This window comes from Paracidovorax wautersii, assembly GCF_900113035.1.
Lineage (GTDB): Bacteria > Pseudomonadota > Gammaproteobacteria > Burkholderiales > Burkholderiaceae_C > Paracidovorax > Paracidovorax wautersii.
The window spans coordinates 1-56,487 of sequence record NZ_FONX01000018.1; the positions used below are offsets into that span (position 1 = coordinate 1).

General features: G+C 68.5%; 47 protein-coding genes, 2 tRNA genes and 1 riboswitch. Of the genes, 19 read left to right on the plus strand and 30 right to left on the minus strand.

From position 1 onward, the window contains the following. Positions 1 to 466 precede the first annotated feature (466 nt). Entirely contained in the window at positions 467 to 712 is a 246-nt protein-coding gene (locus BM070_RS20380; RefSeq protein WP_092941351.1) for a hemin uptake protein HemP, read from the plus strand. Between the two features lie 330 nt (positions 713 to 1,042). On the opposite strand, the gene BM070_RS20385 is transcribed toward BM070_RS20380, so the two are convergent. Then, positions 1,043 to 1,450, minus strand: coding sequence for a GlcG/HbpS family heme-binding protein (locus tag BM070_RS20385; protein WP_092941353.1), 408 nt, complete (start codon positions 1,448 to 1,450; stop codon positions 1,043 to 1,045). 221 nt (positions 1,451 to 1,671) lie between these two features. On the opposite strand from BM070_RS20385, the gene BM070_RS20390 reads away from it, so the two are divergent. Together BM070_RS20390 and BM070_RS20395 are read left to right on the plus strand one after the other, a co-directional pair. Then, positions 1,672 to 2,364, plus strand: coding sequence for a Bax inhibitor-1/YccA family protein (locus BM070_RS20390; RefSeq protein WP_092941355.1), 693 nt, complete (start codon positions 1,672 to 1,674; stop codon positions 2,362 to 2,364). A 132-nt stretch (positions 2,365 to 2,496) separates the two neighbouring features. After that, the gene (locus BM070_RS20395; RefSeq protein ID WP_092941357.1) at positions 2,497 to 2,865 is read left to right on the plus strand and encodes a hypothetical protein; all 369 of its coding nucleotides are present in this window, start codon (positions 2,497 to 2,499) and stop codon (positions 2,863 to 2,865) included. Positions 2,866 to 2,957: 92 nt separating this feature from the next. On the opposite strand, the gene rlmD is transcribed toward BM070_RS20395, so the two are convergent. The 3 genes from rlmD to BM070_RS20410 all read right to left on the minus strand — a co-directional run bounded on the left by rlmD (position 2,958) and on the right by BM070_RS20410 (position 5,375). Further along, positions 2,958 to 4,478: a 23S rRNA (uracil(1939)-C(5))-methyltransferase RlmD gene (rlmD, locus tag BM070_RS20400; RefSeq protein ID WP_245785317.1), complete on the minus strand. Its 1,521-nt coding sequence runs from the start codon at positions 4,476 to 4,478 to the stop codon at positions 2,958 to 2,960. Between the two features lie 49 nt (positions 4,479 to 4,527). After that, positions 4,528 to 4,836: a hypothetical protein gene (locus BM070_RS20405; RefSeq protein ID WP_092941359.1), complete on the minus strand. Its 309-nt coding sequence runs from the start codon at positions 4,834 to 4,836 to the stop codon at positions 4,528 to 4,530. Positions 4,837 to 4,898: 62 nt separating this feature from the next. Then, complete coding sequence (locus tag BM070_RS20410) at positions 4,899 to 5,375, minus strand: Lrp/AsnC ligand binding domain-containing protein (RefSeq protein WP_092941361.1); 477 nt, start codon at positions 5,373 to 5,375, stop codon at positions 4,899 to 4,901. Positions 5,376 to 5,498: 123 nt separating this feature from the next. On the opposite strand from BM070_RS20410, the gene putA reads away from it, so the two are divergent. After that, positions 5,499 to 9,248, plus strand: a complete 3,750-nt coding sequence (gene putA, locus BM070_RS20415) for a trifunctional transcriptional regulator/proline dehydrogenase/L-glutamate gamma-semialdehyde dehydrogenase (protein ID WP_092941363.1) — start codon at positions 5,499 to 5,501, stop codon at positions 9,246 to 9,248. A gap of 140 nt (positions 9,249 to 9,388) precedes the next feature. Here putA and BM070_RS20420 read toward each other — a convergent pair whose 3' ends face one another. Beyond that, complete coding sequence (locus tag BM070_RS20420) at positions 9,389 to 10,186, minus strand: DUF2325 domain-containing protein (protein ID WP_092941365.1); 798 nt, start codon at positions 10,184 to 10,186, stop codon at positions 9,389 to 9,391. 298 nt (positions 10,187 to 10,484) lie between these two features. Here BM070_RS20420 and BM070_RS20425 point away from each other — a divergent pair, with 298 nt between their 5' ends. Continuing rightward, entirely contained in the window at positions 10,485 to 10,892 is a 408-nt protein-coding gene (locus BM070_RS20425) for a ferric uptake regulation protein (protein WP_092941367.1), read from the plus strand. A gap of 18 nt (positions 10,893 to 10,910) precedes the next feature. On the opposite strand, the gene BM070_RS20430 is transcribed toward BM070_RS20425, so the two are convergent. From BM070_RS20430 to guaB, 4 genes are all read right to left on the minus strand, one after another. After that, positions 10,911 to 11,531: a DUF1989 domain-containing protein gene (locus BM070_RS20430; RefSeq protein ID WP_092941369.1), complete on the minus strand. Its 621-nt coding sequence runs from the start codon at positions 11,529 to 11,531 to the stop codon at positions 10,911 to 10,913. After that, a complete protein-coding gene (gene gntA / locus BM070_RS20435) occupies positions 11,524 to 12,237 on the minus strand; it encodes a guanitoxin biosynthesis heme-dependent pre-guanitoxin N-hydroxylase GntA (protein ID WP_217648960.1) in 714 nt (237 codons plus the stop codon). Before gntA ends, BM070_RS20430 begins: the two co-directional genes overlap by 8 nt. A 235-nt stretch (positions 12,238 to 12,472) precedes the next feature. Further along, positions 12,473 to 14,092 (minus strand): glutamine-hydrolyzing GMP synthase, encoded by a 1,620-nt coding sequence (gene guaA / locus BM070_RS20440; RefSeq protein WP_092941373.1) that lies wholly within the window; start codon positions 14,090 to 14,092, stop codon positions 12,473 to 12,475. Positions 14,093 to 14,178: 86 nt separating this feature from the next. Continuing rightward, positions 14,179 to 15,648, minus strand: coding sequence for an IMP dehydrogenase (guaB, locus tag BM070_RS20445; RefSeq protein ID WP_092941375.1), 1,470 nt, complete (start codon positions 15,646 to 15,648; stop codon positions 14,179 to 14,181). Positions 15,649 to 15,756: 108 nt separating this feature from the next. Here guaB and BM070_RS20450 point away from each other — a divergent pair, with 108 nt between their 5' ends. Next, a complete protein-coding gene (locus tag BM070_RS20450) occupies positions 15,757 to 16,275 on the plus strand; it encodes a DUF4124 domain-containing protein (protein WP_092941377.1) in 519 nt (172 codons plus the stop codon). A 46-nt stretch (positions 16,276 to 16,321) separates the two neighbouring features. On the opposite strand, the gene BM070_RS20455 is transcribed toward BM070_RS20450, so the two are convergent. Next, positions 16,322 to 16,681, minus strand: coding sequence for an RnfH family protein (locus BM070_RS20455; protein WP_092941379.1), 360 nt, complete (start codon positions 16,679 to 16,681; stop codon positions 16,322 to 16,324). After that, positions 16,674 to 17,114: a type II toxin-antitoxin system RatA family toxin gene (locus BM070_RS20460; RefSeq protein ID WP_092941381.1), complete on the minus strand. Its 441-nt coding sequence runs from the start codon at positions 17,112 to 17,114 to the stop codon at positions 16,674 to 16,676. The genes BM070_RS20455 and BM070_RS20460 overlap by 8 nt, the downstream gene beginning before the upstream one ends. 141 nt (positions 17,115 to 17,255) lie before the next feature. Between BM070_RS20460 and smpB the strand changes: the two genes are divergently transcribed. The 4 genes from smpB to BM070_RS20480 all read left to right on the plus strand — a co-directional run bounded on the left by smpB (position 17,256) and on the right by BM070_RS20480 (position 19,718). Continuing rightward, on the plus strand, positions 17,256 to 17,729 hold the full coding sequence (smpB, locus tag BM070_RS20465) for an SsrA-binding protein SmpB (RefSeq protein ID WP_092941383.1): 474 nt from the start codon (positions 17,256 to 17,258) through the stop codon (positions 17,727 to 17,729). Between the two features lie 163 nt (positions 17,730 to 17,892). After that, positions 17,893 to 18,276, plus strand: a complete 384-nt coding sequence (locus BM070_RS20470; RefSeq protein ID WP_092941385.1) for a COG4315 family predicted lipoprotein — start codon at positions 17,893 to 17,895, stop codon at positions 18,274 to 18,276. Between the two features lie 34 nt (positions 18,277 to 18,310). Beyond that, positions 18,311 to 18,862 (plus strand): RNA polymerase sigma factor, encoded by a 552-nt coding sequence (locus BM070_RS20475; RefSeq protein ID WP_092941387.1) that lies wholly within the window; start codon positions 18,311 to 18,313, stop codon positions 18,860 to 18,862. A 16-nt stretch (positions 18,863 to 18,878) separates the two neighbouring features. Continuing rightward, positions 18,879 to 19,718, plus strand: coding sequence for an anti-sigma factor family protein (locus tag BM070_RS20480; protein WP_092941389.1), 840 nt, complete (start codon positions 18,879 to 18,881; stop codon positions 19,716 to 19,718). Between the two features lie 23 nt (positions 19,719 to 19,741). Here the strand turns inward: BM070_RS20480 and BM070_RS20485 are convergent, their stop codons facing one another. The 11 genes from BM070_RS20485 to rnr form a co-directional block, all read right to left on the minus strand. Continuing rightward, positions 19,742 to 20,893, minus strand: coding sequence for an enoyl-CoA hydratase/isomerase family protein (locus tag BM070_RS20485; protein WP_092941486.1), 1,152 nt, complete (start codon positions 20,891 to 20,893; stop codon positions 19,742 to 19,744). A gap of 11 nt (positions 20,894 to 20,904) precedes the next feature. Next, the gene (locus BM070_RS20490) at positions 20,905 to 21,807 is read right to left on the minus strand and encodes a DMT family transporter (RefSeq protein WP_092941391.1); all 903 of its coding nucleotides are present in this window, start codon (positions 21,805 to 21,807) and stop codon (positions 20,905 to 20,907) included. 190 nt (positions 21,808 to 21,997) lie between these two features. Further along, positions 21,998 to 23,821, minus strand: coding sequence for a translational GTPase TypA (gene typA / locus BM070_RS20495; RefSeq protein ID WP_092941393.1), 1,824 nt, complete (start codon positions 23,819 to 23,821; stop codon positions 21,998 to 22,000). Next, positions 23,818 to 24,822, minus strand: a complete 1,005-nt coding sequence (gene truB, locus BM070_RS20500) for a tRNA pseudouridine(55) synthase TruB (RefSeq protein WP_092941395.1) — start codon at positions 24,820 to 24,822, stop codon at positions 23,818 to 23,820. The genes typA and truB overlap by 4 nt, the downstream gene beginning before the upstream one ends. Next, complete coding sequence (gene rbfA, locus BM070_RS20505) at positions 24,819 to 25,199, minus strand: 30S ribosome-binding factor RbfA (RefSeq protein WP_092941397.1); 381 nt, start codon at positions 25,197 to 25,199, stop codon at positions 24,819 to 24,821. Before rbfA ends, truB begins: the two co-directional genes overlap by 4 nt. Before the next feature lie 3 nt (positions 25,200 to 25,202). Beyond that, the gene (gene infB, locus BM070_RS20510) at positions 25,203 to 28,043 is read right to left on the minus strand and encodes a translation initiation factor IF-2 (RefSeq protein WP_092941399.1); all 2,841 of its coding nucleotides are present in this window, start codon (positions 28,041 to 28,043) and stop codon (positions 25,203 to 25,205) included. Positions 28,044 to 28,066: 23 nt separating this feature from the next. Further along, entirely contained in the window at positions 28,067 to 29,554 is a 1,488-nt protein-coding gene (nusA, locus tag BM070_RS20515; RefSeq protein WP_092941401.1) for a transcription termination factor NusA, read from the minus strand. A gap of 75 nt (positions 29,555 to 29,629) precedes the next feature. Further along, positions 29,630 to 30,241 (minus strand): ribosome maturation factor RimP, encoded by a 612-nt coding sequence (rimP, locus tag BM070_RS20520; RefSeq protein WP_092941403.1) that lies wholly within the window; start codon positions 30,239 to 30,241, stop codon positions 29,630 to 29,632. Between the two features lie 187 nt (positions 30,242 to 30,428). Continuing rightward, a complete protein-coding gene (locus BM070_RS20525; RefSeq protein ID WP_092941405.1) occupies positions 30,429 to 30,815 on the minus strand; it encodes a thioredoxin family protein in 387 nt (128 codons plus the stop codon). A 119-nt stretch (positions 30,816 to 30,934) separates the two neighbouring features. Continuing rightward, positions 30,935 to 31,717 carry an SDR family oxidoreductase gene (locus BM070_RS20530; RefSeq protein WP_092941407.1) on the minus strand — a complete coding sequence of 261 codons (783 nt, stop codon included), beginning with the start codon at positions 31,715 to 31,717 and terminating at the stop codon, positions 30,935 to 30,937. 21 nt (positions 31,718 to 31,738) lie between these two features. Next, the gene (gene rnr, locus BM070_RS20535) at positions 31,739 to 34,069 is read right to left on the minus strand and encodes a ribonuclease R (protein ID WP_092941409.1); all 2,331 of its coding nucleotides are present in this window, start codon (positions 34,067 to 34,069) and stop codon (positions 31,739 to 31,741) included. Positions 34,070 to 34,087: 18 nt separating this feature from the next. On the opposite strand from rnr, the gene BM070_RS20540 reads away from it, so the two are divergent. Then, positions 34,088 to 34,172 (plus strand) — tRNA-Leu (locus BM070_RS20540). Between the two features lie 205 nt (positions 34,173 to 34,377). Then, positions 34,378 to 34,462: transfer RNA gene (locus BM070_RS20545), tRNA-Leu, on the plus strand. A gap of 215 nt (positions 34,463 to 34,677) precedes the next feature. Here BM070_RS20545 and BM070_RS20550 read toward each other — a convergent pair. Both BM070_RS20550 and BM070_RS20555 read right to left on the minus strand, forming a co-directional pair. After that, positions 34,678 to 37,386, minus strand: coding sequence for a DUF349 domain-containing protein (locus tag BM070_RS20550; RefSeq protein ID WP_092941411.1), 2,709 nt, complete (start codon positions 37,384 to 37,386; stop codon positions 34,678 to 34,680). A gap of 309 nt (positions 37,387 to 37,695) precedes the next feature. After that, on the minus strand, positions 37,696 to 41,457 hold the full coding sequence (locus BM070_RS20555) for a DUF748 domain-containing protein (protein WP_245785319.1): 3,762 nt from the start codon (positions 41,455 to 41,457) through the stop codon (positions 37,696 to 37,698). Between the two features lie 732 nt (positions 41,458 to 42,189). Here BM070_RS20555 and BM070_RS20560 point away from each other — a divergent pair. The 3 genes from BM070_RS20560 to nrdR all read left to right on the plus strand — a co-directional run bounded on the left by BM070_RS20560 (position 42,190) and on the right by nrdR (position 45,088). Beyond that, positions 42,190 to 43,068, plus strand: a complete 879-nt coding sequence (locus BM070_RS20560; protein ID WP_092941415.1) for a lytic transglycosylase domain-containing protein — start codon at positions 42,190 to 42,192, stop codon at positions 43,066 to 43,068. A 75-nt stretch (positions 43,069 to 43,143) separates the two neighbouring features. Beyond that, a riboswitch (ZMP/ZTP riboswitch) is annotated at positions 43,144 to 43,296 on the plus strand. 36 nt (positions 43,297 to 43,332) lie between these two features. Beyond that, the gene (glyA, locus tag BM070_RS20565; protein WP_092941417.1) at positions 43,333 to 44,577 is read left to right on the plus strand and encodes a serine hydroxymethyltransferase; all 1,245 of its coding nucleotides are present in this window, start codon (positions 43,333 to 43,335) and stop codon (positions 44,575 to 44,577) included. Positions 44,578 to 44,638: 61 nt separating this feature from the next. Continuing rightward, complete coding sequence (gene nrdR, locus BM070_RS20570) at positions 44,639 to 45,088, plus strand: transcriptional regulator NrdR (protein ID WP_092941418.1); 450 nt, start codon at positions 44,639 to 44,641, stop codon at positions 45,086 to 45,088. A 174-nt stretch (positions 45,089 to 45,262) separates the two neighbouring features. On the opposite strand, the gene aroC is transcribed toward nrdR, so the two are convergent. Then, a complete protein-coding gene (gene aroC / locus BM070_RS20575; protein ID WP_092941420.1) occupies positions 45,263 to 46,360 on the minus strand; it encodes a chorismate synthase in 1,098 nt (365 codons plus the stop codon). Positions 46,361 to 46,588: 228 nt separating this feature from the next. After that, positions 46,589 to 47,041: a CBS domain-containing protein gene (locus tag BM070_RS20580; protein ID WP_092941422.1), complete on the minus strand. Its 453-nt coding sequence runs from the start codon at positions 47,039 to 47,041 to the stop codon at positions 46,589 to 46,591. A 110-nt stretch (positions 47,042 to 47,151) separates the two neighbouring features. Between BM070_RS20580 and BM070_RS20585 the strand changes: the two genes are divergently transcribed. Together BM070_RS20585 and BM070_RS20590 are read left to right on the plus strand one after the other, a co-directional pair. Further along, positions 47,152 to 48,462 (plus strand): O-acetylhomoserine aminocarboxypropyltransferase, encoded by a 1,311-nt coding sequence (locus tag BM070_RS20585; RefSeq protein WP_092941424.1) that lies wholly within the window; start codon positions 47,152 to 47,154, stop codon positions 48,460 to 48,462. Between the two features lie 4 nt (positions 48,463 to 48,466). Further along, on the plus strand, positions 48,467 to 49,276 hold the full coding sequence (locus BM070_RS20590; protein WP_092941426.1) for an alpha/beta fold hydrolase: 810 nt from the start codon (positions 48,467 to 48,469) through the stop codon (positions 49,274 to 49,276). A gap of 85 nt (positions 49,277 to 49,361) precedes the next feature. Here the strand turns inward: BM070_RS20590 and BM070_RS20595 are convergent, their stop codons facing one another. Continuing rightward, complete coding sequence (locus BM070_RS20595; RefSeq protein WP_092941428.1) at positions 49,362 to 50,066, minus strand: HAD family hydrolase; 705 nt, start codon at positions 50,064 to 50,066, stop codon at positions 49,362 to 49,364. A gap of 49 nt (positions 50,067 to 50,115) precedes the next feature. Between BM070_RS20595 and hemH the strand changes: the two genes are divergently transcribed. Further along, positions 50,116 to 51,153 carry a ferrochelatase gene (gene hemH / locus BM070_RS20600; RefSeq protein WP_092941430.1) on the plus strand — a complete coding sequence of 346 codons (1,038 nt, stop codon included), beginning with the start codon at positions 50,116 to 50,118 and terminating at the stop codon, positions 51,151 to 51,153. A gap of 111 nt (positions 51,154 to 51,264) precedes the next feature. On the opposite strand, the gene BM070_RS20605 is transcribed toward hemH, so the two are convergent. Continuing rightward, entirely contained in the window at positions 51,265 to 51,672 is a 408-nt protein-coding gene (locus tag BM070_RS20605) for a polyhydroxyalkanoate granule-associated phasin (RefSeq protein WP_092941432.1), read from the minus strand. 342 nt (positions 51,673 to 52,014) lie between these two features. On the opposite strand from BM070_RS20605, the gene BM070_RS20610 reads away from it, so the two are divergent. After that, positions 52,015 to 54,213, plus strand: a complete 2,199-nt coding sequence (locus BM070_RS20610; RefSeq protein ID WP_092941434.1) for a TonB-dependent receptor — start codon at positions 52,015 to 52,017, stop codon at positions 54,211 to 54,213. Positions 54,214 to 54,301: 88 nt separating this feature from the next. Here BM070_RS20610 and BM070_RS20615 read toward each other — a convergent pair whose 3' ends face one another. Together BM070_RS20615 and BM070_RS20620 are read right to left on the minus strand one after the other, a co-directional pair. Then, positions 54,302 to 55,822, minus strand: a complete 1,521-nt coding sequence (locus tag BM070_RS20615; protein WP_092941436.1) for a tripartite tricarboxylate transporter permease — start codon at positions 55,820 to 55,822, stop codon at positions 54,302 to 54,304. Beyond that, complete coding sequence (locus BM070_RS20620; RefSeq protein WP_092941438.1) at positions 55,822 to 56,391, minus strand: tripartite tricarboxylate transporter TctB family protein; 570 nt, start codon at positions 56,389 to 56,391, stop codon at positions 55,822 to 55,824. The genes BM070_RS20615 and BM070_RS20620 overlap by 1 nt, the downstream gene beginning before the upstream one ends. Positions 56,392 to 56,487: the final 96 nt, after the last annotated feature.

Below are 56,487 nucleotides of genomic sequence, written 5' to 3' on the forward strand. Positions count from 1 at the left end.
TCTAAGAACGTGTTTACGATCTCCCAGGGGTCGCGCAGCTAAGTCGGCGGGATGGGATGCAAGGCGCGGTGCGCAGTGGATAGCACGGCTATCCACAAGCGCCGCAACGCCGCAGACCGCCCGCCGACGTAGCTGCCCTTCGGGTTGGAGCGAAATCGGGCGATTGAACGCCCCGGCTGCTTGCATGGACACCAGCCCATGCGGCGCATCCGAGGCATCCACTCATCCCGATTGCGCTCCAACGCGATCCCCTGCGAGATCGTAAACACGTTCTAAGCGCCCTCTCCCACGCCGATGCCAGGACCTGCGCCTGCATCGGCGTTTTTGCTGGGGCCAGCCGTGGCTCGGATGACGGTGCCGCTCTAGGGCACGACGTAACTCCTTACGTTTTCCGGGCGGAGATTCGCTTGACGATCAATTGAGAATGGTTATCATTAAGACAATCGCAACGCAAAGAGGATCTCTCATGCAAGCCACCCTGACCGCCCCTTCCGCAGCTTCCTTCTTCGGCACCGCCTCCTTCGAGGGGCGCAGTTCCGGCGCTTCCGCCTCGGCCCGGCAAGCCGCTGCCGCTTCCGCCGATGCAGCCCCGGGGCATGCCGTGGACAGCAGCGCGCTGCTGCAGGGCCAGAAGGCCGTGTCCATCAGCCACAACGGCTCCGTCTATCGCCTGCAGGCCACCAAGCTGGGCAAGCTCATCCTGACCAAGTAAGGACGAACCGGACGGCGCGCACAGCCCGTTCGGCATGTGGGTATCGCCGTGGGGTGTGAACCACCGCCACGCACCACGCAAAGGTTTCATCGTGGGGCGACTCCGAACACCCGCACAGCTGCGGGTCGCCAGGGTCGTATTGGCCAGCCAACGGGGTCATGCCCGCGTAGCCAGGCTTTTTTTCTTCAACATCCCGTCCCGCCCCGCTTGGCACGACGCAATAAAAAACCGGCCACAGGGGCCGGTTTTTTTATGAGGTGAATCGGGCTCCAGCGCCCGATCCGCCTGGGCAGATTGCTATTTAATCCATAGCATTCGACCCATCAAGGCTCACAGCCCCAGGGCGGCTATGCCGGCGCGGGCGATCTGCGCGTCTTCGTTCGACTTCACGCCGCTCACGCCCACGGCGCCCAGGCATTGGCCGTCCTTGATGATCGGCACGCCGCCTTCCAGCAGGCCATCGACGCCAGGAGCGGTCAGGAAGGCCGTGCGGCCGCCGTTGATGATGTCTTCATAGACCTTGCTCTCGCGGCGGCCCAGGGCGGCGGTGCGGGCCTTGGCCGGGCCGATCTGGGCCGACACGGCAGCGGCGCCGTCCAGACGCTGCAGCCAGAGCAGGTGGCCACCGTCGTCCACGATGGCGATGGTCACGGCCCACTGGTTCTTCACGGCTTCCGCTTCGGCGGCGGCAGCGATCTTCTTGATGTCGGAGAGTTCGAGTTCGTGCTTGGTCTTCATGATGATGCAGCGAGTAGGTTCAACGAAGGAAAATGGACCTGAGAGGGCTCAGGCGCGACCCTGGAGCATAGCCGCCGCCCCGCACGCCGGCCGCTGCGGCAAGGGCAAAAGATTGCATCCCAAAAGTACGGGATGGAACGCGGGTATTGCGGTGGTGCATAACGCCCCCACCTAGAATTTGTCAACCTGCCTGGGTGCAGATACCACACTGGAGAGAGCATATGAATACCGAAGTCACTACCTACAGCTCCGCGGGCTACGGCATTTCGCAGGAGCAGCGCAACAAGGTCATGCGCAATACCTACTGGCTGCTGGCGCTGAGCCTGCTGCCCACGGTGCTGGGCGCCTGGGTGGGCGTGGCCACGGGCATCACGCAGGCGCTGCATGGCGGCATCGGCATGCTGGTGTTCCTGGGCGGCGCGTTCGCGTTCATGTTCGCCATCGAGAAGACCAAGACCTCGGCGGCCGGCGTGCCCGTGCTGCTGGCCTTCACCTTCTTCATGGGCCTGATGCTCTCGCGCCTGATCGGCGTGGTGCTGGGCTTTTCCAACGGCACGCAGCTCATCATGACGGCCTTCGCCGGCACGGCGGGCGTGTTCTTCGTGATGGCGAGCCTGGCCAGCGTCATCAAGCGCGACCTGTCCGGCATGGGCAAGTGGCTGTTCGTCGGCGCCCTGGTGCTGATGGTGGGTGCCGTCATCAACATGTTCGTGGGCTCCACGGCCGGCATGATGGCGATCTCGGTCGCGGCCATCGGCATCTTCAGCGCCTACATGCTGTATGACCTCAAGCAGATCCTGGACGGCGGCGAGACCAACTACATCAGCGCCACGCTGGCCCTGTACCTGGACCTCTTCAACGTGTTCCAGAGCCTGCTGGCGCTGCTGGGCATCATGGGCGGCGAACGCGACTGAGCGCGCGCCCTTCTTTCTGCCCCGCACATCAGCGGGCAGATCGCACGAGGCCTCTTCGGAGGCCTTTTCTTTTTGCGGGCCGGCTGCGCGTTTCCCTCAATCCGGGGGGCGGACTGCCGATAAGCTAGCAACATGCGCACTTTCATTCCCGCCCCCTGCCGAGCCTGGTGCTTCGCCGCGGCCATGGCCCTGCCGCTGCTGGCCGGCTGCGATATTCCCGGCCTGGGCCCGGACCCGCGCGCTGCGGCCAAGGAAGAAGACGCCAAGGCCGTCGGCGGTGCATGCCGCCTGGCGCTGCGCGGCCTGGAAGACTGCTTCACCCTGAACCCCAAGGCTTCCAAGGGCCAGATCTTCGCGGGCTGGAAGGAAATGGACGCCTACATGCGCGAGAACAAGATCGAAGGCTCGCCCTCCGTGCTCAGCAAGGTGGAGGACAAGCCCCCGGCCAAGCCGGCCCGCAAGCCGCCCGCAGACGACGGCGACGCACGCTCGCGCAACTGACTGCGGCTGTAGCCGACGCGCCCGCGCCCGGCCACTCAGCCGGGGCGCCGATCCGGCAAGCACCGGATCGCCCCCCTCTACCCGCTCCGGCCTCAGGCCAGTTCGAACACCGCCATGCTTTCGACGTGCGCCGTGTGCGGGAACATGTTGACCACGCCCGCCGCCACGCAGCGGTAGCCCGCCTGATGGACCAGCAGGCCCGCATCGCGCGCCAGCGTGGCGGGGTTGCAGCTCACATAGACGATGCGGCGCGGCGGCGTCCAGCCCTCGGCGGCTGCGGGCAGCGCGGGCGCATCTTCGGCGCCGATGCGGGCCTGGTGGATGTCGGCCAGCGCCTTGGCCAGCGCGAAGGCGCCTTCGCGCGGCGGATCGACCAGCCACTTGTCGGCCACGCCGTCGGCGACCAGCATCTCGGGCGTCATCTCGAACAGGTTGCGCGCTACGAATTTCGTAGCTGCCAGCGGCCGGCCGGCGGGCGCGGAGGCCCGATTCAGCTCATAGTTCTCGCGCGAACGGGCGACCAGCGCCTCGCTGCCCTCGATGCCCAGCACCTCGCGCGCCTGCGTGGCGATGGGCAGAGTGAAGTTGCCCAGGCCGCAGAACCAGTCGATCACGCGCTCGTCGCGCCCGGCGTCGAGCAGCCGCAGCGCCTTGCTGACCAGCACGCGGTTGATGTGCGGGTTGACCTGGGTGAAGTCGGTGGGCTTGAAGGGCATGGTGATGCCGAAGTCGGGCAGGCCGTAGGCCAGCTGCGGGCCGCCTTCGTCCAGCAGCTTGACCGTGTCGGGGCCCTTGGCCTGCAGCCACCATTGCACGCCGTGCTCGGCCGCGAAGGCGCGCAGGCGGGCCAGGTCGGCATCGGAGAGCGGCTCCAGGTGACGCAGCACCAGCGCGGTCACCTCGTCGCCGCAGGCCAGCTCGATCTGCGGGCAGGTGTCGCGCGCGTCCAGCGCGGCGATCAGGCCGCGCAGGGGCATGAGCATGGCGCTCACATGCGGGGGCAGCACCGGGCATACGCCCATGTCGGCGATGTAGCGGCTCTTGCGCTCGTGGAAGCCGACCAGCACAGTGCCCTTCTTGATGACGTGGCGCACGGCCAGCCGGGCGCGGTAGCGGTAGCCCCAGGCCGGGCCCTCGATGGGCCGCATCACGGTTTCGGCCTTGACCTTGCCCAGGTGCCAGAGGTTGTCTTCCAGCACGCGCTGCTTGACGGCCACCTGGGCGCCCACGTGCAGATGCTGCATCTTGCAGCCCCCGCAGGCGCCGGCATGCAGGCCGAAATGCGGGCAGCCGGGCCGCACGCGCTGCGAGGATTCGCGGTGGATGGCGGTGAGGCTGGCCTGTTCCCAGTTGTTCTTCTTGCGGTGGGTGTTGGCGCTGACGACCTCGAAGGTCAGCGCGCCGTCGATGAAGACGACCTTGCCGTCGGGCTTGCGGGCGACGCCCTGGGCGTCCATGTCCATGGAGGTGACTTCGAGCCAGCCGGGGGGCAGGTCGGAGGCCGGGGCTGCGGCGGCGGTGGAGTTGTCCGCAGTGAGGGTTTCAGCCTCGCCACCGGCGGCCGCCGGCGCGAGGGTCGTAGGTTCTGTGTCGATGATGGTGGGGGCGCTCATAGCCCCCGATTGTCTCAGGCCGCGCACAGGTGGCGCGGCCGGTGGGATGTCAGCTGCGCCGGGGCCGGGCGGGCCGGGCAGGCGCGGCGCGCACCGGGCTGTAGGAGCTCGCTGCCTGCAGGCGGTTGATGGCCAGCTCGCAGCCCGAGTCGTTCAGCGTGAACACCAGCTGGCTGCCGGCCGGCGCCACCCGCGGCAGGGTGTCGTGCAGCTGGCGGGACAGATCGACGGGCGGCACCTGCGAGCGGTAGATCACTTGCTGGTCGGCGGAATACACCACGTAGCAGGCGGCGGCAGCGCCCTGGCTGGCACACAGGCCGGCCAGCAATGCAGCGGCGGCAAGGCGGATGGATGGCATGGCGGAAGGCTCCCGGGTGACTCTTCGATGCGGCCATTATTGCGGAGCCTGCCCGCAACGGCTCAGGCGATCGGCAGATGGCTGGAGTGCTTGACCTCTTCCATCACCGCATAGGTGCGGGTCTCGCGCACGCCGGGCAGCTGCCAGAGCACGTTGCCGGCGAAGGCGCGATAGGCCGCCATGTCGGCGCTGCGCGTCTTGAGCAGGTAGTCGAAGCCGCCCGCCACCATGTGGCATTCCATGATCTCGGGGTGGACCTGCACGGCCGCCTTGAACTGATCGAACACATTGGGCGTGGTGCGGTCCAGCAGCACCTCGATGAAGACCAGCATGCCCGCGCCCAGCTTGATCGGGTCCAGCCGCGCCTCGTAGCCCAGGATGAAGCCGTCGCGCGTGAGCCGCTGCACCCGCGCCAGCACGGCCGTGGGCGAAAGCGCCACGCTTTCGGCGAGCTTCAGGTTGGCGATGCGGCCGTCCTCCTGAAGGATCTTCAGGATCTTGCGGTCGATGCGGTCTAGATCGGTGTCTTGTACGGCCATGGCTAGCGATTCATTCGGCAGATGCGGCCATTTTCGATGTTTTATTCAGCATCCTCCGCAAGATGATGGCGGCATTCCCGGCCCATGCGTGCGCCGGGCTGATTCCACCGCCCTCCACACCCCATGGACACTCACACCGCCGCCCCAGTCCCCGCGCCTGCCTTCGCTCCGCGCGCTGCGTTCGACTCCCCCCTGCGCCAGGCCATCACCGCGGCCTACCGGCTCCCCGAGCCCGAGGCGCTCGCGCCGCTGCTGGCGCAGGCCCGCCTGCCTGCCGCGCTGTCGGCCGACGTGCAGGCCCTCGCGCTGCGCCTGGCCCGGGGCCTGCGCGAGCGCAAGAGCGCGGGCGGGCGCGCCGGCCTCGTGCAGGGGCTGCTGCAGGAGTTCGCGCTGTCGTCGCAGGAAGGCGTGGCGCTGATGTGCCTGGCCGAGGCGCTGCTGCGCATTCCCGATGCCGCCACGCGCGACGCGCTGATCCGCGACAAGATCAGCCACGGCGACTGGGAGCCGCACCTGGGCAAGAGCCCTTCGCTCTTCGTCAATGCCGCCACCTGGGGCCTGCTGCTCACGGGCCGGCTGGTCGCCACGCACAGCGAAAAGGGCCTGGGCGCGGCGCTGCGGCGCCTCACGGCCAAGGGCGGCGAGCCGCTGATCCGCAAGGGCGTGGACATGGCGATGCGCATGATGGGCGAGCAGTTCGTCACCGGCGAAACCATCGCCCAGGCGCTGGAGCACGCCCGCCCGCTGGAGGCGCAGGGCTTTCGCTATTCCTACGACATGCTGGGCGAGGCCGCGCTCACCGCGCGGGATGCCGAGCGCTACCTGCAGGCCTACGTGCAGGCCATCCACGCCATCGGCCGCGCCGCCGCAGGGCGCGGCGTCTATGAGGGGCCGGGCATCTCCATCAAGCTCTCGGCCCTGCACCCGCGCTACAGCCGGGCGCAGCAGGCCCGCGTGATGGCCGAGCTCTATCCCGTGCTGCTGCAGCTGGCCGAGCTGGCGCGCAGCTACGACATCGGCCTCAACATCGACGCCGAAGAGGCCGACCGGCTGGAGCTGTCGCTGGACCTGCTGGAGCGGCTCTGCCACGCGCCACAGCTGGCAGGCTGGAACGGCATCGGCTTCGTGATCCAGGCCTATCAGAAGCGCTGCCCCTTCGTCATCGACTACTGCATCGACCTGGCCCGCCGCAGCGGCCACCGGCTGATGGTCCGCCTCGTCAAGGGCGCCTACTGGGACAGCGAGATCAAGCGCGCCCAGGTCGATGGCCTCTCCGACTACCCCGTCTATACGCGCAAGACCCACACCGACGTCTCGTACATCGCCTGCGCGCGCAAGCTGCTGGCCGCGCCCGATGCGGTCTATCCGCAGTTCGCCACGCACAACGCGCAGACGCTGGCCAGCATCTACCAGCTGGCCGGGCCCGAAAACTATGCGCCCGGGCAGTACGAATTCCAGTGCCTGCACGGCATGGGCGAGCCGCTCTACGAACAGGTGGTGGGCGCCGCAGGCCTGGGCCGGCCCTGCCGCATCTACGCGCCCGTGGGCACGCATGAAACCCTGCTGGCCTACCTGGTGCGCCGGCTGCTGGAAAACGGCGCCAACACCTCCTTCGTCAACCGCGTGGCCGATGCCGATCTGCCGCTGGAAAGCCTGGTGGCCGACCCGGTCGCCGCCGTCGATGCCCAGGCCGCAGCGGAAGGCCGGCCCGGCCTGCACCACCCGCGCATCCCGCTGCCGGCGCAGCTCTACGGCAGCGCCCGCGCCAATTCGGCGGGCATCGATCTCTCGAACGAGAACACCCTCAGCTCGCTGGACGCGGCCCTGGCCGCCAGCGCCCGCCACGGCTGGCAGGCCGCGCCGCTGATCGCCGGCGCCGTGCAGCCGGATGCGGCAGCCCTCATCGCGCTGCGCAACCCGGCCGACCACGGCGACGTCGTCGGCCATGTGCAGGAAGCCAGCGCCGCCGATGTGGACACCGCCCTCGCCGCCGCGCAGGCCGCGCTGCCGGCCTGGTCCGCCACGCCGCCCGCAGAGCGCGCCGCCGCGCTGCTGCGCACGGCCGAGCTGCTGGAAGCCGCCCTGCCCGACCTGCTGGGCATCCTGATGCGCGAAGCCGGCAAGACCTGCGCCAACGGCGTGGCCGAGGTGCGCGAGGCGGTGGACTTCCTGCGCTACTACGCGGCCCAGGCCACGCGCCATCTGGACAACGCCAGCTGCCCGCTGCTGGGCCCGGTGGTGTGCATCAGCCCATGGAACTTTCCCCTCGCCATCTTCATGGGCCAGGTGGCCGCAGCCCTGGCCGCCGGCAACACCGTGCTGGCCAAGCCGGCCGAACAGACGCCGCTCATCGCCGCGCAGGCCGTGCAGTGCCTGCACCGCGCCGGCGTGCCGGCCGCCGCGGTGCAACTGCTGCCCGGCCGGGGCGAGACCGTGGGCGCGCGCCTGGTGGCCGATGCCCGCACCATGGGCGTGATGTTCACCGGCTCCACGGAGGTGGCGCGCCTGCTGCAGCGCGCCGTGGCCGGCCGCCTGGACGCGGCGGGCCGCCCCATTCCGCTGATCGCGGAAACCGGCGGGCAGAACGCGATGATCGTGGACTCCTCCGCGCTGGTGGAGCAGGTGGTGGGCGACGTGGTGGCCTCGGCCTTCGACAGCGCGGGCCAGCGCTGCTCGGCGCTGCGCGTGCTGTGCGTGCAGGCCGACGCGGCCGACCGCGTGCTGGAGATGCTGCAGGGCGCCATGGCCGAGCTGCGCGTGGGCGACCCGGGCCGGCTGGCGACCGACGTGGGCCCGGTGATCGACGACGAGGCCCGCCAGGGCATCCTGGAGCACATCGCCGCGCTGCGCGCCCAGGGCCGGCGCGTGTTCCAGCCCGCCGTGCCCGCCGATGTGCTGGCAGCCGGCACCTTCGTGCCGCCCACGATGATCGAGCTGGACAGCATCGCCGAGCTGCGCCGCGAGGTCTTTGGCCCCGTGCTGCACGTGGTGCGCTACGAGCGGGAAGGGCTGGACGCCCTGCTGGACCAGATCAACGCCACCGGCTATGGCCTTACCCAGGGCCTGCACACCCGCATCGACGAAACGGTGGAGCGCGTAGTGCGCCGCGCGCAGGCCGGCAACATCTACGTCAACCGCAACATGGTGGGCGCGGTGGTGGGCGTGCAGCCCTTCGGCGGCGAGGGCCTGTCGGGCACCGGCCCCAAGGCCGGCGGGCCGCTCTATCTGCTGCGCCTGCTCTCGCGGCACCCGGCCGGCCTGGCGCTGGACTGCATCCGCAGCACGGCCGCCGCGATGCCCGATGGCGCCCGGCAAGGCGCCTTGCCAGCCCCCCTGCAGGCCCTGGCCGCCTGGGCCCGCAGCGCGGGCGACGAGACGCTGGCGCAGCGCTGCGAGGCGCTGGCCGCCGCTTCTTGCAGCGGCCTCGCCTGCACACTGCCCGGCCCGACCGGCGAGCGCAACCAGTACCAGCTCTCGCCCCGCGAACACACGCTGTGCCTGGCAGAGAACGATGCCGATCGCCTCGTCCAGCTGGCCGCCGTGCTGGCCGTGGGCGGCAGCGCGCTCTGGCCACGCGCCCCGTCGGCCGCCCTGCATGCCTTGCTGCCGGCAGCGGTGCAGGCCTGCACCCGGCTGGTGGACGACTGGCGCGATGCGGGCGTGGCCATCGACGCCGTGCTGCACCACGGCGATGCCGCCAGCCTGGCCGAAACCTGCCGCGCCATCGCCCAGCGCCCCGGCTCCATCGTGGGCGTGACCGGGCTGCAGCCCGGCGATGGCGATGTGCCACTGACCCGGCTGGTGCTGGAGCGGGCCGTGAGTGTGAACACGGCGGCGGCCGGCGGCAATGCCAGCCTGATGACCATGGCCTGAAGGCTGCAGGCACCACGGCCCAGCGCACGGGGCGCGCACTGGCGTTGGGGGCTGTGATGATGCGAGAGTTTTTGGCCTGCAGCGCTTGATATGCAAGCGCCTTCAGCTATCTTTTCAATAGCAGACCAGACGGTGCGGGCTCAGGCGAGGCTGTGCGCGTCAGTCGAACTGTCCGCCCCGGCGCGCACGCCCCGCATCCAGTGGATGACCTGGGGCGTATCCGCCACCATCACGCAGGCCTTGCCGGTGCGCTTGCAGTGGTCCTGCACGCGCCAGTAGTCGTTGTGGCTCAGGCAGCCGGTCTGGCAGATCACCAGATCGGCGGCGGTCAGGCTGGCCTCCAGCGCGTCGGCATCGACATCGCCACCCTCCTCCTGGAATACATGGGCTGCCGGCGCTGCCACGGGTGGCGCCGACGCTTCGGGCGCCAGGCCATCGGGGCCCGGCACCATGCGCTGCGCGATCCAGCCCCCCGCATTGCCCGGAGCGATGCAGAGCACCGACCGCCAGGGCGATGCGGTGGGCATGTCGTCCGCGCCGCCCTCGGCGGCACCCGCCAGCGCGCCCTGCAGCCCGAGCCCTGGGCCGCTGCCTGCCGCCGCAGCAGCCGCGCTGGCCGCGCGCCACTGCCAATGCAGCACGTCCCGGGCGCGTTCCTGCAGCCGGCCCGCGAGAGTCTCCAGCTGCCGGGCCAGCGTGCGGCGGCGCGGCAGGCCCTGCAGCCCTTCTGCCAGCTTGGCTTGGTCCTGCCGGGCATAGGCCAGCTCGGTCTCGCGCCGGATCAGCCGGCCACGCAAGCGGATGGCCTCGGCCTGCAGACGTTCTATCTCCTGCGCCTGCGCCGTCAACACCTGGCTGCAGCGCAGCTGCGCACGCCCGTAGTGCGCCAGCAGCGCGCGGTGCTCGTTCAGCAGGTGTTCGAAGGCGGGATGGTTCATGGTCAAGGGTCTCCTGCAATGGCTCTCAAGGGCGGCGCAGCGATGGGCATCGAACGCCCACCGCAGCCGCCATGAATTTTTTCAAACTTATTGATAACCATTCTCATTCAATGCTACACTGCAGTCAATCGCAGACCAGCACCGCAGAGATGCAGCGGTCAGCCACCAGTTTCATCGTGGGGCGACTCCAGGACCGGCCATCGGTCCGAAGGGTCGTTTTTGCCAGCCAACGGATTTCCCCGGAAGTCCGCGTAGCCAGGCTTTTTTTCGATCCCACCGCAGACGCCACCCGCAGCCCATGCCCGCCGATCTCCGCGCCACCGGCCTCAAGCCCACCCTGCCCCGCATCCAGGTGCTGGACATCTTCCGCAGCAGCCCCGAACGGCATCTGGCCGCCGAAGACGTCTATCGCCTCTTGCTGCAGCAGCGCACCGACCTGGGCCTGGCAACGGTCTATCGCGTGCTGGCGCAGTTCGAGCAGACCGGCCTGCTCAAGAAGAGCCTGCTCAACCAGAACAAGGCGGTCTATGAACTCAACGACGGGCAGGAACACCATGGCCATCTGGTGTGCCTCGTCACCGGCACCGTCCATGAATTCCACGATCCGCTGATCGAGGAGCGCCTGCGCAGCACCGCCGAGGCGCTGGGGTTCGATCTGTCAGGCTATACCCTCACGGCTTACGGCCGGCCCTCCGTGGGGAGCTGAAGCGCCCCTCGGCATCGGTCAGCGCACGGCGCCAGCGCGGAGGATTTCGTAGTCGATCGGCTTGAAGCTCCCGTTGTTGGAGTTCTCGGCCGAGCACGAGGTCAGCCCGCAGATCAGATCCATCTCGGCCCGCAGGTCGATGTGGTCTCCGGCCTTGGACCGCGGCGGCTTCACCGCCACCGCGCCGTCCGGGCCCACCTCCACGTTCATGAATACGTTGAAGGTCGTGCCGATCTGCTCGGGCCGTATGCCGTAGGCTGCCAGCGCGCGGTAGAGGTTCTCGAAACAGCTCGGGTGATGGCCCTGATGGCGGTAGAGGATCTCGAACATCTCCTGGCTGCAGGGCGTCAGCAGGAAGTCGTGGCGCCCCACCGTGTCGTCCACGATCTGGAACATGGGCCGGCTATCGTTGGAGTACAGCGTGTCGCCCGTGCTGAGGTAGATCTTCGACGCATAGTCGATGCTGCGGCCCGACGAGAGGCTGCAGCGGTGGTCCTGCGCATGGAAGGCGAACAGATCCGCCACCTGCTCGCCCAGCGGATCGTGGATGCGCAGCACATCGCCGGCTTGCAGTTCGAAAGCCGTTCCGGACTGGGGCGGAATCCGGCAAAGAGAAGAACCCTGATGGCATTCATGCATGTTCGTGCGCCTTGGAGTGGAACGGGCATTTCCAGTCGGCCTCGATGGCGCGTCCGGAGTACTGGCGAGCCTCGGAAGACTCGCCGAAGCGAGCCAGCACCGGGTTGATCTCCCCCTGCAGGGCCCGGTCGCGGGCGCGGATGGCTTCCTGCATCACCGCGTACTTGCCCGTGGCCTTCAGGTGCTCGAACTGCTCATGGAAATTGAAGACCAGGCAAGGCATCGGCGTGCGCCGCGCCAGGCGCGAAGCGCCCGCATGCAGCCCCACCACGAAGAACGCCCGGCCATCCACGCTGAACGAGAAATCCTGCCGCGCAGGATCGTCGCTCACGCCCACGGCCCAGGCACCGCCGCGCGCCACGTCGCAATCGTGCAGCGCCTGCAGTTGCCGCCACATGCGCCGCTCGAATGTGGACTCATCCATGGCCTGCTCCGCGAAGGTGGCGACGAAAGTCGCGGGAACGGAGCCCGGGTCAGGGTAGCGCGCGGAATATTCCCGCAATGCCTGGCGCAGCCGCTCGGTGTGCGCAGGGTCGGCCAGCGGCCCGAAGGCCTGCGTGTGCAGCCGGCCCTTGTTGAGGGCCGACTTGGCGCCCACGCAGGGGAACATCCTGTCGACGATGAACGCCGTGACCCGGGCTTCGGCAGGCCCAGCGGGCCACGCGTTCTGGCGCTCGGCATGGAGATGAAGGTCTTTGGTGTGCAAGCCTTCAAGCTACGGCCGTGCCTGCCGCCCCGCCGTGCGGCCGGCTACCGCCCCTGCCGTGGGAATGCCCGCCCACGGCCTGTAGGCTGCGGCGCTACCGCTGCGCAGCCCGCCAGAAAATCTGCCTCCTGTCTGCAGCCGAAAAAAAAGCCAGCCGGCTGCGAGGCCAGACTGGCTTTCATGGAGGGCGGGTTAGCGCCTCATGCGGGCGAACGGGTCGCCGGCATGGCCTCCATCATTCCCACTCAATCGTCGCCGGCGGCTTGCTCGACACGTCGTAGGTCACGCGGTTGATGCCGCGCACTTCGTTGATGATGCGGCCCGACACCTGCTTGAGCAGCGCGTAGGGCAGTTCGGCCCAGTCGGCGGTCATGAAGTCGCTGGTCTGCACGGCGCGCAGGGCGACGACGTAGTCGTAGGTGCGGCCATCGCCCATCACGCCCACGCTCTTGACGGGCAGGAAGACGGTGAAGGCCTGGCTGGTCAGGTCGTACCAGCTCTTGCCCGTGGCTTCGTCGGTGAAGTTGCGCAGCTCTTCGATGAAGATGGCGTCGGCGCGGCGCAGCAGGTCGGCGTATTCCTTCTTCACTTCGCCCAGGATGCGCACGCCCAGGCCGGGGCCGGGGAAGGGGTGGCGATAGACCATCTCGGGCGGCAGGCCCAAGGCCACGCCCAGTTCGCGCACTTCGTCCTTGAACAGTTCGCGCAGCGGCTCCAGCAGCTTCAGGCCGAGCTGCTCGGGCAGGCCGCCCACGTTGTGGTGGCTCTTGATGGTGACGGCCTTCTTGCTCTTGGCGCCGCCCGATTCGATGACGTCGGGGTAGATGGTGCCCTGCGCCAGGAAGGTCGCGCCCTTGTGGCCACCGTCGCCGGCCTTGAGCTTGGCGGCTTCCTGCTTGAACACGGTGACGAATTCGCCGCCGATGATCTTGCGCTTGGCTTCCGGGTCGCTCACGCCGGCCAGCTTGCCCAGGAAGAGCTCGCTCGCATCCACGCGGATGACCTTGGCCTGTAGCTTGCCCTCGAACATTTCCATGACCATGTCGCCTTCGTTCAGGCGCAGCAGGCCGTGGTCCACGAAGACGCAGGTGAGCTGGTCGCCGATGGCGCGGTGGATCAGCGCTGCCGCGACGGACGAATCCACGCCGCCCGACAGGCCCAGGATGACTTCCTCGTCGCCAACCTGCTCGCGGATCTTCTGGACGGCTTCCTCGATGTAGTCGCCCATGACCCAGTCGGGCGCGGCGTTGCAGATGCCCAGCACGAAGCGCTCGAGCAGCGCCTTGCCCTGCACGGTGTGCGTGACTTCGGGGTGGAACTGCACGGCGTAGAAGCGGCGCGTCTCGTCGGCCATGCCGGCGATGGGGCAGCTGGGGGTGCTGGCCATCAGCTTGAAGCCCGGGGGCAGCTCGGTGACCTTGTCGCCGTGGCTCATCCACACGTTCAGCATGCCGTGGCCTTCGGCCGTGGTGAAGTCGGCGATGTCCTTGAGCAGCTCGGTATGGCCATGGGCGCGCACGGCGGCGAAGCCGAATTCGCGCTTGTGGCCGCCTTCCACCTTGCCGCCCAGCTGGTGCGCCATGGTCTGCATGCCGTAGCAGATGCCCAGCACCGGCACGCCCAGCTCGAAGACGGCCTGCGGCGCCTTGTCCGTCGAGTCCTCATAGACGCTGGCGTGGCTGCCCGACAGGATCACGCCCTTGAGCGAGCCGTCCTTGGCGTATTCGCGGATCCATTCATCGGTCACGTCGCAAGGGTGGACCTCGCTGTACACGTGGGCTTCACGCACGCGGCGGGCGATGAGCTGGGTGACTTGCGAGCCGAAGTCGAGGATGAGGATTTTCTGGTGTTGCATGGCGGGCGGGTCAGGCGACGGGAAACGGAAAAGACAAAGGCCCGAACACCTCTCTTCGCGGGTTCGGGCCTGTGGATGCTGACGGGTCAGTCAGCGCGGTAGTTGGGCGCTTCCTTGGTGATCTGCACGTCGTGGACGTGGCTCTCACGGATGCCGGCGGTGGTGATCTCGACGAACTCCGCCTTGTTGTTCATCTCTTCGATGGTGGCGCAGCCGCAGTAGCCCATGGCCGCACGCACGCCGCCCGCCATCTGAAAGACGATGGAGACCATCGAGCCCTTGTAGGGCACGCGGCCTTCGATGCCTTCAGGCACCAGCTTGTCGGCATTGGGGTTGCCGGTGCTCGATTCCTGGAAGTAGCGGTCGGCCGAGCCTTGCTGCATGGCGCCGATGGAGCCCATGCCGCGGTAGCTCTTGTAGCTGCGGCCCTGGAACAGGATCACTTCGCCCGGCGCCTCTTCGGTGCCGGCGAACATGCCGCCCATCATGATGGTGCTGGCGCCGGCGGCCAGGGCCTTGGCGATGTCACCGGAATAGCGGATGCCGCCGTCGGCGATCAGGGGCACGCCCGTGCCCTTGAGGGCCGTGGCCACGCTGTCGATGGCCATGATCTGGGGCACGCCCACGCCCGCGACGATGCGGGTGGTGCAGATGGAGCCCGGGCCGATGCCGACCTTGACCGCATCGGCGCCCGCCTCGACCAGCGCCAGTGCGGCGCCGCCGGTGGCGATGTTGCCGCCGATCACGTCCACTTGCGGGTAGTTCTGCTTGACCCAGCGCACGCGCTCGATCACGCCCTTGCTGTGGCCGTGGGCCGTGTCCACCACGATCGCATCGACGCCGGCCTTGACCAGCGCTTCCACGCGTTCCTCGGTGCCCTCGCCCACGCCGACGGCCGCACCCACGCGCAGGCGGCCATTGCTGTCGCGCGCTGCATTGGGGAAGCTGGTCTGCTTGGTGATGTCCTTGACGGTGATCAGGCCCTTGAGTTCGAAGGCGTCGTTGATCACCAGCAGGCGTTCGAGCTTGTGCTTGTTCAGCAGCGCCTTGGCTTCGGCGGCGGTGGCGCCTTCCTTGACGGTGATGAGCTTCTCGCGCGGCGTCATGATCTGGTGGACCTTGACGTCGTAGCGGGTTTCGAAGCGCAGGTCGCGCCCGGTCACGATGCCGACGACCTTGCCGCCGTCGCACACCGGGAAGCCCGAAATGCCCAGCTGCTCGGACAGCTGCAGTACCTGCAGCACCGTGTGTTCCGGCGTGATCACGACCGGATCGCGCACCACGCCCGATTCGTAGCGCTTGACCTTCGCCACCTGGGCGGCCTGCTCTTGCGGCGTCAGGTTCTTGTGGACGATACCGATACCGCCCTCCTGCGCAATGGCGATGGCCAGGCGAGCTTCAGTCACCGTGTCCATGGCAGCGGACACGAGCGGAAGATTCAGTTGGATATTGCGGGAGAGTTTCGTCGCGAGGGACGTGTCCTTGGGCAGGACCTGGGAGTACGCTGGCACCAGCAACACATCGTCGAAGGTGAGCGCTTTTCCAAGAAGGCGCATGAGAAAGCTCCAAAAGAAGGATTGTACCCGTCACGGTGTGACAACGGAGCGAGAGGCCCGCGTGGCGGCCGCTGGTGCCCCGCCGATGCCCCGGATAAACTGCCGCGCATGACACAGAAGCACAAGCTGGCTCTCTTCGCACTGGTACTGGGCTGGGCCCTGAGCGCCTCCGCACAATGGCAGTGGCTGGACAAGGACGGACGCAAGGTCTTCAGCGACCGCCCGCCGCCGGTCGATGTGCTGCCCAGCAAGATCCTGAAGCAGCCCAACGCCGGCCCGGCACGCACCGCGCCGCCGGCCGACGGCGGCGACGCCAGCGCCAAGCCGGCCGCCCAGAGCGCCAGCGCGCCGGCGGCGGCAGGCAAGGACCCGGCCCTGGAAAAGAAGAAGGCCGAGGCCGAAGCCGCGGAAGCCCAGAAGAAGAAGGCCGAGGCGGACCGCCTGGCGCAGGCCCGTGCCGAGAACTGCGCGCGTGCGCGCCAGGCCAAGACGACGCTCAATTCGGGCCAGCTGCTGGCGCACACCAACGCCAAGGGCGAGCGCGGCTTCATGGACGATGCGACCCGAGTGACCGAGAACCATCGCCTGGATTCCGTGATCGCCTCCGACTGCACGCCGGCCCGTTGATTCCTCTCGGCGACGTGCGGCAGCGCGTCGCCAGTTGCCCAGGGGTTCAGTAACCCGCCTTGGCCCCGGGCCTGCGGCCCGCGAACAGGCCCGCCGAGCGTGCGCCCTGCCTGGCAAAGCGTTCGCGCCGGGCCGTCTTTGGGTCCACCAGCAGAGCGCGGGTCCACTCCACACGATCCTGGTCGCGCAGCCGCTGCCCGGGCTCGGCGGCACGGCCCCAGACGCTGGCCGCGCACCGCGCATCATCGGGATTCAGCCCGCAGGCCTTCAGGGCATCGCCCACGGTGGCGCCGGCCGGCAACTCCAGATTCCATTCCTTTGCGGCACCGGGCGCGGGCGAGGCCGCCACGGAGATGCGCAGCGAAGGCTCTACTGCTTCCACCGCCTGCGATCCAGCCTCAGCCATAGACCTGTTCGGCGCGCTTGATGAAGGCATCCACCATGGTGCCGGCGATACGGTCGAACACGGGCCCCACCAGGGCCGCGAGCGCCGCGTTGTCGAAGCCGTACTGCAGCTGCAGCTCGACCTTGCAGGCGCGCTGGGTGCCATCGCCCACGGGATGGAACTGCCAGATGCCTTCCAGCCGCGAGAACGGACCCTTGACCAGCTGCATCTGCACGCTGCGCCCCGGCACGTGCGTGTTGCGGGTCACGAAGGATTTGCGGATGGCGCCCAGCGCGATGCCGACCTCGGCCGTCATCGTGTCGCCGTCGCGCTCCAGCACCGCCGCACGGTCGCACCAGGGCAGGAATTCGGGGTACTTGGCCACATCCGTCACGAGGGCAAACATTTCTTCGGGGCTATACCAGATCAGGACGGACTTGTTGACGGATTTCATGGGCGCAAATGTTAGAGGCATGCAGCAGCACATCGGGTGGGACGGGTTCCCGAAGTGGCCTGTCCTAGAATCCCGGCGAGCGAGACGACAACAATTGTAGGGAGCCCTTTCATCTCCCGGTTTGCGCCGCATCTGGAAACCATGGCCAAGAAACCCGAAACATCGTCCCGCATCGCCGACAACAAAAAAGCGGCATACAACTATTTCTTCGAAGAGCGACTCGAAGCCGGCCTGGTGCTGCAAGGCTGGGAAGTGAAGGCCCTGCGCGAAGGCAAGGTGCAGCTCACCGACGGCTACGTGCTCGCGCGCGGCGGCGAGCTCTTCCTGATCGGCTGCCAGATCAACCCGCTCAAGACCGCATCGACCCACGTCAACCCCGAGGCCGCCCGCACCAAGAAGCTGCTGCTGCACAAGGAGCAGATCCAGAAGCTGGTGAACAAGGTCGATCAGAAGGGCTACACGCTCGTGCCGCTCAACCTGCACTGGAAGGATGGCCGGGTGAAATGCGAGATCGCCCTGGCCAAGGGCAAGGCCGAGCACGACAAGCGCGACACCATCAAGGACCGCGAAGGCAAGCGCGAAGTGGAACGCGCGATGAAGGTGCATCACCGCTGATGCGGGCGGCTGAGAACGTGTTCTGAGGGGCCCGCAGGCGGCCCCGGCTTTTTTTTGCGCGGACCTGGAATAAACACCCGGCCGCAGGTGTTCATCCCTTCGCAGGCCGCCTCTTGCCCCGTGCATTCCGCACGCGGCGCGGCCGGCATCACAGGAGAATCCGATGAAGAAGCTCACCTCCCTGGCCCCCATCCTGGCCGCGCTGGCGCTGGCCGGCGGTTGCGCCGCCACCCAGCCCGCCGCCCCGGCGAGCGTGCAGAACGGCGTGCTGGTCGGCGCGAACGGCATGACGCTCTACACCTTCGACAAGGACACCGCCGGCAGCGGCAAGTCGGTCTGCAACGGGCAGTGCGCCGTCAATTGGCCCCCGCTGATGGCAGGCGCCATGGCACCGGCTGGCCCTGACTATTCCGTCGTCCAGCGCGATGACGGCAGCCGCCAGATCGCCTACAAGGGCAAGCCGCTCTACTACTGGGTCAAGGACGCCAAGCCCGGAGACAAGACCGGCGACGGCGTGAACAAGGTCTGGCACACCGCCACGCCCTGACCGGCCCTCTGGTCGCCGGCCGCCCTCGCCCGCCATGGACCGCGCCCAGGTGCTGGACCATCTCCCCGGCCTGCGCCGCTATGCGCGCATGCTGACGGGCGACCGCTGGGCGGCCGACGACCTGGTGCAGGACACGCTGGAGCGCGCCTGCCGCAAATGGCTGCTCTGGCGCACCGGCACCGACCTGCGGGCGTGGCTCTTCACGCTCATGCACAACCTCTATCTCAACCAGCGCCGGGGCGCACCGCCCCTGCAGGTGCTGGACCCACATGACTCCGCAGCCGCGGACCAGCTACCCGCAGCCGCCACCGGCCACGACACGGCGCTGGACCTAGAGCGCTGCCTGCAGCGCCTGCCTGCCGACCAGCGCGCCGTGCTGCTGCTGGTGACGCTGGAAGACATGCCCTATGCCGAGGTCGCGCAGGTGCTGCAGGTGCCCATCGGCACCGTGATGTCACGCCTCTCGCGGGCCCGCTCGCGCATGCGCGATTGGATGATGGATGGCGCCACGGAGGCCGGCGGCAGCCGCCCTGCGCGGCCGGCCCCCACCCACGGCTCGCCGCCCGCGCTGCGGCGGCTGAAATGACGATGGAGCCCCCGCCATGAACCGCCCCGCCCCCTCGCCCATGGATGACGACGACGACCGCCGCCTGCACGCGCTGGTGGACGGCCAGCTGCCGCCCGACGAGGCCGACGCCCTGCGCGCCCGGCTGGATGCGGACGCCCTCGCCCGCCTGGCGGACTGGCAGCAGCAGCGCGACGCCCTGCGCACCCTCCATGCCGGGCTGGCCGATGCCGGTCTGCCGCAGGACCTGCGCCGCGCGGCCGATGCTCTGCAGCACCGGCGCGACCAGCAGATGCTCTGGCGCCGCTGGGGCGGCATCGCGGCCGGCTGGCTGCTGGCCTTCGGGCTGGGCTGGGGCCTGCACGGCCACTGGAGCCCCTCGGGCGACACGAACGTACCCCTGGCCCAGGCCACCGGCACGCCGCTGGCCTTCGTGCGGCAGGCCGCCGTGGCCCATGCGGTGTTCCAGCCCGAGCAGCGCCACCCAGTCGAGGTCACGGCCGCGCAGCAGGAGCATCTGGTGCAGTGGCTGTCGAAGCGGCTGGGCCGGCCGCTGGCCGTGCCGGCGCTGTCGGCGGAAGGCTTCGATCTGATGGGCGGGCGGCTGCTGCCCGGCGGCGCCGGCGCGCGCGCGCAGTTCATGTACCAGAACGCGGGCGGCCAGCGCATCACCCTCTATGTGGGCGCCGTCGATGGCACGGCAGGCGCCGCAGGCGGGCGCGCCGCGGAGACGGCCTTCCGCTTCAACGAGGAAGGCCCCGTGGCCAGCTTCTACTGGGTGGACCGGGGCTTCGGCTATGCGCTGAGCGGCGAGATGCCCCGCGCCGCGCTGCTGGCGCTGGCCACGGCCGTGCACCGGCAGCTGGTGCCGGATTAGCCGCCGCAGCCGCAGAGGCCGGCTCAGTCGGCCAGGGCCGCCAGCGGATGCGCGTGGGCGGGCCAGGGGCTCTCGAAGAAGGCCAGGGCCTGCTCGGGCGCGACGTCTTCGATGCGGGCTGGGTTCCAGCGCGGGGCATGGTCCTTGTCCACCGCCAGCGCGCGGATGCCTTCCAGCGTCTCGCTCTGGCCGGGGCGCAGGTAGAAGCAGTGGCGCACCATGTCGCGCTCCATGCGCAGGTCGTCGGCCAGGCCCATGCCCCGCGCACGGCGGATCTGCTCCAGCACCACGAAGAGCATCAGCGGCGAGCGCTGGCGCAACGTGGCGGCGGTGGTACGGCACCAGTCGTCATCGCCTGCGGCGGCTTCCAGCGCCGCCACGATGGCGGGCACGTCGGGCAGGCTGAAATATTGGTCAATTTTGCCTCCAGCGCTTATCTCACCTGGGTTTTCAGCTATCAATTTAGAAGCAACCCATTGCTGCACGGCCGCGCCGTCGGCGAAGGGCTGGCTGCCCAGTGCATCCCACACCGCAGGCTGGTCGGCCGCGGCCAGGCGGCCATCGGCCAGGCGGGCGGCCACGGCCTCCTCGGCGCCGATGGTCTGGCCGGTGAGCGCCAGCCATTCGCCGACCTGGCCCGGGCAGCGCGAGAGGAAGTAGCCGCCGCCCACGTCGGGAAACAGGCCGATGGCCGTCTCAGGCATGGCCATCTTGGTGCGCTCTGTCACGATGCGCAGGCTCGCGCCCTGGCTGATGCCCATGCCGCCGCCCATGACGATGCCGTCCATGAAGGCGATGTAGGGCTTGCCGTAGTGGTGGATGAGGTGGTTGAGCGCGTATTCTTCGGTGAAGAAGTCTTCCAGCTGCGGATGGCCCTGGCTGCCCGCCTGGTGCAGGAAGCGGATGTCGCCGCCCGCGCAGAAGGCGCCGAACGGGCCTTCCTTGTTGCTGCCGCGGATGGCGACGGCCAGCACATCCGAATCCTGCCGCCAGGCCAGCAGCACGCGCATGAGTTCGCGCACCATGCCCAGCGACAGGGCGTTGAGCGCCTTGGGCCGGTTCAGGGTGATGAAGCCCACCCGGCCGCGCACCTCGCTCAGGATCTCGCCCTGCACCACAGCAGTGGCCGCACCGCCCTTCGCGGATGCGGCAGCGGTCGTCGTCGTTGTCTCCATGTTCTTCTCGCTCATCGTTGTTCTCTCCAACCCAGCAGTTCGTTGCACACCAGCGCACCGATGACCAGCGCGCCGCCCGTCAGCACGGCTGCGCCGGGCTCTTCGCCCGCGCCCAGCCAGGCCAGCACGATACCGAAAACCACCTCCAGCAGGCCGAGCAGCGCGATCTCCGGGGCCTTGAGCACCTGGCCGCAGCGCACCACCAGCACGCAGGGCACGGCCAGCTGGACCACGCCCAGCAGCGCCAGCAGGCCCAGGTCATGCGCCGAAGCCTGGAAGGGCAGCGCCACTGGCAGCGTCGCCACCACCGAGAGCAGCGCGCCCACCAGCACGGCGGGGGCCAGATCCACTGCATGGCCGTGGCGCTGCGAATGTTGCACCACCGTCCAGTTCACCGCTGCCGCCACGGGGACGCACAGCGCCACCACGGTGCCCAGCAGGGGCAGGCCGGCCATCTGGGAGCCATACATCCAGCCGATGCCCACGCCCGCCACGCCGATGGCCGCCCAGGTGCGCGGCGCGATGTGGTGGCCGATGAAGGCCCAGGCGAAGAGCGCGGTGAGCAGCGGGCCCACGGCCATGGTCACCAGCACGTTAGCCACCGGCATGAGCAGGATGGCCACCATGAAGGCGGTGAACATCACGCCCCAGCACAGGCCCGACACCCAGAGCGCCCGGCCGCCGTGCCGCATGGCGGCGAACACCGCCCGGCCCTGCAGGGCCGGCAGGATGACCAGCAGCGCCACCACGGTGAAGAGGCTGCGCCAGAAGGTGACCTCGAAGCTGCGCGCCGCCTCCAGGTGGCGCGTGACCACGCCGGCGATCGACCACATCAGCGTGATCGCCACCATCAGCCATACGGCCTTGCCGTGGGTGAGCCGGCCCCAGCCCTCCCCTGCCTTCACGCTCGCCATATCCACACTCCAGCGCTGCCTTCATTCCGAGGCGGGCGCACAACGAACCACGGGGGTTCGGAAACTCTCTTGAAGCCGGCCTTGTCGGCAGGCCCGGACGGCAAAAAGGGTGAGCCCGCCTCGCGGCCGGCTCACCCTTGTCCGTGCGCGGTGGGGGCTCAGCCCCCGCCGCTTCGGCGCATGCGCCCGATCAGGAACGCGAAGCGCGCTTGCGCTCGTTTTCCGTCAGGAAGCGCTTGCGCAGGCGCACGCTCTTGGGCGTGATTTCGACCAGCTCGTCGTCCTCGATGAATTCCACGCCGTATTCCAGCGTGAGGTCGATCGGGGGCGTGATCTTGATCGCGTCTTCCTTGCCGGAGACGCGGAAGTTGGTCAGTTGCTTGGTACGCGTGGCGTTCACGATCAGGTCGTTGTCACGGCTGTGGATGCCCACGATCATGCCTTCGTACACCGGATCGTTGGCCTTCACGAACATGCGGCCGCGGTCGTCGAGCTTGCCCAGGGCGTAGGTGAAGATTTCACCATCGTCCATGGAGATCAGCACGCCGTTCTTGCGGCCGCCGATGTCGCCCTTGTGCGGCTCGTAGCTGTCGAAGATGTTGCTGATGAGGCCGGAACCACGCGTCAGGTTCAGGAATTCGTTGGTGAAGCCGATCAGGCCACGCGCAGGAATGCGGTATTCCAGGCGCACGCGGCCACGGCCGTCGGATTCCATGTTGACCAGCTCGCCCTTGCGCTCGCCCAGGGCCTGCATCACGCCGCCTTGGTGGCCTTCTTCGATGTCGGCCGTGACCAGCTCGATAGGCTCATGCTTGACGCCGTCGATGTCGCGGAACACCACGCGCGGCTTGGAGACGGCCAGCTCGTAGCCTTCGCGGCGCATGTTCTCCAGCAGGATGGTCAGGTGCAGTTCGCCCCGGCCCATCACTTCGAAGATGCCTTCTTCGTCGGTTTCCTTCACGCGCAGGGCCACGTTGTGCTGCAGTTCCTTCTGCAGGCGGTCCCAGATCTGGCGGCTGGTCACGAACTTGCCTTCACGGCCGGCCAGGGGCGAGGTGTTCACGCAGAAGTTCATGGTCAGCGTGGGCTCGTCCACCTTCAGCATGGGCAGCGGCGCGGGGTTGGAGGGGTCGGTCACGGTCACGCCGATGCCGATGTCCTCGATGCCGTTGATCAGCACGATGTCGCCGGGGCCGGCCAGCGGGGTCTGCATGCGGTCCAGGCCCTGGAAGGTCAGCACCTGGTTCACGCGGCCCTTGACGCTCTTGCCGTCAGGACCTTCCATGACCAGCACGTCCTGGCCGGGCTTGAGCGTACCCTGGCTGATGCGGCCCACGCCGATGCGGCCCACGAAGGTGGAGAAGTCCAGCGCCGAGATCTGCAGCTGCAGCGGAGCGGTCGGGTCGCCGGAGTTCGGCGGCACGTGCTTGAGGATGGTGTTGAACAGGGCCGACATGTCGGGGCCCCACTGCTCGCCCGGAGCGCCTTCTTCCAGCGACGACCAGCCGTTGATGCCCGAGGCGTACACCACGGGGAAGTCCAGCTGCTCGTCGGTCGCGCCCAGCTTGTCGAACAGGTCGAACGCGGCGTTCACCACCTTGTCGGGGTTGGCACCGGGCTTGTCCACCTTGTTCACCACCAGGATCGGGCGCAGGCCCAGGGCCAGGGCCTTCTTGGTCACGAAGCGCGTCTGGGGCATGGGGCCTTCCTGCGCGTCGATCAGCAGCACCACGCTGTCCACCATCGACAGGGCACGCTCGACTTCGCCACCGAAGTCCGCGTGGCCCGGGGTGTCCACGATGTTGATGTGCGTGCCTTCCCAGCTCACGGCGCAGTTCTTGGCCAGGATGGTGATGCCGCGCTCTTTTTCGATCGCGTTGTTGTCCATGACGGTATCGACGACCTTTTCATGGTCGGCGAAGGTGCCCGACTGGCGCAGCAGCTGGTCCACCATGGTGGTCTTGCCGTGGTCAACGTGCGCGATGATGGCGATGTTGCGGATTTGTTTGCTCATAGTGCTTCCAATGTGCCGGGCGCGGTGGCCGGCGGCGTGTTTTCGATTCCCAGAATCTGTTGAATTTCGAGCGGGCTCAGGAGCCGCTCGGGCACCAGCTCGCCAGCGGCGGTGTGGCCCACGCCCAGCAGGGCATGCGGCCGGTCGCCGAAGACCGCCACGGCGGCGGCGTCGGGCCAGGAGCCACGGCGCCGCACGCCCGACAGGAATCGGGCGGCATTGTCGCTGTCCAGCGTGACACGCGTGTGCCCCGCCAGCAGCGTCTCGACCGGCTGCACGCAGGCCAGCCGCTCGGTTTCCGTCATGGCCTCCAGCGCGGCCAGCGTGACGCAGCGCTCCACGCCCAGGCCGCCCGTGTCGATGCGGCGCAGGAACGTGAGGTGCGCGCCGCAACCCAACGCCTGGCCGATGTCCTCGCCCAGGGTGCGGATGTAGGTGCCCTTGCTGCAGGTCACTATCATTTTGATAGCTGGCTGCGCAGGATCTTCAAGCGCCAGCGCCAGTTGCAGGCCATGGATGACCACATCGCGGGCCGGGCGTTCCACCTCGATGCCCGCGCGGGCGTATTCGTAGAGCGCCTTGCCGTCCTTCTTGAGCGCGCTGTGCATGGGCGGCACCTGCCGGATCGGGCCGGAGAACTGCCGCTGCACCTCGGCCAGCCGCTCGGGAGTGAGCTGGGCCGGATCGACGTCGCAGCGCGCCAGCACGTCGCCCTCGGCATCGCCGGTGGACGTGGTCACGCCCAGGCGCGCCACGGCCTCGTAGGTCTTGGGCGCATCGAGCTGCAGCTGGCTGAACTTGGTCGCCGCGCCGAAGCACAGCGGCAGGACGCCGCTGGCCAGCGGATCGAGCGTGCCGGTATGGCCCGCCTTTTCGGCGCGCAGCAGCCACTTCACCTTCTGCAAGGCGTCGTTGCTGGAAAAGCCCAGCGGCTTGTCGAGCAGCAGCACTCCGTGCACCGGGCGCCGCTGCACCCGGATGCGGGGAGCGCGTGCCGTCATGCTGCTTCGTCGTCCTTGGAGCGGGAGGCCACGGCGCGCGCGATCAGCGCATTCATGTCGGACGCGCGCTCGGTCGTGCGGTCATAGACGAAATGCAGCGTCGGCACGGTGTGGATGTGCAGGCGCTTGAACAGGCCGTTGCGCAGGAAACCTGCGGCCTGGTTCAGCGCTTCCTGCGTCGCCTGCGGATCGCCCAGCAGCACGCTGAAGAAGACCTTCGCGTGGGCGTAGTCGGGCGTCACTTCCACGCCCTGCAGCGTGACCATGCCCACGCGCGGGTCCTTGAGTTCGCGCGCGATGAGCTCGGTCAGATCGCGCTGGATCTGATCCGCGACCTTGAAGCCGCGGTTGGGCGTGGAGGATTTCTTGGCAGCCATGGCTTACAGCGTCCGTGCGATTTCCTTGATGTCGAAGAACTCCAGCTGATCACCTTCCTTGATGTCGTTGTAGTTCTTCAACTTCACGCCGCACTCGAAGCCTTCCTTGACTTCCTTGACGTCGTCCTTGAGGCGGCGCAGCGATTCGACTTCGCCCGTGTACACCACCACGTTGTCGCGCAGCAGGCGGAAGCGTGCATTGCGATGGACCATTCCGGAGGTGATGTAGGAACCCGCGACCGTACCGATCTTGGAGGCCACGAACACGGTGCGGATCTCGGCCGTGCCGATGATTTCCTCGCGCTGCTCGGGAGCCAGCATGCCGGACATGGCCACCTTCAGCTCATCGACAGCGTCGTAGATGATGCTGTAGTAGTGCAGGTCCACGCCGTTGCTTTCGGCCGTCTTGCGCGCGCCGGCATCGGCACGCACGTTGAAGCCGATCACGATGGCCTTGGAGGCGATCGCCAGGTTGATGTCGGACTCGCTGATCGCACCGACCGCGGCGTACACCAGCTGCACCTTGACCTCGTCGGTCGAGAGCTTGAGCAGCGACTGGGCCAGAGCTTCCTGCGAACCCTGCACGTCGGCCTTGATGATGATGGGCAGGGTCTTGACCTCGCCCGCCGTCATGTCGGCGAACATGTTCTCCAGCTTCGCAGCCTGCTGCTTGGCCAGCTTGGTGTTGCGGAACTTGCCGGCGCGGTAGGTCGCGATTTCGCGGGCACGGCGCTCGTCGGAGAGCACCATGAACTCGTCGCCAGCCTGCGGCACTTCGGTCAGACCCTGGATTTCCACCGGGATCGACGGACCGGCCGTCTTGGCCGTCTTGCCGTTCTCGTCCAGCATGGCGCGCACGCGGCCATAGGTCTGGCCGGCCAGCACCACGTCGCCCACCTTCAGCGTGCCGGACTGCACCAGCACCGTGGCCACGGGGCCGCGACCCTTGTCCAGCTGGGCTTCGATCACCAGGCCCTTGGCCAGGGAATCGACCGATGCCTTGAGTTCCAGCACTTCAGCCTGCAGCAGCACCTGCTCGAGCAGCTCGTCGATGCCGGAGCCGGTCTTGGAAGACACGGGCACGAACGGCGAATCGCCGCCGTACTCTTCGGGCACGACCTCTTCGACCACCAGTTCCTGCTTGACGCGATCGAAGTTCGCATCGGGCTTGTCGGACTTGGTGATGGCCACCACGATCGGCACCTTCGCAGCCTTGGCGTGCTTGATGGCTTCCTTGGTCTGCGGCATGACGCCGTCGTCGGCCGCCACCACCAGGATGACGATGTCGGTTGCCTGGGCACCGCGGGCACGCATGGCCGTGAAGGCCTCGTGGCCGGGGGTGTCGAGGAACGACACCATGCCGCGCGGCGTTTCGACGTGGTAGGCGCCGATGTGCTGCGTGATGCCGCCGGCTTCGCCCGCAGCCACCTTGGTGCGGCGGATGTAGTCCAGCAGCGAGGTCTTGCCGTGGTCCACGTGGCCCATGACGGTGACCACGGGAGCGCGGGGCAGCTGCTCGGCCTGTTGGCCGGACACGTCCTCGTCGGTGAAGGCTTCCGGATCGTCCAGCGCCGCCACGACGGCCTTGTGGCCCATTTCCTCGACCACGATCATGGCCGTGTCCTGGTCCAGCGGCTGGTTGATGGTGACCATCTGGCCCATCTTCATCAGCGCCTTGATGACTTCGGACGCCTTGATCGACATCTTGTGCGCGAGCTCGGCCACCGTGATGGTTTCGGGCACGTGCACTTCGATGATGCGGGCCTCCACGGGCGCCTGCTGCTGGTGGTGATGGTCGTCGCCACGGTCGTTGCCACGGCGGCCACGCGGGCCGGCGCGCCAGTTGTTGCGCCCCACGCCACCGCTGCTGTCGCCGCGGGTCTTGATTTCCTTCTTCTTGGCAGGATCGCCGGCCCAGCTCGAAGAGAGCTTGGCGGACTTGACTTCCTTGCCAGCGCCGCCCGGAGCGGCAGGCGCAGCGGTGCGCGCACCGCCAGGCGTGGCGGCGGGCTTGTGCAGCGTGCCCTTCTTGGCATCGGCCGCGCCAGCGGGCTTGGGAGCCGGCTTCGGCTCTTCGGGCTTCTTGGCGACCAGCACCTTCTTGGGTGCGGCCATCATGGCGCGGATGGCTTCAGCCTCGGCCAGCGCCTTGCGGCGGCGCTCGTCGAGGTCGGCAGCGCGAGCGGCTTCCTCGGCGGCACGGGCAGCGGACTCGGCCTCGGCCTTGGCACGTGCCTCGGCCTGGGCGGCAGCGCGGGCTGCGGCTTCGGCGGCCTGGCCGCGCACCACTTCCTGGCGCTGTGCCGACACCTGGGCAGCCTTCTCGGCTTCCTGGGCGGCATAGGCGGCAGCGCGCTCTTCGGCTTCGCGTTCGCGCTGCTCGCGGGCTTCACGCTCCAGGCGCTTGGCGCTGAGCTCTTCTTCCTGGCGGCGGATCAGCTCGGCCTGGCCGCGGGCTTCTTCCTCGCGGCGCACCAGATCCTGGTCCTCGGCGCTGGGCGCTTCGTGGACGTCTTCGGTGTCAGGCGCGTTGTCGGCTTCGTCTTCACGCTTGATGAAGGTGCGCTTCTTGCGCACTTCGACCTGGATGGTGCGCGCCTTGCCCGTGGCGTCCGCCTGCTTGATTTCGCTGGTGGACTTCTTGGTCAGGGTGATCTTCCGGCGATCGGTGGCCACGGTGCCGTGGCTGGCCTGCAGGAAGGACAGCAGCTTCTGCTTGTCGGCTTCGGACAGGACATCGCCAGGACTGGACTTGGTCACGCCTGCGGACTTGAGTTGATCGAGCAGGGTCTCGGGAGACTTCTTGAGTTCGGTAGCGAACTCGGCGACGGTATTACTGGACATATTGGATTGGTACCTCCCTACCCTTACTCTTGCTGCCCTGCGAACCAGTGTTCGCGCGCCTTCATGATCAAGGCCTTGGCATCTTCCGGCGACTGTCCGGTCAGTTCGGTCAATTCATCGATGGCCAGATCGGCCAGGTCGTCGCGGCTGTTGACGCCACCCTCCGCCAGCTTGGCGATGAGTTCGGGCGTGAGGCCTTCCAGGTCGCGCAGGTTCTGCGAGACGCCTTCCACGCTTTCCTCGCGGGCGATTTCCATCGTCAGCAGGGCGTCCTTGGCACGCGAACGCAGTTCGGTGACCGTGTCTTCGTCGAAGCTCTCGATTTCCAGCATTTCCTGCAGCGGCACATAGGCCACCTCTTCCAGGCTGGCAAAACCTTCGGCGATCAGGATGTCGGCGATTTCCTCGTCCACATCCAGCTTTTCCATGAACAGGCGGCGGGCCGTGTCGGTTTCGTTGGCCTGCTTCTGGGCAGACTCGGCCGCGTCCATGATGTTGATCTTCCAGCCCGTGAGGTCGGAAGCGAGGCGCACGTTCTGGCCGCCGCGGCCGATGGCGATGGCGAGGTTTTCCTCATCCACCACCACGTCCATGGCGTGCTTTTCCTCGTCCACCACGATGGACGAGACGTTGGCCGGAGCCAGCGCGCCGATGACGAACTGCGCCGGGTCTTCGGACCACAGCACGATGTCCACGCGCTCGCCTGCGAGCTCGTTGGTCACGGCGTTCACGCGGGTGCCGCGCACGCCGACGCAGGTGCCGATCGGGTCCACGCGCTTGTCGTGCGAGAGCACGGCGATCTTGGCGCGGCTGCCGGCGTCACGCGCGCAGCTCTTGATCTCGAGCAGGCCCTGCTCGATCTCGGGCACTTCGTTGCGGAAGAGCTCGATCATGAATTCCGGCGCGGAGCGCGACAGGATGATCGGAGCGCCGCGCAGCGTCAGGTCCACTTCCATGATCATGGCCCGCACGCGGTCGCCGCTGCGCAGGTTTTCCTTCGGGATCATTTCGGAGCGGCGCAGGCGACCTTCCACGCGGCCGGACTCGACGATGATGTCGCCCTTGTCCATGCGCTTGACGGTGCCGGTGAAGATCTTCTCGCCGCGCGACATGAAGTCGTTGAGCAGCATCTCGCGCTCGGCGTCGCGGATCTTCTGCAGGATGACCTGCTTGGCGGCCATCGCGCCGATACGGCCGATGGGCACGGATTCGACGCCTTCTTCGATGTGCTCGCCGACTTCGATGTCGGGGATGCGGTCACGCGCATCCATGAGCAGCTCTTCGGCGTCCGGATTCTGCAGGCCGGCATCGTCGGGCACCACCAGCCAGCGACGGAAAGTCTCGTAGTTGCCACTGTCGCGATCGATCGACACGCGAATGTCCACCTCGCCCGGATACAGCTTCTTGGTGGCCTGGGCCAGGGCCAATTCCACGGCGCCGAACACCACGTCGCGCTCCACGTTCTTTTCGCGCGAAATGGCTTCGACCAACATCAACAATTCGCGATTCATGCGAGGACTCTCCTATTTCAATCACCGAGGGCCGCTGCGCCGGCAGCAACCCCATACTGTTCTGGCGCCAGGGCTTCAGGCCTGGCCCGACTTGGACCCGCCGCGCCCCTTGAAATCCACCAGCGGTGCCAGGCGTGCGTCCTTGAGCTCGTCAAGGGTGAACCCCAGAGCCTGCAGCGGGGCGGGCACGCGCTTCTTGCTCACTTTCTGGCCGGGCTTCACTGCGGGCTCGTCGCTCCACACGATCTGCCAGCCTCCGGACTCGGCACGCTCGAGCGTGCCGCGGAATTTCTTGCGATTGACGTTCACCTGGCCTTCGGCCGCGGCACCCAGCGGGGCCTTGAGCGTGAGGTCGATCACCGAGCCGGCGAAGCGCACGAAATCCTGTTCGTGGCGCAAGGGCCGGTCGATGCCGGGAGAGGACACCTCGAGCCGCTTGTAGTCCACGCCATCGACTTCCAGGGCGAACTGCAGCTGGCGCGTGACCTTTTCGCAATCCTCGACGGTGACGAACTGATCGGGCAGCGCGGGCACTGCGGCCTCGGCATCGCCGTCGGCGGCAATGACGGGGGCACTCCAGGGGAGATCGATGGTGATGCGCAGCAAGCCTCCAGCGGAGCGCTCGATCTCCACCAGGTCATAGCCCAGCCCGGCCACAGTTTGTTCAACGATCTCTTGCAATGCCACGTGTGCTTCAGTTCAGTTTCCAGAAATGCGAAAAACCCGACAACCGCCCGAATTATTTCCGGCAGCTTCGAGCTCGAAAACAAACGCCCAAAAAAAACGGGCGGTGAGTACCCGCCCGTCTGGTCGTGAGGCTCTTATTGTAGCGCGTAACGCCTTGATCTGCCAAGGCAGAGGCACACAACTTGCATCATGCCGCCCGCTGCGAATGCGCTGCGCTGATGCGTGCCAACAACGCTTGCGCCTCGGCCGGAGCAGGCGCTCCGCCCTCGGCCGACAGGCTTTCGAGCAGGCGCCGGAGCACCCCCGCCTGCGGCAGCAGCGGGCCGAAGAAACGGGCCGAGCCCCCCTGCCCCACCAGCAGCGTGGGGAACGTGTCCACATCCACATCGCCCGCCAGATCCTCCTCGTCCTCCACATCCACCCAGACGAAGCGCGCGCCCGGGCGGGACGCCGCGATTTCGTCGAAGGCGGCCCGGTAGTCGCGGCAGACGCCGCACCAGGCGGCGCACAGGCACACGACCCAGGTGGCGGAATCGTCGAGGGCGGCGCTCGGCGCCGGGGAGGATGAAGTCATGGAAGCGGAAGTCTGGTCAGTCACGGTGCATCGGCCCGCCGCAGGGGCGGACCAGGCCGATGGTAGCGACTGCCGGAACAGGGCACGGCGGATAGCCCGCAAGACCGCACCCGAAGCCCTCAGCCACGGCCGGCGAAAGGCATCTTGGTCGCCATGACGGTATGGAACATCACATTGGCCTCCAGCGGCAGGTTGGCCATGTAGAGCACCGACTGGCCCACGATCTCCACATCCATCAAGGGCTCCGCCGCCACCACCCCGTGCGCCTGCATCACGCCCTGCGTCATGCGCTGGGCCAGTTCGGTGCCCGCATTGCCCACATCGATCTGGCCCACGGCGATGTCGTATTTGCGCCCGTCCAGCGAGGCGGTCTTCGTCAACCCGACGACGGCATGCTTGGTCGCGGTGTAGGCGATGGAGTTGGGCCGGGGCGTGTGCGCCGAGATCGAGCCGTTGTTGATGATGCGCCCGCCCCGCGGCGTCTGCGCCTTCATCACGCGGAAGGCATTCTGGATGCCATAGAACATGCCGTTCAGGTTGACGTCCACCACCTGCTTCCACTGCTCGATGGACAAGTCTTCGAGCGGCACGGCCGGCGCGCCGACGCCCGCGTTGTTGAACAGCAGATCCACCCGGCCGAAGACCTCGACCGCACGGTCGAACAGGGCCCGCACCGATTGCGGGTCGGACACATCGGCCGGCACGGGCAGCGCACGCGCGCCGGCACCCGATTCCTCCGCCACCTGCTGCAGCAGCGCGGCACGCCGCCCGCTCAGCACCACCGACCAGCCATCGCGCAACAGCGCCAGCGACGCCGCCCGGCCGATGCCCGAGCCTGCGCCCGTGACGATGGCCACCCTCAATCCTGCTGCCTTCACTTTGTCCACTTCTCTTTCCGACATGGAATACCCCGCCTCATCGCATCAGCGGCGCGTGCGGCGCGACTTGGAGGCGCTCTTGCCCGGCGATTTCTTGCCGGCCGCCTTGCCCGCGCCTCCGGCGGAGCCTTTGCCCGCCGAACGCTCCGGGGAGGACTCGGCACGCGACTTGGCTCCGCGCCGGCTTCGGGCCGGCGGCGGCGAAGCATCCAGCCCCGCCCCATCGTCCTGCGGCACCCGCAGCGCCGCACCGCCACCAGCGCCCCGCTCACGGGCAGGGCGTGGCGCCGCCAGCGCCTCACCCTCGCGCACCAGGCGGAAGTCGATCTTGCGGCCGTCCAGATCGACGCGACTCACCTGCACACGCACCCGCGTGCCGATCGCATAGCGGATGCCCGTGCGCTCGCCGCGCAGCTCCTGCCGGGCTTCGTCGAACTTGAAGTATTCGCCGCCCAGTTCGGTGATGTGGACCAAGCCCTCCACGTACATCGCGTCGAGCGTGACGAAGATGCCGAAGCTGGTGGCCGAGCTGACCACGCCGCTGTATTCCTCGCCCAGATGCTCGCGCATGTACTTGCACTTGAGCCAAGCCTCGACGTCGCGGCTGGCTTCGTCCGCGCGGCGCTCGTTGGCGCTGCAATGCAGGCCGGCGGCCTCCCAGGCCTGCGTCTCGCGCGACGGGGCGACCACTTCCTTGCGGGGCTTGTTCGTCGGCGCCGCGACGCGGGCCGCCAGGCGCTTGGCCAACTTGGCGTGGGCTTCGCCCGGCGTGGGCAACGCGGGCAGCTTGTACTTGGTGCCGCCCAGGATGGCCTTGATGACGCGGTGCACCAGCAGGTCGGGATAGCGCCGGATCGGGCTGGTGAAGTGCGTGTAGGCCTCGAACGCCAAGCCGAAGTGGCCGCTGTTGATGGGCGTGTAGATCGCCTGCTGCATCGAACGCAGCAGCATGGTGTGGATCTGCTGGGCGTCGGGCCGGTCCTTGGTCGCCTCGGCGATGGCCTGGAACTCGGAGGGCTTGGGATCGTCGCCGATCGTCATGCCGACGCCCATGGCCTTCAGGTAGCCGCGCAGGATCTCCTGCTTTTCCGGCGTCGGGCCTTCGTGCACCCGGAAGAGCCCGGGCTGGCCGCCCTGCGCGATGAAGTCCGCGCTGCAGACGTTGGCAGCCAGCATGGCCTCTTCGATGAGCCGGTGCGCGTCGTTGCGCGTGCGCGGCACGATCTTCTCGATGCGGCCGTTCTCGTCGCAGACGATCTGCGTCTCGGTGGTCTCGAAGTCCACCGCGCCGCGCTGCTTGCGCGCTTCCAGCAGCGCACGATAGACATCGTGCAGGTTAAGCAGATCGGCCACGCGCGCCTTGCGCCTGGTGGCCTCCGGTCCGCGCGTGTTCGCCAGGATGGCCGCCACCTCGGTGTAGGTGAAGCGGGCGTGGCTGAACATCACCGCCGGGTAGAACTGGTAGGCATGGACTTCGCCCTTGGCCGTGACCAGCATGTCGCAGACCATGCACAGCCGCTCGACCTCGGGGTTGAGCGAGCACAGGCCGTTGGAGAGCTTCTCCGGCAGCATGGGGATCACCCGGCGCGGGAAATAGACGCTGGTGGCGCGGTCGTAGGCGTCGATGTCGATCGCGCTGCCGGTTTCCACGTAATGGCTCACGTCGGCGATCGCCACCAGCAGGCGCCAGCCCTTGGCGCGGCCGACCTTGGCGGGCTCGCAGTACACGGCATCGTCGAAGTCGCGCGCGTCCTCGCCGTCGATGGTGACGAGAGGCACGTCGGTCAGGTCCACGCGGCGGCGTTTGTCCTGCGCGCGCACTTTCTCGGGCAGCGCCTTGGCCTGCGCGAGGCAGTCTTCGGAGAATTCATGCGGCACGCCGTATTTGCGCACCGCGATCTCGATCTCCATGCCGGGGTCGTCCACCTCGCCCAGCACTTCCGTGATGCGGCCCACGGGCTGGCCGAAGAGCGCCGGCGGCTCGGTCAGCTCGACCACCACCACCTGCCCGGGCTTGGCCACGCCAGTGGCGCCCTTGGGAATCAGCACATCCTGGCCGTAGCGCTTGTCTTCGGGAGCGACAAGCCAGACACCGCTTTCCTGCAGCAGGCGGCCGATGATGGGCTGCGCGGGGCGTTCGACGATCTCGACGACCCGGCCTTCGGGGCGTCCGCGCCGGTCCTGGCGCACGATACGGACCTTCACGCGGTCCTTGTGGAGCACCGCCCTCATCTCGTTGGGAGGCAGATAGATGTCGCCTTCACCGTCGTCACGCAACACGAAACCGTGACCGTCTCGGTGCCCCTGCACGCTACCTTCGATTTCGTCAGCGCCTTGCGCGACGGACGTGCCGGAGTTCATTTTTTTGATATACAATCTAAGTCTTTCCTGAAAGCCCAGGTGGCGGAATTGGTAGACGCACTAGTTTCAGGTACTAGCGAGTAACATCGTGGAGGTTCGAGTCCTCTCCTGGGCACCAAGTTTAACGACAACCCGTCAGGGTTTTCGAAATTAAAAAAGCCGCTTCTCACCAAGCGGCTTTTTTTATGAGAGATCACCGCATGGGATGGCCTGCAAAGGCCGGTTCATGCCACTGCCGAGGAGTTGCAACTTCGGATCGAAATTTTTCCAAGTTTCGTTCGGGACGCAAAAAATTCGGCATATAATTTGATCTTTCCTGAAATGCCCAGGTGGCGGAATTGGTAGACGCACTAGTTTCAGGTACTAGCGAGTAACATCGTGGAGGTTCGAGTCCTCTCCTGGGCACCAAAACATGAAAAGCCGCTGTGGTAACACAGCGGCTTTTTTTATGGCCGATCGCAAAGCATGTGGCGCAGCCAACGCCCCCCCCGAATGCCGGCATGGCCAGCCGGCGACCCCATGAAAAAAGGCGCGCAAGGGATGCCTCCCCTGCGCGCCTTTTTTCTGGCGTGCCGTGCAAGCCGGCCAGAACCGGCTTCCAACACCTTATCGACTGACTCGCCTTACTTGCGCAGCAGCGCCTTCAGGGCGTTCTGCAGGCGGCGTGCCTTGGCATCGTCGCTCGGGCTCGCCAGCACGCGCGCGGCGTCCTGGCCCCAGGTCTGCACCGGGGACGGATCGTTGCGGCGCGTGAGCAGCTGCAGCTGCAGCGCACGGCGTTCGGCGATCTGCTCGGCCGGCGTGGGCACTTCGGCCGCGATCTCCAGGCGCAGCAGCGACTGGGCCGCATCGCCATCGGCCGGAGCCGACAGGGCCTGCGCCCAGGCCGTGCGGGTCGATGCGTTCACCTGGCCGCCCAGTTCCTGCACGCTCGGCAGCAGGGCCGGGTCGCGCTGGCTCCAGGCCGACAGCATCTGCGTCAGGGCTTCGCCGTGGGCCTGGGCCGCCAGCTTGCGCAGGGCGCTCTGGGCATGCTCCATGGCTTCGCGCTGCGCGCGGAAGGCGGCATCGCCCAGGCGCGGTCCACGGGCCTCCGGTGCGCCGACACGGTCGTTGCGGTCGCCGAAACGGCCGGGGCGGCCTGCAGCGTCGCGCGGGCCACGGGCACCGTCCTTGCCACGGCCATCGGGGCGGGCACCACGGCCGGCAGCCGCAGGGGCCACGTCCTTGCGCACGCCGGGGCGGTCGTCGCCGCGCACGGCCACCACCGGGCGAGGTGCCGGCTTGGGCGCCGGGGCGGCGGGCTCGGCGCCCTCCTCGCCCGCTACGCTTTCAGTAGCATCCTGCGCAGATTCTGCGGGCGCTGCGGCGGCTTTTTCCTGCTTGGCGGCTTCGGCATCGGCGGCATTGCCCAGGGCCTGGCTGCGCAGGGCGTTTTCCAGATCGGCCATGGCGCCGCGGATGCGCTGGGCATCGCCGCTGGCGTTGGCGGCTTCCAGGGCCTTGGAGGCATCCAGCACGGCGCGGTCGCGGGCGCTCATCTCACCAGCGGCGCGTTCGCGCTCGGCGGACTTGCGGTTGAAGGCCTCGTCGATGGGCTTGCGGAACGCATCCCAGAGCTTCTGTTCCTGCTTGCGGTCCAGCGGCACGGACTGCGCCTCGGCCTGCCAGCGCTGCTGCAGGGCCTTGACGGCATCCACGCGCAACATGGGCGCAGCGCCCAGGGCGTTGGCTTCCTCGATCATCGCGTGGCGGCGTGCGAGGCTGTCCTTCTTGGCGGTTTCCAGCGGCGCGGATGCGGCGGAGAAAGCCTGCTTCCACTGCGGCTGCAGCTCGGCGAACATCTTTTCGCCGACATGGCCGCCATCGCGCCAGCGGTCGCTGAACTGGTGCAGCGCACGGTTCACGGCCTTCAGGTCGGATGCGAGGGCGGGCAGCTGGTCCTGCGTCCAGGTCTTGAGCTCTTCGATCAGGGCCAGGCGCTGGGCCTTGTGCTCTGCGGCGTCGGAGCGCACCTTGTCCAGCCAGGCTTCCACGACCTTGTGCGCGGCGTTGCAGGCTTCGTCGAACTTCTTCCAGAGCGCATGGTTGGCCGGGCCGCCTTGGTCGGCCTGCTTCCACTGGTCGCGCAGCTGGCGCAGGGTTTCCTGCATCTTGCGGCCGCCCAGGGCCTGGCCATCGGGGCGCTTGAGCAGGGCTTCGGCGCGGGCCACCAGGTCCTCGCGGATCTGGTCGGCGCTCCAGCGCTGCCAGCCTTCGAGTTCGCCGGCCGCCACCAGGGCGCCGTGCACGCGCTGCTCCAGCGCGTTGTCGATGTGGCGGCCCTGCACCTTGAGCACGGCGCGCAGCGCGGCAGCGGCGCCGGCGCTGGCCTTGCCGTGGCCTTCGGCGGTTTCCTGCTCGAGCTTGCCCAGGGCTTCGGTCACGGCCTGCACGGCCTTGTCGCGCACCTGCGGATCGACCTTGGGCTTGGCCACGGGGCGGGCTTCGGTCTTGGCCGCGACGGTGGCCGCCTCGGCGGGCAGGCCGCGCGCCACGCGCAGCTCATCGGCCCAGACGGGCACGGGCGGCAGCGGGGCATTGGCGTCTTCGGCGGCAGCGGCGGCCTGGGCCACGGCGGGCTGGAAGGCGTCCCACACCAGCAGCAGCTGGGCGCGGGAAGCATCGAGCAAAGGAGGGAAGCGCGCTTCCACGCTGGCCCAGGCGGCATCGCCGGTCAGCGCTTCGGCCTGTTCCTGCCAGCGGCCAACGTCGGTGCGCAGCACTTCGAGCGCGGCCTGCGCATCGCGCCAGGGCTTGGTGGAGAGCACTTCGATGCGCTGGGCCAGCAGCACGGCGGCCTCGCGCTGCACCTGCACGCGGTGCTGCAGGTCTTCGATGGTCTTGATGCGGTCGGCCAGCTGCACCTTCAGGGCCGAGAGCGGTTCGCGCGACAGCGGCGCGCCGGCCTTGGCGGCGTCGCGCTGCCAGGCCATGGCGTCGGCGATGTTGAGCTTGGAGGCCGACAGCAGCGCCTGGGCCTTTTCGGCCCATTCGGCGGCGATGGCTTCCTGGCCCTTGGCACGGCGGATCTCGTCGAGCCGCTCGCGCACGGCGCGGGCCGCACCCTTGTCGCGGGCGCTGAGTTCCTTGAACACCTCTTGCAGGGCCTCTTGCTCGGGCTGGGTCGCCAGCCAGTCGCGGATGCGCGAGGCGCGCTCGCCCGAGGTGGGGGCAGAGAATGCGCCACCCGTCAGCGCGTCGAGAGGATGCGGCTCGGAGGCCTTGGCCGGGGCCGGATTCACTTCAGGTGCGTCGGAGGACATTTTGCTGCGGGGGGAAAAAGGAAACATGGATCCAGTAAGGAAAGAAAGGCCGGCGGGAAGCCAGCGCGGATGGCCGGTCGCAAGATCGGGCGCGCCCGGCGCATCGAAACCGCTATTTTCGCCCGGTTTTGGAGGAAGCAGAGGCCGGACCGTCATCACCCACCCGGCCCGCACGATTCAAGAGCCCCGCTGACGCGGTCCCGAGGACCTTCCGAGCGCGGCTGAAGGAGCAATTGGGGCCTGGGCGGCGCAGTGCAAGCGCCACTCTATCAACATCCCGCGCCGGCCTTGAAAGCATGTGTGCCACAGGCCCATCCTGCGGTCGATGAGCCCGCCTCACCGGGCCTGCAGCGTCATGCTGGCCCGGGGCGTCCAGGCATCGCCGCCGGCATCGGCACGGGGCGCACCCACGAAGAGGCGATCCAGCGGCACGGCGTGCTGGGCCAGATAGTCGCGTGCCGCAGCGCCTCGCGCCACCGCCAGCGCGCGCATCGCGTCGGCGGGCACAGCGATGTGGGCGAGCAGCAGGCGCTCCATGTCCCCGGCCGGCAGATCCTTGGCCAGGCCGATGAGGTTGCGGGGCTTGGGCATGTCGGCACGGCGATAGACCTCTTTGAGCAGGCCGTTGTATTCATCCGGGCTGATCGCTACCGGAGCCCCCGCCGCCGCAGCCGCCTCTGCGCCCAGCCCCGCGCGCGCGACTGCCCGGCGCTTTTCGGCCAGCACCATGTCGTGCAGGCGCTGGCGCTTCCAGCCTTCGCGGTCGGCCTCCGGCGCGGCCTCGCCCACCACGGTCAGGGTGAGCGCGGGCCGGTCGGCGAGCGCGCGGGCGATCTTGTCCAGGCGCTCGCGGGAGGCCGCATCCAGCGCCGCGCTGCCGGGCGCGAATTCGATCCGGTCGAGCTCCTCGCTGCCGCCGAAGGCCCCTGCCAGCAAAGAGAACGGCGAGGTCACCGCCTTGAGCACCATGTTGCCCAGCACGCGCCAGATGACGGAGCCGAGGCGGAATTCCGGGTCGTTGAGCGAGCCGCTGATCGGCAGATCGACATCGATCACGCCGTCGCGGTCCGCCAGCAGGGCCGCCGCCAGGCGCACGGGCAGGCTGGCCGGTGCGCCCTCCACCGCATCGCCGAAGGCCAGCTGCCGCAGCACGACGCGGTTGCTGGCCGTGAGCTGCCCATCGGGCTGCACGCGATAGTTCACGTCCACGGCCAGCTTGCCGCGCTCGATGGCATGGCCGGCGTACTTCACGCTGTAGGGCGACAGCGGCGGCAGCTCCAGATCGCGCATGCGCCCCTGGATGTCGAGGGCGAGCGGCTGGGCCAGCGGATTGAGCTGGCCGCTGATCTCGACGGAAGCCGTGCCCTCGGCCTTGCCGCGCAGCTCCAGATCGGCCATCTGCGGCGCCTCGCCCGGCGCCGAGGCGCTGGCCGATGCGAAGGCGCCCAGCCGGCCGGCCAGCTCGCTCAGGTCGGTGGAGTAGTTCGGCTTCACGAAGCGATCGGAGAAGGCCACGCTGCCACCGGCCAACGTGATGGGCCCGAACCGGATGCGGGGGGCAGCCGCGGCAGCATCGGCGGGCGGCTCCTTCGGCACGTCCTGGCGGGCGCTCCCGCCATTCGCCGAGACGGGGATGGGCTTGAGCAGGTCCTGCAGATTGAGGCGGCCGTTCTCCTGCAGAACGACACGGGCGAAGAAATCGCTCAGCGCGGTCTCACGCACCTGCAGCGACCAGGGCTTGCCAGCGGCGGTCTCCAGGCGCAGGCCGCGCAGACCCAGGGCTTTCCAGCGCAGCAGGTCATCGGCACTGGCAGAGCCGCAGGGCTCCTCGCCGTCCGGCGAGGCGTCGCGCGGGCCGGCGCAAGATGCCGCGCCCCGCTCCAGCACGCGCACTTCGTCGATCGACAGATCGCCCTGCAAGGCCGTGGCCGATACGCCCGCCGTGCCCTGCGCATGGCGCACGTCGCCGGCAAAGCTGCCCTCGGCCCGCGCGATGCGCACGTTGAGGCGATCGGCGGCATAGGGCTCCAGCGCCTGCAGAGGCAGGTGGCTGGCCTGCAGCTTGCCCTGCAGTTCCAGGGGACGCAGGCGCAGCGTGCCGTCATAGTTCAGCCGGCCGGGCTCGAAACGCCCAGAGCCCACGCGTGCCGCGAGGCTGAGGGGCGACGGCGCGGCGGCATCCGCACCCGGCGCAGGCAGTGGTGAAAGCCCACGCACACGCATCTGCAGCGACGACAGCTGCACCGACACCGGCCCGCCGGCTGCGGCCTCGTCACGGAAGGCCAGCGCCCCGCCCTCCACGGCCGCATCGTCGATGCGCAGCTGCCAGGGGGCCGCGGCCGGCGCCTGAAGCGCATCGCCGCCCGGCGCCGCGGAACCCGTGGAAGCGGCCGGCTGACGCCATGCCTCGAACATCCAGCGGCCCTGCGCATCGCGCGACACCGCAGCCCGTGGCTCCGTCACTTTCAGCGACCCGACCGAGGCCGTGCGCTGTGGCCAGCGGACCCAGGCATCGGTGGCCTCCAGCCTGCGGACCTTCACCTGCCGGCCTGGGGCGGAAGAACTGCCTCCCGCCGTGGCGCCCGAAGCACAAGGCGCAGCGGCGGCGACGGATGCGCCAGTGCCGCAATCCAGTGTCAACCCATTGACGGCCAGCCGTGCCACACGGGCCACCATGGCAGGCCCCTTCCATGCCAGCCCCAGGTCGGCATCGACGGTGCCGCTCAACCGGGGCCGCAAATAGGAACGCAGATAGGGTGCGGCCGACTCCAGCGGCAGCCCCGCCACGGAGACCGCGGCCTGCGCGGCGCCGCTGCGGGCTTCGCCGGCCAGCGCCAGTCGGGCCTCCTTGCCGGGCAGATCGGCGCTGGCCCGGAATCGCACCGGTCGCTGCAGGGGCCAGTTCAGGTCGGAAGCCTGCAGCTGCACATGGCGGGCCTCCCACCGGGGCCCATCCACGCTGCGGTCCGTCCAGCCGATGCGGCCGTTCGCCACGGCGACACGCTGGACCGCCACCGTCCAGGCGGCGCCATCCTGGGCCGGAGACGGAGAAGACGGGGCAGGTCGCGACGGGCTCGGCCATTCCAGCCTTCCATCTGCGGCCCGGCGCAGCTCCGCTCGCAGACCCTCCGACTCGATGGATTCCAGCAACACCTTGCGCTGCAGCGGCTGCACGTCCTGCAAACGCAAGCGCAGCGCATCGAAGCCGATCACTTCGCGGGCCTGGCCGTCGAGCATCTGGCCTTCGTGGATGGTGACCTCACCCGTCAGCGTGGCGGAAGGCTGCTCCGCCTGCTCGAAAGCCAGGCGCAGATCGGCATCGAGCCGCCCGGACTGCAGCCGCAGCGGCAAGCCGCCCTGCGCGTGGGCGGCGAACGGCGCCAGATCCAGCTGCCGAACCTGCAGCCGCACGGCAGCGCGATGCGGGGCGGCGAAGGGCGTGGCCTCGGCCGTGGTCTCGAAAGCGCTGCCATTCAATAGAAAGGCCAGCCGCGGCTTGACCAGGATGTCGCGGTGGACGGCCAGCGTGCTCAGAAACGGCACCGCGATTTCCAGCGCCTGCACCGACTGCACACGGCCGGCGACCTCGTCCGTCCATTCAATCGCGCCATCGCGCACGCTGATGTTATAGAGCGCGAAACGGGCGGGCTCGCGGGGTGACGCAGGCTCGGCGGGTGCGGCATCGGGCAGCACCCGCCGGATCAGATCGTCGATGTCGGAGCGGCCATCGGCCGTGCGGGTCACGCGCATCACGGGCGCGTCGATTTCCAGGGCATCCACCACGGGCGCCCAGCGCCCCAGGGAACGCCACGCTGCATCTATATAGATACGCTTGATCTCCGCCTGGGGAGCGGTGCCCGTGGCCGAGGCGATCGCCAGGTCGTGCAGGCTGAGTTCCAGCGACCAGGGGCGGAAATCCACCCGCTCCACGGTGACTGATCGGCCCAGCGCCGCGGAGCCCCGCTGCTCCAGTTGCGCCTTGACCGCCCACGGCACGACCCAGGCCGCAGCCAGGCACAGCAGACCCAGCAGCACCGCCATGCAGAGGACGAGCAAAGTGGCGCGGCGCACGCGGCCGGAACGGAGGAATGAAGGCACGGGAACGAGGGAAGTCGCAGAAGAAGCCGGGCATTCCACCAGAAATTGCACGCCGCGGCATGTAAGCGAACGCAAAAAAGAAAGCCCGGTGGCGGAAGGTTCCGGCACCGGGCTTGACGGCGGACACAACGGTCGTTTGCCATCGGTTTGCGTCACCGAGAGGAAGGTCGGCTTCGCGGGAGGCAAGGTATTGCCTCCAGGGTGGGCCTTGCGGAGTTTCGCGGACCTCGACGTGGCACTGCATGCCGCTCGAAAAGGCCGCTGGGCTTCGCTTGGCGGCGCCTGAAGCGTTCAGGCACCGCCAGATTAATCCATCCGCCGCTGCGCCCGCAAGCGGTTTTTTTCATCAAGAAGTCACAGGCGATGCAAGCCGTTCGCGGGGCCTTCTGCATCGCGCCGGAGGCGGGGCTCCGCGCCGTTTTCCGCCCATGCCTCGACCCTCGAAACTGTATTTTCAACCAGTCTTTTTAGACTTTTTTAGTCTAAAGAATGGATTTGTTAGTATTGACCTAGCATTTAGGGCCCCCATAGAATCCGCCAGCCCAAAAAATGGGCAGGGTCCCAACCCTCATGTCCCGCTGCCGAATCCGGCTAAGTCAGTTCGCTGCCCCTGTGCGCCACTTGCGCCCGGCACGAATTTGATGGCGAACCAATCCAGGCGAGAAGCCTGGCAGGCGCTGCTTCCCCGCGAAGCGCGCTTCATAGGTCTCTCGACTCAGAAAGGAAAAGCTAATGACAGCGTCAGGAACATTGGTGGCCGGTGTGCGAACGTTCGCATCCGATGTCGCCGACGGCTTTCTTGAAATCACCCACAGCGGTTTCGCCCTCCTCGGGCTGACCGTGGCCTTCGCGGCCATCACGCTCACCGCCCGTCCCGATCTGCGGGAAGCGGGAGAAGAACAACTCCGGGGCTGGCTGCAGGCGCGCCAGGTCGCCATGCTCGGCGCCCCGATCGAGCCGGCCGCCAGCGAGCGCGCCACGGCCAGCAACCCCAAGGACCTGCCCAAGGAGCAGGCCGCCGTGGCCTACTGGCTCAGCAAGAAGTACCGCGTGGCGCCCGAGCCGCTGGCGGTGCTGGTGTCCGAGGCCTACGAGATCGGTGCGCGCTCCAAGCTCGACCCGACGCTGATCCTCTCCATCATGGCCGTGGAATCGAGCTTCAACCCCTTCGCGCAGAGCTCCGTCGGCGCGCAGGGCCTGATGCAGGTGATGACCCGCATCCACACGGACAAGTACGACAACTTCGGCGGCCACTTCGCGGCCTTCGATCCGGTGGCGAACATGCGGGTCGGAGTGAAGGTGCTGCAGGAATGCATCACGCGCGCCGGTTCGATCGAAGGCGGCCTGCGCTACTACGTGGGCGCAGCCAATCTGCCCGATGACGGCGGCTACGCGGCCAAGGTGCTGGCCGAGCATTTGCGCCTGCGCCAGGTAGCCAACGGCCGCTCGGTGCCGGTGATCCCGGTGCAGCCTGCTGCGTCCCCGATCCTGTCCACCAAGGCGACCACCTCCCCCGCGCCCGCCGTGGGCGCTGCCGCCGCCGCTGCGACGAAGCTCAACGGCGAGAGCGTCACCGACAAGGTCGCGCTGCTGTCCAACGCCGCCAGCTGAGCCGGCGTGCCCGGCGCAGCCCCGCTGCTGCGCGATGCCCCGGGGATCACCCCGGCACCCCACTCCAGTTACACTAGCGGGGTACGCGACTGGCGATAGGCGCGGTGACCTTTGCAGGCACTGCCGCTGACGTGGAATCCGGCAGGAGGCACTCTCCTGTGAACCACTGGGAAGCGTGCCGCAGTGAATTTGCTTTCCTGCGTTCCGCCGTTCGCCTGGGCAGCCCTTGTTTCAAGGGACACAAGTTCATAGGACTGCCACGCCATGTACCAACGCAATATTCTTGTCGAACAAGCCGATCCCGAAGTGTGGGCCGCCATCCAGGCCGAGAACGTCCGCCAGGAAGAGCACATCGAGCTGATCGCCAGCGAAAACTACGCCTCGCCCGCCGTGATGGCAGCGCAGGGCTCCCAGCTCACCAACAAGTACGCCGAAGGCTACCCGGGCAAGCGCTACTACGGTGGCTGCGAGAACGTGGACGTGATCGAGCAGCTCGCCATCGACCGCGTGAAGAAGCTCTTCGGCGCCGATGCCGCCAACGTGCAGCCCAACTCCGGCTCGCAGGCCAACCAGGCCGTGCTGCTGGCCTTCCTCAAGCCCGGCGACACCATCCTCGGCATGAGCCTGGCCGAAGGCGGCCACCTGACGCACGGCATGCCCCTCAACATGAGCGGCAAGTGGTTCAACATCGTCTCCTACGGCCTGAACGAGAAGGAAGAGATCGACTACGACGCGCTGGAAGCCAAGGCCCGCGAATCCAAGCCCAAGCTGATCATCGCCGGCGCATCGGCCTACGCCCTGCGCATCGACTTCGAACGCTTCGCCAAGATCGCCAAGGAAGTCGGCGCGATCTTCTGGGTGGACATCGCCCACTACGCCGGCCTGGTGGTCGCGGGCGAATACCCGAACCCGGTGCCCTTCGCCGACGTGGTCACCTCCACCACGCACAAGAGCCTGCGCGGCCCGCGCGGCGGCATCATCCTGATGAAGGCCGAGCACGAGAAGGCGATCAACTCCGCCATCTTCCCCGGCCTGCAAGGCGGCCCGCTGGAACACGTCATCGCCGCCAAGGCCGTGGCCTTCAAGGAAGCGCTGACGCCCGAGTTCAAGGCCTACCAGCAGCAAGTCGTGAAGAACGCCAAGGTCTTCGCCGAGACGCTGATCGAGCGCGGCCTGCGCATCATCAGCGGCCGCACCGAAAGCCACGTCATGCTGGTGGACCTGCGCTCCAAGGGCATCACCGGCAAGGTGGCCGAAGCGGCCCTGGGCCTGGCCCACATCACGATCAACAAGAACTCCATTCCGAACGACCCGGAAAAGCCGATGGTGACCAGCGGCATCCGCGTGGGCACGCCCGCCATCACCACCCGCGGCTTCAAGGAAGAGGAAACGCGCCTGACCGCCAACCTGGTGGCCGACGTGCTGGAGAACCCGCACGACGAAGCCAACCTGGCCGCCGTGCGCGCCAAGGTGCATGCGCTGACCAGCCGCTTCCCGGTTTACCGTTGAAGCGCGGCCACCCTGCTCCGCACCACCGCTGCCGGCACCAACCCGCCGGCAGCGCAGCGCGATGAAGTGCCCTTTCTGCAGCCACCCTGAAACCCAGGTGGTCGAAACCCGCGTGGCCGAGGACGGCGAGTTCGTGCGGCGCAGGCGCCAGTGCGGCGCCTGCGAAAAGCGCTTCACCACCTACGAGAAGCCGGAAGTCAACTTTCCGACCGTGGTGAAGAAGGACGGGCGCCGGGTGGACTACGACCGCAGCAAGCTGATCGGCTCCTTCACGCTGGCGCTGCGCAAGCGCCCGGTGAGCACGACGCAGATCGACAGCGCGATCGAGCGCATCGAGGAAAAGCTGCTGAACCTGGGCCAGCGCGAGATCTTCTCCAGCCGCATCGGCGAGCTGGTGATGCGCGAGTTGAAAAAGCTCGACAAGGTGGCCTACATCCGCTTCGCCAGCGTCTATCGCAGCTTCGAGGACATCGACGAGTTCCGCGCGCTGGTCGATGAGGTGCGCAAGTAGCCTCTGCGGCCTGCCCTGTCCCAGGGCCGATTTGCTATTAAATTAATAGCCAAGAGCGCTTGATCTGCGAGCGCTACGGGCATATTGGCCCAACAAGCTTCCCACCTGACTCCACGCAAGCAGGCCGGCCGGCGCCATGCCGGGCGGCTCCGCCTGCCTGCGCGCGCCAGGCCGTCAGAGCAGCGATGCCTTGATCGGCGGCACTTCCTGCACCACATCGCCGCACTGGGCGCGGTGGCGCAGCGCGTGGTCCATGAGCACCAGGGCCAGCAGCGCCTCGGCGATGGGCGCGGCGCGGATGCCCACGCAGGGGTCGTGGCGGCCCTTGGTGATGACTTCGGTGCTCTGGCCGTGGATGTCGATGGATTCGCGCGGGCTGATGATGGAGCTGGTGGGCTTGATGGCGATGGAGGCCTCGATGTCTTGCCCGCTGCTGATGCCGCCCAGGATGCCGCCCGCGTTGTTGCCGGCAAAGCCATTGGGCGTGAGCGAATCGCCGTGCGTGGTGCCGCGCTGGACCACGCTGGCGAAGCCGGCGCCGATCTCCACGGCCTTGACGGCGTTCAGGCCCATGAGCGCATGGGCGATGTCGGCATCGAGCTTGTCGTAGAGCGGCTCGCCCAGGCCCACCGGCACGCCCGTGGCCTGCACGCGGATGCGGGCGCCGCAGGAGTCGCCGGCCTTGCGCAGCGCATCCATGTAGTTCTCCAGCGCCGAGACATCGGCCACCGGGGCGAAGAAGGGGTTGTTCGGCACGTGGTCCCAGCTCTCGAACGGGATCTCCACCTCGCCGATCTGCGTCATGCAGGCGCGAAAGCGCGTGCCGTACTTTTCGGCCAGCCATTTCTTGGCGACGGCGCCGGCCGCCACGGTGGGCGCGGTGAGCCGGGCCGAGGACCGTCCGCCGCCGCGCGGATCGCGCAGGCCGTACTTGTGCCAGTAGGTGTAGTCGGCATGGCCCGGGCGGAAGCTCTGGGCGATGCTCGAGTAGTCCTTGCTGCGCTGGTCGGTGTTGCGGATCAGCAGGGCGATGGGCGTTCCCGTGGTGCGGCCTTCATAGACGCCCGAGAGGATCTCCACCGCATCGGGTTCGGCGCGCTGGGTGACGTGGCGGCTGGTGCCGGGGCGGCGGCGGTCCAGGTCGAGCTGGATGTCGGCCTCAGTGAGCGCCATGCCGGGCGGGCACCCGTCGATCACGCAGCCGATGGCCGGGCCGTGGGATTCACCGAAGTTGGTGACTGCGAATAGGGTGCCGAGTGTGTTGCCGCTCATGGGCGGCGATTATCCCAGAGCCATGCCGCTCTCCGGGCCATCAAGGCCGCCTGTACGAACGCCAGAGCCCGCTCACTGGGCGCTGCCGCTACGCCACCTCGGCCCCGATCGTCGAAAGGCCGCGGAGCAGGCCAGGCCAGCAGACGCCGTGGAGCCGGCTTTGCCGGGCCACCAGCGTCGCCCCCTTCCCGCGTAAGGCGCGAGAGAAGGGGGAAGCCGCGCAGCGGCTCAGGGGGTTGCCTGCTTCTCTTCAGGCCAGTCGCGGATATAGGCCTTGAGCATCTGGTTCTCGAAGTTCTGGCTGTCCACCACGGCCTTGGCCACGTCGTAGAAGCTGATCACGCCCATGAGCATGCGGCGGTCCATCACCGGCATGTAGCGCGCATGGCGGCCCAGCATCATGCGGCGGACTTCGTCCATGTCGGTTTCCAGCGTGCAGGTGAGCGGCGCATCGTCCATGGCCGAGCGCACCAGCGTCGTGCCCAGGTTGCCGCCGTTCTTGACGATGGCCTGGATCACCTCGCGGAAGGTGAGCATGCCGACCAGGTCGCCATGATCCATGACGACCAGCGAGCCGATGTCCTTCTCGGACATCACCTGCGCCGCCGCGGCCAGCGGCTCGTCCGCCGTGACGGTGTAGAGGGTGTTGCCTTTGACGCGGAGGATGTCGCTGACTTTCATGGGTGTCTCCAGGGATGCAGGCCCGCGCAGATGGCGGATGGGTAGCGAAAGAATATAGCCCACAATAAACCGAAGCCAGACACAGAAGTACAGAAGGAGACACGAACACCATGCCCGGTTACTCAGACCCCGGCTTCGACACGCTCGCGCTGCACGCGGGCGCCGTGCCCGACCCCGCCACCGGCGCGCGCGCGGTGCCCATCCATCTCAGCACCTCGTTCGTGTTCGAGTCGAGCGACCATGCCGCGTCGCTCTTCAACCTGGAGCGGCCGGGCCACGTCTACAGCCGCATCAGCAACCCGACCAACGCGGTGCTGGAGCAGCGCGTGGCGGCGCTCGAAGGCGGCGTGGGCGCCATCGCCGTGGCCAGCGGCCAGGCCGCGCTGCATCTGGCGATCTGCACGCTGATGGGCGCGGGCAGCCACATCGTGGCCAGCACGGCGCTCTATGGCGGCTCGCAGAACCTGCTGCACTACACGCTGGCGCGCTTCGGTATCGAGACCACCTTCGTGCGGCCCGGCGACATCGACGGCTGGCGCGCCGCCGTGCGGCCCAACACCAGGCTCTTCTTCGGCGAGACCGTGGGCAACCCCGGGCTCGACGTGCTGGACATCCCGACCGTGAGCGCCATCGCGCACGAGGCCGGCGTGCCGCTGCTGGTGGACTCCACCCTCACCTCGCCATGGCTCATCAAGCCCTTCGAGCATGGCGCGGACCTGGTCTATCACTCGGCCACCAAGTTCCTCTCCGGCCACGGCACGGTGATCGGCGGCGTGGTCGTCGATGGCGGCAGCTTCGACTGGGAGGGCCCGCGCACGGCCGGCCGCTTCGCGGAGCTGACGGCGCCCTACGAGGGCTTTCACGGCATGGTGTTCAGCGAGGAATCCACCGTCGGCGTCTTCCTGCTGCGCGCGCGGCGCGAAGGCCTGCGCGACTTCGGCGCCTGCATGAGCCCGCATACCGCATGGCTGATCCTGCAGGGCATTGAGACGCTGCCGCTGCGCATGGAGCGTCACATGCGCAACACGCAGCGGGTGGTCGAATTCCTGGCCGCCCAGCCCTTCGTGGCCCGCGTGGGCCACCCGATGCTGGAATCCCACCCCAGCCATGCGCTGGCGCTGCGGCTGCTGCCGCGCGGCGCGGGCTCGGTGTTCAGCTTCGACCTCAAGGGCAGCCGCGCCCAGGGCAAGGCCTTCATCGAGTCGCTGAAGGTCTTCAGCCACCTGGCCAACGTGGGCGACTGCCGCAGTCTGGTGATCCACCCGGCCAGCACCACGCACTTTCGCATGGGCGACGAGGCGCTGGCGCAGGCCGGCATCTCGCAAGGCACGATCCGCCTGTCCATCGGGCTCGAAGATGCCGACGACCTCATCGACGACCTGAAGCGGGCGCTGAAGGTGGCCGAGAAAGCCGGGGCCTGACGCCATGCAAGTCACCGTCAACGGTTCCCCCCTCTACTGCTACACCGGCGGCAAACCCTTCGATGCGGCACGGCCCACGGCCGTGCTGATCCACGGCGTGCTCAACGACCACAGCGTCTGGGGCTTCCAGAGCCGGCACCTGGCCCACCACGGCTGGAACGTGCTGGCCGTCGATCTGCCCGGCCACGGCCGCAGCGGCGGCGACGCGCCCGAGAGCGTGGAACAGGCGGCCGATGGCATCCTCGCCCTGCTGCGCGCGCTGGGCGTGGAGCGCGCCGCGCTCGTCGGCCACAGCTGGGGCTCGCTGATCGCGCTGGAGGCCGCGGCGCGGCTGGGCACGGCCGCCACGCACCTGGCGCTGGTCGGCACGGCCTATCCGATGAAGGTCTCTCCCGCGCTGATCGAGGCCGCGCTCCACGAGCCCGAAAAGGCGCTGCGCATGGTCAACGTGTTCTCGCGCAGCGGCCTGGCATCGCCCTCGGGGGGCGGCTTCTGGACCTTCGGCGCCGGCATGGCGCTGGGCCGGCGCGTGCTGCGCAGCAATCCGCAGGTCAACGTGTTCCACCGGGGCTTCGTGGCCTGCGACCGCTATGCGGGCGCGGAGGCGGCCATCGCCGCCCTCGCCTGCCCGGTGCTGTTCGCGCTGGGCCGCTCGGACCAGATGACGCCGCCGCGCGCCGCACAGGGGCTGATCGCCGCAGCGCAGGCGCGTGGGCTTCCTGTGGTGGTGGAGATGCTGCCTGCTGGCCACAGCCAGATGACGGAAGCGCCCGAAGCAACGCTGGCCGCGCTGCGCGGTTTTCTAGGTGTTTAGGCAGCCAAAAGGCCTGCAGCGCTTGATCCACCTGGGTATATAGCTATATTTTCAATAGCAAAACCCAGAGGAGAGGAGCCGGCCCTCAGCCCTGCGGCGCGCCCAGCAGCTGGCACAACCCCGTCAGGTCGGCCACCGTGGCCGGCTGGGGGCCGGCGTGCGGCCAGGGCTCGGCCTGACGGTTGATCCACACGGCCTGCATGCCGGCCTGCAGCGCGCCGTGCGCGTCCAGCAGCGCATCGTCGCCCACGTGCAGCACGGCGGCGGGCTCCACTTCCAGCCACTGCGCGGCGGCGTGGAAGATGCGCGCATCGGGTTTGGCGATGCCGAATTCGCGTGCCTTGAGGCTGCCGCGGAAGTAATGGTCCAGGCCGATCACGTCCAGATGCGCGTTGCCGTTGCTGACAGCCAGCAGCGGATAGCGCGCCGCGAGGAAGTCCAGCGAGGCGATGGCGTCGTCGTAGAGATCCACGCGCTGGCGCTGGGCGAAGAACACCTCGAAGGCGCCGTCCGCCAGGGCTTCGTCCTCGCCGCAGCGCTGCAGCGCGGTGCGGATGCTCTCGCGCCGCAGCGCGCTCAGGTCGTGCGACCATTCCGGGTGGGCCTGCAGCACGCCGGAGCGGATGGCCGCCGCCGCCTGCGCGTCGGCCAGCAGCGCGGCCGTGGCCGGCGCGCGCGGCTGCAGCCATTCGCGCAGCACCACTTCGGCCCGCCCGATGGCGGGCCAGACGGGCCAGAGAGTGTCGTCAAGATCCAGGGTGATTGCGCGGATGCGGGCGGTGTCGAGCATGGTGGCCGAGAATAGCGCAACCGTTCAGGTGCCACCTCTCCACACATCCATGACCTCAGCCCCCGCAGCCCACGCAGACCGCACCTCCAACGCATCCCCCGCCCGCACCGCCGTGCTGCTGTGCAACCTGGGCACGCCCGACGAGCCCACCGCGCCCGCGCTGCGCCGCTATCTAGCGCAGTTCCTGGGTGATCCGCGCGTGGTGGAGATCCCGCGCATCGCCTGGCTGCCCATCCTGCACGGCATCATCCTGCGCGTGCGGCCGGCCAAGTCGGCCGCCAAGTACGCCAGCATCTGGACGCCCGACGGCTCGCCCCTGGCGGTGTGGACGCAGCGCCAGGCCACGCTGCTGCGCGGCTGGCTGGGCGAAGCGGGCCAGCGCGTCGTGGTGCGCCACGCCATGCGCTACGGCAAGCCCTCCATCGCATCGCAGCTGCAGGCCCTGCAGGACGAAGGCGTGGACCGGGTGCTGGTGCTGCCGCTCTACCCGCAGTATTCGGCCACCACCACGGCCAGCGTGGTGGACGACGTGACCGACTGGGCGCGGCGCCAGCGGCGCTTTCCCGAGCTGCGCTTCGTCAACAGCTACCACGACCATCCGGCCTACATCGACGCGCTGGCGCAGAGCGTGCGCGCCCACTGGGCCCGCGAAGGCGGCCCGGCCGAGCAGCTGGTGATGAGCTTTCACGGTATCCCCGAGCGCAACGTGCGCCTGGGCGATCCCTACCAGGCCGAATGCCAGGCCACCGCCCGCCTGCTGGCCCAGGCGCTGAACCTGCAGCCCGACCAGTGGCGCCTGACCTTCCAGTCGCGCTTCGGCCCCGCGAAGTGGCTGGAGCCCTACACCGAGCCCACGCTCGTCGCCATGGCGCAGGCCGGCACGCGCCGCGTCGATGTGATGTGCCCGGGCTTCACGGGCGACTGCCTGGAGACGCTGGAAGAAATCAGCATGGAAGCGCGCGAGGCCTTCCTGCACGCCGGCGGGCAGGAGTTCCGCTACATCCCCTGCATGAACGACGGCGCGCCGTGGATCACGGCGCTCAGCCAGATCGCGCAACAGCACATGGGGGGCTGGGAAACGCGCTGATCGCGGCCGGCACGTTCCGGCAGCAGCGGGCGCACCCATAGCCCTCACCCTGCGCACGGGAGGGCCGCGCCGGGCAGCAGCGCGGCTCGCGGCCCAGCCGCGCCGGCTCGCTCAGAGCCGGTTCAGGCGCCGCGCATTCGCCACGGCCTTGGCGCGCACCGGCGCCAGCCCCTTGCCCATCACCCCCATGGCGGCGGACTGCCATTGCGAGGCCAGCGCCCGCTGGCCCGCCAAACCGCCCTTGCTGCCCCAGGGCGTGAACCAGGCCCGCATCATCGCCATGCCCAGCGCAGGCCCCGACAGCATGGACTGCGTGACCATGGCCATCCAGGCCTCCGCGAAGGCGGTCTGCTTCTCCGACACCATGCGCGTGAACTCGCGCTGATCGCGCACCGAGGGCTGCGCACCGGCAGCCGCCATGCGGGTGAGGCGGTGGGCGATCACCTGCGGGGCGGCGACGGACAGCTCGGCACCCTGGCGCCACAGGTCGGCGGCTTGCTGTTGATTCTTGGGGGACATGGTGCACTCCTGGCCCCGCTGCGGGGCGGCATTCAGACAAAAGGAAGGATGAGAAGACTCCCTCCCATGGTGCGCCGCCAGGCGCGCTGCGCACGTAGTCTGGGGCCTCTTTCTTGATTATTGATTGGCAATAATTCTCATTCATATCTACACTCGCATCCCGGCTGGCGCGCAGGCCTTTGCGCCCTGCGGCCATTGCCACTGCGGCGCTGCCTGCCCGATCGAACGGCTGCAAGCCCGCACGGTGCGGCCGCGGGGCGCCCATGCCCCAGCCACCCCACCCCGCACGCGTTCACGCGCTCGCGTGCTCCCTTTCATCCGCTATTCCAACGGCCCGTTTCCATGCATCGCCTCACCCCTCTCGCCGCCGCTGCGCTGGTCGCCAGCCTGCCGCTGCACGCACAGACCACCGCCACGCCCGCCCCCACCGAACTGCCCACCGTGAACGTGAGCGCCAGCGCCGACGCATCGGCCCAGGGCCTGTCGCCGGCCTATGCCGGCGGGCAGGTGGCGCGCGGCGGCCGCGCCGGCATTCTGGGCACGCGCGACAACATGGACACGCCGTTCTCCATCACCAGCTACACCAACGAGCTGATCCAGGACCGGCAGGCCCGCAGCGTGGGCGACGTGCTGCAGAACGACCCGACGGTGCGCGTGGCGCGGGGCTTCGGCAACTTCCAGGAGTCGTACTTCATCCGCGGCTTCATCCTGGGATCGGACGACGTGGCCTACAACGGCCTCTACAGCCTGCTGCCGCGCCAGTACATCGCCACCGAACTGTTCGAGCGGGTGGAGCTGCTGCGCGGCGCGTCGGCCTTCCTCACCGGCGCCAGCCCGAACGGCGGCGGCATCGGCGGCAACATCAACCTGCTGCCCAAGCGCGCGCCGAACGAGCCCCTGACGCGCGTCGGCACAAGCGTGGACAGCGGCGGCCAGATGGGCGTTTCCACCGACATCGCGCGGCGCTTCGGCCCCGACGGCAGCACCGGCATCCGGCTCAACGCGGCCTACCGCGGTGGCGACACCGCCGTCGATGACGAGAACGCCAAGCTCGGCCTGTTCGCCCTGGGCCTGGACTGGCGCAGCCGCGACGTGCGCCTCTCGGGCGACATCGGCTGGCAGGACAACCAGCTCAAGCGCACCCGCACCAACGTGGCCTCGGCCAACGGCATTCCGGCCGCGCCCGATGCCTCGTCCAACTGGGCGCAGCCCTGGTCGTACTCCAACGAGCGCGACCTCTTTGGCACCCTGCGCGGGGAATGGGACATCACCGGCGACGTGACCGCCTGGGCCGCCTACGGCTTGCGGCGCAGCAAGGAGGCCAACTCGCTGGCCAACATCACCGTGAACAACGCCGCCACCGGCGCGGCCACCACCAGCCGCTTCGACAACGCCCGCAAGGACCAGGTGGACACGGGCGAACTCGGCCTGCGCGGCAAGCTGCGCACCGGCAGCGTGGGCCATGAATGGGTCGCCAGCTATTCCGCCTTCCGCCTCAAGAAGGACAACGCCTATGCGCTCAGCAGCGGCTTCACCCTGAACACCAACCTCTACAACCCCACGAGCTACGCGCAGACGCCGCTCACCTTCCTGGGCAACGACCTGGCCAACCCCGCCTACAACGGCGGCACCAAGCTGCGCAGCCTGGCGCTGGGCGACACGCTGTCGCTGCTGGACGGCCGGACGCTGCTCACCATCGGCGCACGGCACCAGACCATCGAGACCGAATCCGTCACCTACCGCACGGTGTTCAACGGCGCCGTGACGGGCGCCGGCGGCGCCAGCACGGTCTATGAGAAAAGCCGGACCAGCCCGGTGCTCGGCGTGGTGTTCAAGGCCACTCCGCAGTGGTCGGTGTACGGCAACTACATCGAGGGGCTGGTGGCGGGCGACACCGCGCCCGCCACCTCCGGCGGCGTGGCCGTGTCCAACGCGGGCGAGCAGCTGTCGCCCTACGTCTCCAAGCAGAAGGAAATCGGCGTGAAGTTCGACGGCGGCCGCCTGGGCGGCAGCGTGGCCGTTTTCTCCACCACCAAGCCGCGTTCGCTGATGGTGGGCTCGCGCTTCACCTCTGAAGGCGAGGACCGCCACCAGGGCGTCGAAGCCACCCTCTTCGGCGAGGCCGCGCGCGGCCTGCGCCTGCTGGGCGGCGCAACGTGGCTGGATGCCCAGCAGCGCCGCACCGGCAACGCCACCACCGACGGGCAGCGCGTGATCGGCGTGCCGCGCTTTCAGGCCACGGCCGGCGCGGAATGGGACGTGCCCGGCGTGCGGGGACTGGCGGTGGACGGCCGCCTGGTGCATACCGGCGCCAGCTACGCCAACGCCACCAACACCCTGCGCGTGAGCGGCTGGACCCGGCTGGACCTGGGCATGCGCTACCTGACCGAATGGAACGGCCGGGCCCTGACCCTGCGCGCCCGCGTGGACAACGTGGCCAACCGCAACTACTGGGCTTCCGTCGGCGGCTATCCCGGCTCCGGCTACCTGGTGCTGGGCGCGCCGCGCACCTTGGTGGTCAGCGCCAGCGTCGATTTCTGACGTAGCCCCACAAGGTACACGCCAATGCAAAACGCCCGGCCAGGCCGGGCGTTTTGCATGCATCGAGCGCTCGGGCGCCGTGCTGCGCTCAGGCATCCATCTGCTGCAGCCGCAGCAGCTTGCGGCGCCCCAGGTGCTTGAGCACGCGCGGCACGATCAGCACGGCCAGCACGATCACCAGCAGCGCCAGCGACATGGGCCGCTGCAGGAACACCAGCCAGCTGCCTTCGCCGATGGAGATGGCGTTGCGCATCTGCGCCTCGGCCAGCGGGCCCAGGATCATGCCCACCACCACCGGCGCGGTCGGGAAGTCGAAGCGCCGCATCAGCACGCCCAGCAGGCCGATGCCGTAGAGCAGGAACAGATCGAACGCGCTCTGGCGCATGCCATAGGCGCCCACCGTGGCGAAGATCAGGATGCCCGCGTAGAGCTGCGGCTTGGGCACCTTCAGCAGCTTGACCCACAGGCCCACCATGGGCAGGTTCAGCACCAGCAGCATGATGTTGCCGATGTAGAGCGAGGCGATCAGCGCCCACACCAGCGTGGCCGAAGTGGTGAAGAGCTGCGGCCCCGGGTTGATGCCGTAGTTCTGGAACGCGCCCAGCAGCACGGCCGTGGTGTTGCTGGTGGGAATGCCCAGCGTCAGCAGCGGGATCAGCGCGGCCGTCACCGTGGCGTTGTTGGCGGCCTCGGGGCCGGCCACGCCTTCGATGGCGCCCCGGGTGCCGAACTCGGCCCGGTCTTCGGGCTTGGCCAGCTTCTTCTCGGCGGCGTAGCTCAGGAAGGTCGGGATCTCCGTGCCGCCCGCCGGGATGCAGCCGAAGGGCGTGCCGATCAGCGTGCCGCGGATCCACGCGGGCACCGAACGCTTCCAGTCGCGCTGGGTCATGTGGACGCGCCCCATGCGGTTCTGCGTATCGACCACGCGGCCTTCGTAGAGGGCGGCGTAGAGCACCTCGGCCACGGCGAAGAGGCCCACGGCCACCAGCACGATGTCGATGCCGTCCAGCAGCTCGGGCTGGCCCAGGGTGTAGCGGGCGGCGCCGGAGATCTGGTCCATGCCGATGCAGCCCAGCGCCAGGCCCACGAACAGCGCCGTCATGCCGCGCACCGTGCTCTTGCCCAGCACCGCGCTCACGGTGGTGAAGGCCAGCACCATCAGCATGAAGTATTCGGGCGGGCCGAGCTTGACCGCGAAGTCGGCCACATAGGGCGCGAACAGCGTCACCACCACGGTGGCGATGGTGCCGGCGACGAACGAGCCGATGGCCGCGGTGGCCAGCGCCGCGCCGGCGCGGCCGCTCTTGGCCATCTTGTTGCCCTCCATGGCCGTGACCATGCTGGCCGTCTCTCCCGGCGTGTTCAGCAGGATGGAGGTGGTCGAGCCGCCGTACATGGCGCCGTAGTAGATGCCCGCGAAGAAGATCATGGAGGCCGTGACCTCCACCTTGGCCGTGATGGGCAGCAGCATGGCCACGGCCACCGCCGGGCCGATGCCGGGCAGCACGCCCACCGCCGTGCCCAGGGCGCAGCCCACCAGGGCCCACAGCAGGTTGACCGGCGTGGCGGCGGTGGCGAAGCCTGCCAGCAGTGCGTCGAAGATTTCCATCACAGCCACCCCGTGTTCGTCAGGCCCGGCAGGTTGATCGCCAGGAATTGCGTGAAGGCCCAGAAGACGGGCGCCGAAATGAGCAGGCCCGTGAGCGCATCCACGCCCCAGGTGCGCAGGCTGGCGGCGGCCGGCTGGCCCGCGGCGCGGCGCAGGCCCTGCACCGCGAGCAGGTAGCAGAGCGTGCAGCTCAGGATGAAGCCCACCGTGGTGATGAGCGCCGCGTTCAGCAGCAGGCCGGCCGAGACCCAGGCGAAGGCGCCCTTGTCGGCCCGGGCCGCGCCGCCGCCGGCGTCCAGCTCGCGAAAGCCGCCGGAGAGCGCCTCCCACACCAGGAAGGCGCCGCACAGCGCCAGCACGCCCGACACCAGCCAGGGCAGGAAGTTGGGGCCGACGCCGCCATAGCCCGCATTGGCGGGAATGGCGAGTGCGCCCCAGGCCAGCGCGGCGGCCGCCACCAGCACGCCGGCGCCCACCAGCAGCTGCGCGCGCGTGGCGGGCACGTTGCCGGAGCCGGGCTCGGGCGGCGCATCGCCGGGTGCGGCGGCGGAAATCGAGTGTTCAGTCATGGAAAACCACCCAGGGAAAAAAGTCGATGACGGGCAACGAAGGGGCCAAAGAAAAGCGCACCCGCCACCGGGGCGAATGCGCTCGTCTCAGGCCAG

Coding starts and splice junctions, on each gene's coding strand:
- putA (WP_092941363.1), top strand. CDS start 5,499: ATGGACACTCACACCGCCGCCCCAGTCCCCGCGCCTGCCTTCGCTCCG.
- BM070_RS20550 (WP_092941411.1), bottom strand. CDS start 37,386: ATGTTTCCTTTTTCCCCCCGCAGCAAAATGTCCTCCGACGCACCTGAA.
- BM070_RS20390 (WP_092941355.1), top strand. CDS start 1,672: ATGAATACCGAAGTCACTACCTACAGCTCCGCGGGCTACGGCATTTCG.
- guaA (WP_092941373.1), bottom strand. CDS start 14,092: ATGCAACACCAGAAAATCCTCATCCTCGACTTCGGCTCGCAAGTCACC.
- BM070_RS20395 (WP_092941357.1), top strand. CDS start 2,497: ATGCGCACTTTCATTCCCGCCCCCTGCCGAGCCTGGTGCTTCGCCGCG.
- BM070_RS20605 (WP_092941432.1), bottom strand. CDS start 51,672: ATGTCCCCCAAGAATCAACAGCAAGCCGCCGACCTGTGGCGCCAGGGT.
- rlmD (WP_245785317.1), bottom strand. CDS start 4,478: ATGAGCGCCCCCACCATCATCGACACAGAACCTACGACCCTCGCGCCG.
- truB (WP_092941395.1), bottom strand. CDS start 24,822: ATGACGGCACGCGCTCCCCGCATCCGGGTGCAGCGGCGCCCGGTGCAC.
- BM070_RS20455 (WP_092941379.1), bottom strand. CDS start 16,681: ATGGCTGAGGCTGGATCGCAGGCGGTGGAAGCAGTAGAGCCTTCGCTG.
- nrdR (WP_092941418.1), top strand. CDS start 44,639: ATGAAGTGCCCTTTCTGCAGCCACCCTGAAACCCAGGTGGTCGAAACC.
- BM070_RS20485 (WP_092941486.1), bottom strand. CDS start 20,893: ATGGAGACAACGACGACGACCGCTGCCGCATCCGCGAAGGGCGGTGCG.
- BM070_RS20580 (WP_092941422.1), bottom strand. CDS start 47,041: ATGAAAGTCAGCGACATCCTCCGCGTCAAAGGCAACACCCTCTACACC.
- BM070_RS20620 (WP_092941438.1), bottom strand. CDS start 56,391: ATGACTGAACACTCGATTTCCGCCGCCGCACCCGGCGATGCGCCGCCC.
- BM070_RS20385 (WP_092941353.1), bottom strand. CDS start 1,450: ATGAAGACCAAGCACGAACTCGAACTCTCCGACATCAAGAAGATCGCT.
- aroC (WP_092941420.1), bottom strand. CDS start 46,360: ATGAGCGGCAACACACTCGGCACCCTATTCGCAGTCACCAACTTCGGT.
- nusA (WP_092941401.1), bottom strand. CDS start 29,554: ATGAATCGCGAATTGTTGATGTTGGTCGAAGCCATTTCGCGCGAAAAG.
- BM070_RS20590 (WP_092941426.1), top strand. CDS start 48,467: ATGCAAGTCACCGTCAACGGTTCCCCCCTCTACTGCTACACCGGCGGC.
- hemH (WP_092941430.1), top strand. CDS start 50,116: ATGACCTCAGCCCCCGCAGCCCACGCAGACCGCACCTCCAACGCATCC.
- BM070_RS20425 (WP_092941367.1), top strand. CDS start 10,485: ATGCCCGCCGATCTCCGCGCCACCGGCCTCAAGCCCACCCTGCCCCGC.
- glyA (WP_092941417.1), top strand. CDS start 43,333: ATGTACCAACGCAATATTCTTGTCGAACAAGCCGATCCCGAAGTGTGG.
- BM070_RS20610 (WP_092941434.1), top strand. CDS start 52,015: ATGCATCGCCTCACCCCTCTCGCCGCCGCTGCGCTGGTCGCCAGCCTG.
- BM070_RS20525 (WP_092941405.1), bottom strand. CDS start 30,815: ATGACTTCATCCTCCCCGGCGCCGAGCGCCGCCCTCGACGATTCCGCC.
- rbfA (WP_092941397.1), bottom strand. CDS start 25,199: ATGGCTGCCAAGAAATCCTCCACGCCCAACCGCGGCTTCAAGGTCGCG.
- BM070_RS20410 (WP_092941361.1), bottom strand. CDS start 5,375: ATGGCCGTACAAGACACCGATCTAGACCGCATCGACCGCAAGATCCTG.
- BM070_RS20560 (WP_092941415.1), top strand. CDS start 42,190: ATGACAGCGTCAGGAACATTGGTGGCCGGTGTGCGAACGTTCGCATCC.
- BM070_RS20475 (WP_092941387.1), top strand. CDS start 18,311: ATGGACCGCGCCCAGGTGCTGGACCATCTCCCCGGCCTGCGCCGCTAT.
- BM070_RS20405 (WP_092941359.1), bottom strand. CDS start 4,836: ATGCCATCCATCCGCCTTGCCGCCGCTGCATTGCTGGCCGGCCTGTGT.
- BM070_RS20585 (WP_092941424.1), top strand. CDS start 47,152: ATGCCCGGTTACTCAGACCCCGGCTTCGACACGCTCGCGCTGCACGCG.
- BM070_RS20615 (WP_092941436.1), bottom strand. CDS start 55,822: ATGGAAATCTTCGACGCACTGCTGGCAGGCTTCGCCACCGCCGCCACG.
- BM070_RS20595 (WP_092941428.1), bottom strand. CDS start 50,066: ATGCTCGACACCGCCCGCATCCGCGCAATCACCCTGGATCTTGACGAC.
- smpB (WP_092941383.1), top strand. CDS start 17,256: ATGGCCAAGAAACCCGAAACATCGTCCCGCATCGCCGACAACAAAAAA.
- BM070_RS20420 (WP_092941365.1), bottom strand. CDS start 10,186: ATGAACCATCCCGCCTTCGAACACCTGCTGAACGAGCACCGCGCGCTG.
- infB (WP_092941399.1), bottom strand. CDS start 28,043: ATGTCCAGTAATACCGTCGCCGAGTTCGCTACCGAACTCAAGAAGTCT.
- BM070_RS20460 (WP_092941381.1), bottom strand. CDS start 17,114: ATGAAATCCGTCAACAAGTCCGTCCTGATCTGGTATAGCCCCGAAGAA.
- guaB (WP_092941375.1), bottom strand. CDS start 15,648: ATGCGCCTTCTTGGAAAAGCGCTCACCTTCGACGATGTGTTGCTGGTG.
- BM070_RS20530 (WP_092941407.1), bottom strand. CDS start 31,717: ATGTCGGAAAGAGAAGTGGACAAAGTGAAGGCAGCAGGATTGAGGGTG.
- BM070_RS20450 (WP_092941377.1), top strand. CDS start 15,757: ATGACACAGAAGCACAAGCTGGCTCTCTTCGCACTGGTACTGGGCTGG.
- BM070_RS20430 (WP_092941369.1), bottom strand. CDS start 11,531: ATGCATGAATGCCATCAGGGTTCTTCTCTTTGCCGGATTCCGCCCCAG.
- BM070_RS20470 (WP_092941385.1), top strand. CDS start 17,893: ATGAAGAAGCTCACCTCCCTGGCCCCCATCCTGGCCGCGCTGGCGCTG.
- BM070_RS20480 (WP_092941389.1), top strand. CDS start 18,879: ATGAACCGCCCCGCCCCCTCGCCCATGGATGACGACGACGACCGCCGC.
- BM070_RS20380 (WP_092941351.1), top strand. CDS start 467: ATGCAAGCCACCCTGACCGCCCCTTCCGCAGCTTCCTTCTTCGGCACC.
- typA (WP_092941393.1), bottom strand. CDS start 23,821: ATGAGCAAACAAATCCGCAACATCGCCATCATCGCGCACGTTGACCAC.
- BM070_RS20490 (WP_092941391.1), bottom strand. CDS start 21,807: ATGGCGAGCGTGAAGGCAGGGGAGGGCTGGGGCCGGCTCACCCACGGC.